Genomic DNA, 57671 nt, shown 5'->3' with positions numbered 1-57671 from the left:
CAAATTCGAGTTTAGGGGCAAGGCCTTTCTGATCACGCTGATCGACCTGCCGTTCTCCATTTCACCTGTGATCTCCGGCCTCGTCTACGTTCTCCTCTTCGGCAGCCAGAGCGTCCTCGGGCCCTGGCTGAAGAGCCACGGCATCGAGATCCTCTTCGCCGTGCCGGGGATCGTGCTGGCGACGGTCTTCGTCACCTTCCCCTTCGTCGCGCGCGAACTGATCCCGCTGATGCAGGACCAGGGCACCGGCGACGAGGAGGCGGCCCTGTCGCTCGGGGCCTCCGGCTGGCAGACGTTCCGATACGTGACGCTGCCGAACATCAAGTGGGGGCTGCTGTACGGCGTCCTGCTCTGCAACGCCCGGGCCATGGGCGAGTTCGGCGCCGTTTCGGTCGTTTCCGGCCACATACGCGGCCTCACCAACACGATGCCCTTGCATGTCGAGATCCTCTACAACGAATACAACATGCTGGCGGCCTTTGCCGTGGCTTCGCTCCTGGCGGCGCTGGCGCTGGTCACACTCGCCCTCAAGACTGTTCTGGAAATGCGGTTCGGCGCGGGCAGCGCCGGCGGCCGCCGACACTGAAAGGCCCACCTCCATGGATGTCAGGATCGACCATGTGCGCAAGGAGTTCGCCCGCTTCCCGGCCCTGGAGGATGTCTCGCTCGATATCCGCTCCGGGGAGCTGATCGCGCTGCTCGGCCCCTCCGGGTCGGGAAAGACGACGCTGCTGCGCCTGATCGCCGGGTTGGACGAGCCGAGCGGCGGCCGGATCTTCTTCGGTGGCGACGACGCCTCGCACCGCAGCGTGCAGGAGAGAAATGTCGGCTTCGTATTCCAGCACTACGCCCTGTTCCGCCACATGACGGTTGCCGAAAACATCGCCTTCGGCCTCAAGGTCCGCCCGTCCGCGACCCGTCCGCCGAAGGATGCCATCCGCCGCCGTGTCGGCGAACTCCTTGAGATGGTCCATCTTTCCGGCCTCGAAAGGCGTTATCCCAACCAGCTTTCAGGGGGACAGCGGCAGCGGGTGGCGCTGGCGCGGGCCATGGCGATCGAGCCGAAGATCCTGCTTCTCGACGAGCCCTTCGGCGCTCTCGATGCGAAGGTGCGCAAGGAACTGCGGCGCTGGCTGCGGGAATTCCACGACCGCACCGGCCATACCACCGTCTTCGTGACGCATGACCAGGAGGAGGCCCTCGAACTGGCCGACCGGGTGGTGGTCATGAGCCAGGGCCGCATCGAGCAGGTCGGCTCAGCGGACGACGTCTATGATCGGCCGGGCTCTTCCTTCGTCCATCGCTTCATCGGCGAGGCATCCGAACTGCCGGTCGAGATCCAGGATGGGAGCATCTGGCTCGATGACCGCCCGATCGGCCTGAAGGCGGAGAATGAGGGCCCCGCGACGCTCTTCTTCCGGCCCCATGACGTGGATCTCCTCGACGGCTGCGGCGGCTGCTTGAGCGGCGTCGTGGTCGGCAGCCGGAGACTGGCGGGGGCACGGCGCGTGGAACTGGAACTCGGCGGCGGCCGCCACCGCGTTGAGGTGGACATTCCCCTCGCTCATCCGGCCGGGCCGAAGACCGCACTCTCCTTCAGACCCCGGCACTGGGCGCTCTTTCCCGCCGCGGCTGCCCATCCCATAGATAGCTGAGCTATGGCGAAGATCCTGCTGGGGGTACGAGAGCCTCACCTATGGCCCTTAGCTCTAACAGAGAACTATACTGCTAGAAGTACGGCGGCTTCCAGATCCGGGCACTCGAATATGTGGTCTCGGCCGCTGTCGCTCAGGAGGAGCGGAGCAGCTAATTCGCCGGCGCTGACGAGACCAGTGATCTCGTGCGGATGCGCGCTGTCTTTCGGTACTCGCGGGGCGTGAAACCTGTTTCCAATCGGAAGTATCGATTGAAGTTCGACAGGTTGTTGAAGCCCGCTTCGTAGCAGATGTCCGTGATCGGAACGTCCGTCTCCGCCAGCAGTGTTCGTGCGCGCCAAACTCGCACGGACCGGCTGTAGGTCGAGAAGTTCATGCCCGTCAGACGACGGAATGCGCGTGAGAAGGCAGACGATTCAAGGCCCACCAGACCCGCCACCTCATGCATAGAAGCACCAGGATTGGACTGCATGATCTGGATTGCTCGGTCGATCCTCCGGTGCCGTCGGTCGGACACGTCATTGTAGGTCGCGGTGAAATGCTCGCTGGCCAGGATTCGCTTACTGGGAGCCGCTTCAACGCGCTCCAGGATCTCGATGAATAAGCCCAGCCGGCCGCTGCCCTGGGTCTCATGCAGTTCGATGACTTTCCCACCAATCTCAGTCGCTTCGGGTCCGAGGATCTCGATCCCTCTGTCAGCCAAAGGCTTGAGGCGATAAAGCACCTCGAACTCTGGACAAACAGACCGGATGCCGATCAATGCATCGGCATCGAACTGCAAGACGAGGTCGCGGCCGGGGAGGTTTGGAGCTCCAGGCGTGATCCAGTTGTGCGGCAGGTTGGTTCCCGTCAACATCAGGTGCCCCGGCTTGAACGGTCCGACATAGTCCCCGACATAGGCAAAGCCTTGAGCCGCTGGGATGTAGTGAATTTCCCATTCCGGGTGGTAGTTCCAGATGCAGATCGGGTTCGGATAGTCGTCCCGCCGGATGAGGTAGGACTTGCCCTGGGGCAGGACGATCTGCTCGCGTGTCGCTGTGAAGGTGTCAGAAACCGAGCGGGGAAAATCTGGTGCCACCGTCATGGAAAATCCGCCAAATTAAAACATCAAAGTCAAAATAGTATCACTTCGCGTCAGATTGCAAACTAGTCCGCGATCCCAAGTTCCACACAATAGGTCCCGCCGACGGCCATGGGAGTTGCCGTCCGAGGGAGGAAATCATGAGATTTAATAGGCTCCGCGCCGGTTGCGCAGCAATTGCCATTCTGTCTGCGTCCAATGCCTTTGCTGCCGCTCAGTGTGAAGATGATCTGCGCATCCTGGCTCAGCCGCGCGATGGTTTGACGCTGCTCGAAGACTATGTGGAAGAGTTCGAGGAACTGTCCGGTGCCGGCTTCGAGATCAGCTATCTCAACGAAAACGATCGCAGGGCAAAGTCTCAGGCAGATGCGTCGACGGTCGGAAGCTTCGACGTGTACTATGTGGATGAAGCCAATCTGGCCCTTTTTGCATCTTCCGGCTGGATCGTTCCCCTGGATGGCTATTACCCGGAGGAATACGACTACAACGACTTCGATGCCGGCATGCGGGCAGCGGCTACCTATGATGGCAAGCAGTGGTTTGCCCCGATCCAAGGTGGCGGCGACCTGATGGTCTACCGCACGGATCTTCTCGAGAAGGCTGGTGTCGCTCCGCCGAAGACCTGGGAAGAGTATCTGGCGGCTGTCGAGAAGCTCCATGACCCGGATAACGGCGTCTACGGTACCGCCGTGCGTGGTCAGCGTGGTTCAGGCGCCAACGTCTGGCGCTGGATGCCGTTGTTCAAGGCCAATGGTGGCGAGTGGTTCAAGGACGGCAAGCCGGCCTTCAATTCGGAAGCAGCGGTCAAGGCGACGCAGGCCTACCTCGACCTCTTCAAGTATTCCGCACCAGGCACCCAGACCGGATCCTGGGATGAATCCACCGGCGCATTCCGGGCCGGCAAGGTTGCGATCATCATCGAGTCCGCGCCGCTTGGCGGGATGTCCGTTGACAAGGCGCAGAGCCAGGTGGCCGACAAGGTTGCCTTCTCGGTTCCGCCGTCGCCGCTGCCGGGTGGCGGCTACGCCCACGGCTTCGCCATCGCTTCCAAGGCCAATGCAACTGAGGAAGAAAAGGCCTGTGCCGGCCTGTTCGTTGCCTGGGCAACCTCCAAGGAGCAGGAAGCACGACGTCTGGAAGCCGGCCAGCCGGGCGAACTGACCCGCACCAGCACCTACCAGAGCCCGGAATACGCAAAGACCTTCGGCCAGAACCTTGCCGACGCCATGGCCGCGACTGGTGAAAAGACCACGGTTACATTCTGGCAGGATCCACGCTGGCAGGAATTGGGCAACCAGTGGGGCATCATGCTCGAAGAGCTGATCACCGGCAGCCGCAAGGACATCAAGGCGACGCTCGATGAACTCGAGGCCTTCGCCGCCAAGCTCTGACGCCTCCCAAGGCACCGCCGGGGCGCGCCGATGAGGCGCGCCCATCCCCAGTCTGAGGATCTGCCATGCGTCGCGGCCGCTCGCTGCCTTATGTGTTTCTCGGGCCCACCCTGGGCATTCTGGTCGTGCTGGCGCTGGTGCCGACGATCTACGCAGTCAACATTTCCCTGCAGAACCGGACGCTGTCGCAGCCGAGCGCCGACTATGTCTGGTTTGCCAACTATGTTGCGCTGTTTTCCGACGCCCGCTTTCTCAACGCGCTGTGGGTGTCCTTGAAATGGGAAATCCTTAGCGTCACCGCGACCATGATCACCGGGCTGGCGCTCGGCATCGCTATGTTCGAGGCCGCAAGCCCGCGGGTGCGCAACATCCTCTGCATTCTTTTCATCATCCCCGTCCTGCTGCCGCGCGTCTGCGCCGCCTTCGTCTGGAAGTTCTCCTTCCACCCGCTTTATGGTGCGCTTACCTGGCCCGTGCGTGAAATCACCGGCAGCACGCCCGACATCCTCTCGACGCCGCTCGGGGCCTTGCTCGCGGTCGCCTTCGTCGACGTCTGGCAGTGGGGTCTCTTCTTTGCTGTCATCATCCTGAAGCTTCTGGAGTCGCTCCCGCCGCAACCGCTGGAGGCTGCCCGCATCGATCGTGCCTCGCGCTTCGGCGTGCATCGCTTCGTCACGTTGCCGATGCTGAAGGCGCCGCTGATCAGCCTGCTCCTCGTTAAGGCGATCGAGAGCCTGCGCTCCTTCGACCTCGTTTATGTCATGACCCGCGGTGGCCCTGGCATCTCGACGGAAACACTCGACATGTATGCCTATTCCCAAGGCTTCATCGAATCCGGCAAGATCTCCTACGCCTCGTCCATGGCGGTCATCATGATGGTGCTGACGATCGTGACCTTCACCTTCACCTGGAAGAGGCTGAACCGATGAGGCTCTCGACGCTCCTGCTCAGGCTCCTCCTGGTCGTTGCCGCAGCCTTGGTCGTTCTGCCGCTATTCTGGACCCTGCTCAACGCCTTCAAGACCAATGCCGATCTTCTGGTCAGCACGCCGAAGCTCGTCTTCCAGCCGGTCTGGGACAATATGAGCTATGTCCTGAACCGGCGCTCCGTTGCGCGTGCCCTGACGAATTCGCTGATCATCTGCTCCACGGCAGTCCTAATCGGCGCGCTGATCGGCGTTCCGGCAGCCTATGTCATTGCGCGCTTCAAGAACCGGCTGACGGCGGAGGCGCAGTTCTTCGTCCTGTCGCTCCGCTTCCTTCCGCCGGTCGCCATTGCCATCCCGATGCTGGTGATCTGGCTCGGGCTCGATCTCTACGATACTCGCCTTTCGCTGATCGTGACGTACCTGATCGTCACCGCCTCCATTACGATCTGGCTCTCCGTGCCAGCCTTCGAGCGCGTCAGCCTGCATGTCGAGGAGGCCGCTCGCGTCGACGGCCTGGGACCCTATGCAACCTTCTTCCGCATCGCCCTTCCGATTGCTCGCTTCCAGGTCTTCGGTGCGATTGCCTTCTCCTTCGTGCTCGTCTGGAACGAGTTCCTGCTGGCGATGATGCTGACCACGTCGAAGGCAAAGACGCTGCCCATCATCGCCTCGGAAATGTCGCAGCTTGGCATGAACGTCCCCTGGGGCATTCTCAACGCCGCCGTCGTCCTTCTGTCCCTGCCGCCTCTCATCCTGCTCGGCGTCTTGGCCGGCGGGTTGAATGCCGCATTCTCAAAGAAAACTGATCAAGGTTGATACCATGAAAGCACTTGTCCTCGAACGCGTCGGCGAACTCTCCCTGCGTGATATCGACCTGCCTCAGGAGATGGGCCCGGACGATGTCCGCATCCGACTGCACACGGTTGGCGTTTGCGGCAGCGACGTGCATTACTACACGCATGGCCGGATCGGCGACTTCGTCTTGAATGAGCCCATGGTGCTTGGTCATGAGGCGGCCGGAACGATTGCGGCAGTCGGCGCCAACGTCACGCATCTGAAGCCGGGCGATCGTGTCTGCATGGAGCCGGGCATTCCCGATCCCAAGTCCCGCGCGTCCCGCCTGGGGCTTTATAATGTGGATCCCGCCGTCACATTCTGGGCGACCCCGCCGGTCCATGGCGTGCTCATGCCCGAGACGGTTCATCCCGCAAGCTTCACCTATAAGCTGCCGGATAATGTCTCTTTTGCCGAAGGTGCGATGGTGGAGCCGTTTGCGGTCGGCATGCAAGCTGCCACGCGGGCTCGCGTCACCCCGGGCGACACCGCCGTAGTGACCGGCTGCGGGACGATCGGGATCATGGTAGCTCTTGCCGCGCTGGCCGGAGGTTGCTCTAGGGTGCTGATCTCCGACATTTCGGAAACCAAGCTAAAGCTGGCGGAAAGCTATGACGGCATTACCGGCGTCAACCTGCGGGAGCAGGATCTGGTCGAAACGGTCGACACGGCGACGGAAGGCTGGGGTGCGGACATCGTCTTCGAATGCTCCGGCGCGGCTGCAGCGGTGCGCGACCTCTTCAAGGTGGTTCGTCCCGGTGGGACGGTCGTGCTTGTTGGGCTCCCGCCGGAGCCGGTGCCGGTTGATATCGCCGCCGCCTGCTCTCGGGAATGCCGGATCGAGACAGTGTTTCGGTATGCCAACGTGTTCGACCGCGCCCTCGCATTGATCGCCGCGGGCAAGGTGGACCTGAAGCCGCTGGTGTCGGGCACGTTCTCCTTCGACCAATCGATTGCGGCCTTCAAACGGGCAGCCGAAGCGCGCCCGGAGGATGTCAAGCTGCAGATCATCGTGGACGGGGAGGTGAAGTGATGGCGACAGTCGAATGCCGCGACATCCGCAAGGTCTACGGTGCACTCGAGGTCATGCGTGATTTCAACCTGAAGGTCGACGACCACGAATTCGTCGTTTTCCTTGGCCCCTCAGGTTGTGGGAAATCGACGATGCTGCGGATGATCGCAGGCCTTGAGGAGATCACCGGCGGCGATCTTCTGATCGGCGGCGAGCGCATGAACGACCGCGATCCTGGGGACCGGGGTATCGCCATGGTGTTCCAGAACTACGCGCTCTATCCCCATATGAGCGTGCGCGAGAACATTACCTTCGGCCTGGAACGGTCAGGCGTGCCCAAGGCGGAAATCGACCGGCGTCTGGCGCCGGTGGTCGATGCCCTGGGTCTCGGCATCTACCTTTCCCGCAAACCGGCGGAACTGTCAGGCGGCCAGCAGCAGCGCGTGGCGATCGCGCGCGCAATGATCAAGACGCCTGAGGTCTTCCTGTTCGACGAGCCGCTGTCCAACTTGGACGCAAAGCTGCGCGGCAGCTTGCGGGTCGAGATCGCACGTCTGCACCGCAGCCTGAAGACGACGAGCATCTATGTGACGCATGATCAGCTTGAAGCCATGACGCTTGCCGACCGGATCGTATTGATGAAGGACGGGAAAATCGAGCAGATGGGCACGCCGGAGGAGATCTACCAGAGGCCGGCGACACTCTTTGCGGCGGGCTTCATCGGGACGCCGAACATGAACTTTCTTCCGATGGAAGCTTCCGATGGAATGCTGAGTTCGGAGACGATCCGCATTCCCGCCAATCGTCCGATTCAACCGGGGCAAGTGACGGTGGGGGTTCGTCCGGGTGCTTTCCGCCTGATTTCTCAGCCAGGAGCATTCAAGGGGCGGGTGGAACGGAATGAGTTCCACGGCGAGACGCGGCTCGTGACGATCCGCAATGGCAGCCACGAGATCAATGTCGCACTGCCGGCCTCCACCCTTGTCAATGAAGGTGAGGTTGTTGACCTGGACGTCTCCGTGGAAGATCTGCATCTCTTCGAACCGGAAACTGGCCAGCGGATTGTTCTCTAGGTTACGCTAAGCGAGCCTGTTGACCTGCTGGGCGACAGTGGTTGGGCCGCGTTCGTCTGACGAGACAGACAGATCCCGTAAGTTTGGCGACGAACCATCGTCTGCCAAACGAGCCCATAGGGGGAAGACTTCCGGGTGGGACCAAGAGCAACGGACCCTAAATCAGAAGGGTGCCGTATCCAGCCCGAGATGATCGTTCCCTGGAACTGCAGCAGTGGACGTTGTAGTGATTGCGGAAGCCCGCGTTCAATATGACGCGAAGCAAAGCTAAAGCGAAAGCAGGTAGATCTGCTGGCAGTCGCATCGAGCATGGGCTGCGGCAGTCGCAGGACCAGTACCCTATGCGGGTGCTTGAGGCACTTTAATGGGAAGCCCCTTGTGAACAGGACCTATGTCAATCCACCGGCTTATAGGCGATGACGTCCATCTCGACCTTAACGTCCACCATCATCGGTGACTGAACAGTGGATCGGGCTGGCGGATGATCGATGAAATGCTTCTGGAAGACCGCGTTGAAGCTTGAGAAGTCCCGTGCGTCATCGAGCCAGACATTCACCTTGACCACGTCTTCCAGCGTGCAGTCCGCCAGCGCCAGGACGGCCTTGATGTTTTCGATCACCTGCTCGGTCTGCGCGACGATGTTGCCGACGATGACCTCGCCGTCGATGGTCGGGACCTGACCCGAGACGTAGACAAAATCGCCGGCACGAACGGCTTTGGCGAAGGGACGTCGCTGGCCGCCGGCCTGGTTGTCGGCGACGTCGTAGCGGATCAGTTTCTTGTTCATGGATAGGCTTTCTGTTTTGGAGGGACAGGACGGCCGCAATTTACGACAGTTCCTGCACGAAATGCCCGGGCGAAACCTCCCGGTAAGCGCGTTTGGGAGCGACATAGTCAAGAGGGCGGACCGGGCTCTTGATCTCCTCGGATAGCGGGGGTGCCATCTGTCCGCGCTGGGCCGGATCCGGGATCGGCACAGCCGATATCAGCCGACGGGTGTAGGGGTGCTGGGGATTGTCGAAGATCGCCGACCGTGGTCCGATCTCGACGATCTCCCCGAGGAGCATCACGGCGACGCGATGGCTCATGCGTTCCACCACGGCCATGTCATGGGAGATGAACAGGTAGGCGAGGCCGTGCTTCTGCTGCAGATCGAGCAAGAGGTTGGCAACCTGAGCCTTGACGGACACGTCGAGCGCGGAGACGGCCTCGTCTGCGACGATGAACTTTGGTTCAAGCGCGAGCGCTCTCGCAATCGAGATCCGCTGGCGCTGGCCGCCGGAGAACTCGTGCGGGTGGCGATCAGCCATCGTGGCGGAGAGGCCGACCTGTTCGAGAAGCTCTGACACGCGCGCCTTGGCCTCCTTGCGGCCCATCAGGCCATGGGCAAGGATCGGCTCGGCAATCGCGGATCCCACCGTTATACGAGGATTGAGGGACGCAAAGGGGTCCTGGAAGATCATCTGCGACGTGCGGCGCATGAAGCGCAGTTCGCGTCTTCCGGCTTTTGTAACATCCTGTCCGTCGATTACGATCGATCCAGCGGCCGGTGTGAGCAGCCGTAGGATGGCGCGGCCGGTTGTCGACTTGCCGCAGCCCGATTCACCGACCAGCGAGAGCGTCTCGCCTGGGCGCAGGTCGAAGGACACGTCCTCAACGGCATGGACGCGACCGTTCGGAAGATCGAAGCGAACCGCCAGATTATCGACCTTGAGGATCGGTTCAACCGTCTGGGCAACGGGGCTCATTTCAACGCCGTCAGCCGCATCTCCGGTTGCTGGGTCGACCTCCGGGAACCGTTTCGGCGCAGTTGTCGCACCCATCGTCCCAAGCCGTGGGATGGAGGCGAGCAGCGACCTCGTGTACACGGCTTTCGGCGTGGCAAATATCTCGCTTGTCGGGCCTGTCTCTACCATGGCCCCCCGAAACATCACGACGGTACGATCTGCTATTTCGGCAACGACGCCCATGTCATGGGTGATGAACAGGATGCCCATGTCCTCCTCCGTCTGCAATTCGCGCAGCAGGTGAAGGATCTCGGCCTGTATGGTCACGTCGAGCGCCGTCGTCGGTTCGTCGGCGATCAGCAGCTTCGGCCGGCAGGCAAGCGCCATGGCTATCATCACGCGCTGGCGCATTCCTCCGGAGAACTTGTGCGGATATTCGTGCAGTCGGGTCTTTGCCGCCGGAATGCGAACGCGTTCCATCAGGCGCAGCGCTTCGGCTTCTGCTTTCTGCCATGAGAGGCCACGATGCAGAACCAGAGCCTCGGCAATCTGATTGCCGATGGTGAAGACCGGGTTGAGCGAGGTCATCGGCTCCTGAAAGATCATCCCGATCGATCCGCCGCGGACGGACCGCATCTCCGCTTCGCTCGCCTTCAGGAGATCCTTCCCGTCGAGCAGGATCCGGCCTTCGATGCGCGACCTTCCAGCGGGCAAAAGCCGCATGGTCGACAGGGCCGTAACGCTCTTGCCGGAGCCCGATTCGCCGACGATGGCGACCGTCTCGCCCGCATCGACATGCAGGCTGATATCGCGGATGACAGCTTTCCATCCCTCAGGTGTCTTGAAGGACGTCGTAAGGTTCTCGACGGCGAGCACGGGCCGCGTCGTGGTCATGGCAGCGGTCATCATCAGCTTTCCTTGGCCAGTCGTGGATCGACGAAGTCGCGCAGGCCATCTCCGAGCAATTGCAGCGAGAGAACCGAGAACACGATCGCCAGTCCCGGGAAGATCATCAGCCACGGAGCGTTGTTCATGTATTCACGGCCGGACGCCAGCATGGTGCCCCAGGTCGGCATGTCGGTGGAAACGCCGACGCCGAGGAAGGAGAGGCTTGCCTCCGCAAGCATCGCCGATGCGAAGACGAATGTTGCCTGTACCAGGATAGGGGAGGCGAGGTTGAGCAAGACGTGCCGGGCCAGGATCTGCCAGGTCGGCAACCCCATGGCGACCGCTGCTTCTATGTAGGGCAGTTCGCGCAGGACAAGCGTCGATCCGCGGACGATGCGGGCAAGACGTGGTGCGTAGGTGATTCCAAGGGCGAGAATGACGGTCGAAAGCGAGGGACCGAGTGCCGCAACCAGTGCGATGGCCAGCAAGATGTCCGGGAAGGACATTATTGCGTCGAGCAGGCGGGAGATGGGTGCGTCCAGGCTGCGGAAGAAGCCGGCGGCAATCCCGAGGATAACCCCGAGTACGGTCGAGATCACGACGACGCCCAGGCTGACGAGCAGCGAAATTCGCCCGGCAAAAATCGCCCGCGAAAAGATGTCGCGCCCGAACTCGTCCGTGCCGAAGAAGTTCGTCATCGACGGCGGCTTCAGCTTGTTGACGATCGAGAGCTTGTTCGGCGCATAGGGTGCGACCCAAGGCGCAAGAAGTGCAGCCAGCACGACCGCCATCAGGATGATGGCGCCGAACAGGACCGCGCGGTTGCCGAACAGGCGGCGTAGGCCGGACGCGAAGGGCATGGAGACGGAGGCCATCGTGGTCATTGGCGCACCCGTGGATCTACGAGGATGTAAAGCATGTCTACGATGAAGTTGATGAGCACATAGATGGCAGCGACAACGAGCAGCGTTCCCTGGATCACCGGGTAGTCGCGCCGCAGTACCGCCGAAACGACGAGGTTGCCGATACCCGGCAAGCCGAAAACCGTTTCCGTGACGACCGCACCGGCCACGAGCATGGCGATCGACAGGCCAATGACGGTGATGATCGGAATCAGGGCGTTCTTCAAAGCGTGCTTGAGAACGACGCGACCCTCGCCTGCGCCCTTGGCACGTGCGGTGCGTACATAGTCGTCACCGAGAACGTCCAGCATGGAAGCGCGGGTGAAGCGGGTGATCAGGGCGGAGTTGACGATGCCGAGGGCCACGGCCGGCAGGACAAGGTGGTGAAGTCGGTCGAGGAAGGGCGTCTCGGGACCACCATAACCGGACGCCGGAAACCAGCCCTGGCCCACGGCAAACACCTGGATCAGGATCAGGCCCAGCCAGAAGCTCGGCACGCTGGCCGCCACCATGGTCAATGTGACGACGATCTGGTCGAAGAGCGTGCCTCGTTTGACCGCAGACAATATCCCGACCGGTAGAGCGATCAGGATTGCGATCAGGATGGAGAACAGCGTGAGGAAGAAGGTGGGCTCGGCACGTGCGGCAAGTGCCGTCGTAACCGGCTGGTTGAGGAAGATCGACTGGCCCAGATCCCCCTGCAGTATGCCCAGCACAAACTGGCCATACTGGATGAGGAGCGGCGCATCAAGCCCCAGGCGGGTGCGCAGTTGCGCGATGTCTTCCGGGGTCGCATCGGACCCAAGCATGACAGCGGCAGGATCGCCAGGCGTAACGCGAACGATGATGAAGACCACCGTCACGACAAGGGCCAGCACAATGGCCATGCCCCCCAGCCGTTTCACAAGTGCCTGAACGATCCTTGCCATCAGTCGGTCCTTACTTCTTAGGGCTCACGTTCCAGAAATGCGGCCAATAGGTAGGCTCATAACCTTCAACCCCATTGGCGAGACCGGAAACAGCGTTGAAGTTCCCCACCTTGTAGAGCGGCGCATCGTCATAGATGACCGTCTGGATGCCTTCCCAGGCCTCCTTCTTGGCCTCGTCGGTCGTTGCGTCCATGTAGGCAGCAACGGCCTTCGCCTTCTGGTCGGAAACATACCAGCCGGGATAGGTGTCGGTGATGGTGTTGATCGTCGTAGGATCGCCAGGGAAGTTGGAGTGGGTGATGAAGATGTCCCATTCCTTCGGGTCGGCGCGACGGGTCGTCAGCGTTGCCCAATCGACGACCTGAAGATCGACCTTGAAGCCTGCGGCTTCGAGATAGGCCTTCGCGACTTCGCCGATCTTGTAGTGGAACTCGTACTGGCGGCTGGTCATGAGACGCAATGGCGTGCCGTCGTATCCACCCTGTTCCAGAAGCTTGGCGGCTGCTTCGGGATCGCCTTCGCCATAGCGCTCGACTCCGGCTTCCGTGTGCCAGAACGAGCTCTCCGGGAAGATCGAGGCGTCGACGCTGAAGAAGCGATCGTCGGAGAAGGCCGCCAGCATCATGTCGTTCGGATTGAGGGCTGCCTGGACTGCTTGGCGCAGTTCCTTTTTGACCAGCAGGCCTTCCTTCATGTTCATGTTCATCGAGGCCCAGCCTGCATCCTTGAAGATCACGGGCTTGGCATTGCCGCTTTGCTCAACGCGCTCATAGGCGCTGACCGGCAGCGCGTCCGCATAATCGAATTGGCCGGAGATCAGGCCCTCGACGCGAGTGTTGGCATCGGGGACCGGCACGAAGCGGATTTCCTTGGCGACGGCTTCGCGCTTGCCAGCGTAGTTGCTGACCTCTCCTTCCGGAGACGTGTAATCCTCAAAGCGGACGAGTTGGATGTACTGGTCGGGCTTGCGCTCCTTGAGGGCGTAGGGTCCGGTGCCGACGAACTCGGTCAACGTGTCGGCGATTTTCTCGGACGGCAGGATCACGGACGCCTGGGACAGCGTGGCGAGCAGCGGCGCGTAGCGCGACTTGAGCTTGATGACAATAGCATGGTTGCCGTCCTCGGTCAGGCTTTCGACGATGTCGGCGACCTGCTTGCCCTTGGAGTTGATCGCCATCCAGCGGTTCAGCGAGGCGGTGACGTCCTTCGCGTCGAGATCGCTGCCGTCATGGAATATCACGCCTTCGCGCAACGGGATGCGGTAGGTCAGGCCGTCCTCGGAAAGGGTCGGCATGTCGGCGGCGAGCAGCGGCACGGATTTCCACTGGGCGTCATAGGTGTAGAGCGTCTCGAAAATGTGCTGGTCGATGGTCAGCACGATGTCGGTAGGCGTCTGCATGACGTCGAGGGTCGGCGGTTCGCCGATCGTCGCGACAGTCAGAACCCCGTCGCTCGCTTGCGCCATGGCCAAATTGCTGGTGCTGGCAAGTGCTGCCAGCGTCATCAGAACAAATGCACTCTTTTTCATCCTCGTCCCCTTGTTGCGTTCGGTTGGTCGATACTCCCGGCCGTCTTTCCTGCCCGGCCGAAATTCAGGTATCCAGTCCCAGCGGATCAGCGACGCGCGGCCAAAGCTCAAGGCTCGCTTTGCGGTAAGGCGTCGTTGCAGGGTCCGTGGGATAGGAAGTGGGTGCGGCGATATAGATGATCTCGGAGGAGATCGGCTGGAACCCGGCATAGAAGTGGTTCGTCGACTTTATCAGCAGATATGACTTCTCTGAGACGTCCACGCCCTGATTGGTAAAGATGTCGGGCTCGTAGGTCTGCGTCCGGCTGGTGATCAGCAGGATATCGATGTTGGTGCCGATCGGGCGGATGACCGCGGTACTGCCGAGTGTGACGCGGGAATTGCGGAAGCTTTGGCAGCCGGCGTCGAACACCCGTCTCACGGTGACGCGCAGGTCCAGCGGGTCGCCGCCCTCGGGGCCCGACTTGCCGCCGACGCGTAGCGCAAGTTCCGCGCCTTCTCCTGCCGCATGGCAGAAGGAGACGGCAACCGGATCCCATATCGTTGCCACGGCGAAGTCATCCAGTCCACGTTCCATCATGCGGCGAAGGACATGGGTTGCGTCACCGGCAACGCCGCCGCCGGGATTGTCCCAGATATCCGCTATCGTGACCGGCTTGTCGGGATTGGCGGCGCGGATGGCGACCGCCTGGTCGAGACCGATTTCCGTGTCGAACATGGGCATCGCCGTCATCTTGCGCAGGCTGTAAAGTTTGCGGCCGAGCGTCGCGGCCACTTCGTCGCCCTTGGCCCTGTCGTTGTCGGTGACGACGACGATCCGGGTCCCCATGTCCGGCAAATCTCCGGCCATGAAGCCGTGGATGATGGATATCGAAAGAATGCCGTCCTTGCCTTCCATTGCCTTGAGGCGATCCACGAAGGACCGCATTGGCTCGCGGCTGGTCGGGAAAATCGTGATCATCCGGCAATCGAAGGTGGAGATGACGGGTTTGATCCTTCCACGTAGCGCCCTGAGCGCCAGTTCGACGACATGCTCCCCGCGCTCCTCGAAGTCCGTATGCGGGAATTCGAGAAAGGCGGCCATGATGTCCAGATTGGCCACCCGCAGCGCGGTCAAATGGCTGTGCGGGTCGAATTCCGCCGCGATCAGTACGTCCGGTCCGACGATTTCGCGGATGCGGGACAGAAGATCGCCTTCCGGATCGTCATAGCCTTGAGCGGCCATCGCGCCATGCAGACCGAGCACCACTCCGTTGACAGGCAGCGCTGCCCTCAGCTCGGAGAGAATCAGGTCACGCAGCGTCTCGTAGGTGCGGCGCTGGATGAGGCCGGCAGGTTCGGCCCAGCAGGACGTGCCTTCGATGACGGTGAAGCCTTCTTCCCGGCCGCGGCGGCGCAGGATCGGAACGACGGAGGAGCAGAGTGTCGGCGTATCCGGGTGCTCGCCCGGTCCGGCGTAGAACGCCGCCTTGAAGGCATTCATGTCTGTCGGTACGGGGGAGAAGGTGTTCGTCTCGGTCGCCAGCGAGGCGGTGAAAATGCGCATTTAGTCTTATCCGAATACACTCCGGCCTCCGGGCCACCGCTGTCGGGGCTCGCTACCGTCGCCATGTTGTCTTGATGGCCAAATTTCCGATTGCCGACGGACTACATGGCCATCTTTTCAGCCATAGCCGCAGCACTTGGAGATTGAATTCCCGTCTTCCTCAGTTCACCCGCTCACCGTATCGGTGTAATTTATTTTCTTCATAATGCGTCAAAACAGCTTCAAGTCAATGCATCTTTCCACATCGGGGCAAAATCTGTAATTATTTTTCTGCTCTCCCGAAATCCAAGGAAATTTTCAGGAGGTAGAGGTCATTTGAAAATAGCCCTCCCGCAGGTGGAGAAGCATTCCTCTGTATATTCAGAAGCTTCCAACCGGCCGGGGTGTGGCCGTCAGGCTGTCGGGGCGCCGCCCCCATGAAAAAGCGCGCCTGCAGGAGGCGCGCCATTTTCATCATGCTGCCGGCCCCGAAGGGCTCGGCGCTACCCATCGATGGGATGCGACAAAAAATCTACGAGCCAAGCCCTACCAGACCGCGCCGCGCGCATCCACGTTCTCGACCCGCGTGACGCGACCGTTGCGATGAAAGACCATCCGGTCGAAGAGATTGGTGACGACGCAGGTGTGGTTCGGGACCACCTTCACCATGGTGCCGATTTGCGGAAATGGCTTCGTGCACTCCGAAAGATCGACCACCGCATGTTCCTCCGACAGCGATACGATGCGCGCACCCTCGAAACCGTCGATGGCGCCATAGTCGGTGAACCCGAGCAGATCGGAGGTCAGGGCCTTCGAGCCGCAATCCAGCACCGCGCGATCCGCTGCCGGACGAGAAACCACCGTCGCGAGGACATGCATGGCAAGGTCATCCGCGGTGCAATGGCCGGCGCGGACCATGCTGCGGTCGTTATAGACATAGGTGCCGGCCCGATGTTCGGTGGCGGACGGTACGAGATGGGCGGCAAAGAGATCCGGCGAACCGCCACTGGAGCGGACGGGGCAGTCGATCCCCTTTTGCGACAGGAGCATCATGGTGCGGGCCAGGAAGGCCTCGACCTCTGCCGCGCCGCCCACGGCCGGATAGGTCATGATGCCGCCGAAACGCAGGCCGGCTACCGAGGCGATCTGTTCGGCAAGAGCGACCGCCGCCTCCGGCGTCTGGACGCCGCAGCGCCTGGCGCCCGTATCGCATTCGACCAGGACCGTCAGCGGACGACCGGCCTCGAAGGTCGAGGCGAGGCCGGCAACGGTGACCTCGCTGTCGGCGACGACCGCAAGCCTTGCAATCCTTGCATTGAGTGCCTTCAACCGCGAGAGCTTGGCCGACCCCAGGATGTTGTAGGTGATCAGGATGTCGTCGAACCCGGCATCAGCAAAGACTTCCGCTTCGGTCACCTTCTGGCAGTTGATGCCGACCGCGCCGGCGTCAACCTGCTGGCGGGCGACGGCGGCGATCTTGTGGGTCTTGATATGAGGCCGGAATGCTTTGCCGTGTTGATCGCAATAGGCCTGAACGCGGGCGATGTTGGCGGCCATGCGATCCTCGTCAATGACCGGCATAGGGGTTGCAACCTGTTCAAGCGGCGTGCCGGCTTCGGGCCAGGGATAGCTCATGATTGGACCTCGTTGGGAAAGATGCGCCGAGTGATGAGCGTATCGCGGCGCAGAAGGATTACTTATATTTTCGCGAGAGGGGCAAGTTTCGTTGATGCTTGCCCCCATTATGGTATCAAAAAGTCAGACAGTGAAATTCATTTTCACAAGCACTTCATTTTTTGCACTGACCAATAGGGATAGCCGGATGGACCTGTTTCACGCTCTTTCCGACGAGGATGGCCGGCTCTCGGGCCTGGAGGCCAGGCTCGCGCAATTCGCGCTGGAGAACGTGGATTTCGTCGTCAACGCGTCCATTGTGGAACTGGCGGAGCGTGCTGGTGTCTCGCCACCGACGGTCACCCGTTTCTGCCGGCGGTTGGGCTGCCAGGGCTATTCCGACTTCAAGGTGCGGCTCGCCAAGCTCGCTTACGTCGGCCTGCGCTATCTCAAGCCAGAGGCGCCGACCGCGACCGCCGAGGAGGTGGCGCACGATATCGTCTCGAAAGCACAGAACGCGCTTTTCGAATTGCATCGCCAGCTCGACCTCCGGACCATCGAAAAGGCGGCGCAGGTCCTGCGGACCGCCGATTTCATCCAGGCCTTCGGCGCCAGCGGCAACTCGGCGATGATCGTCAATGAGCTGCACAATCGCCTGTTCCGTCTCGGCTGCCGCATAAATGCTTCCAACGATCACGGCATGAACCTGATGCTATCGGCTGCTGCGCAGCCCGGAACGGTGGTGTTCGGGTCGTCGTTCACCGGCCGGGACATGGAACTGGTCCATTGCCTGGAGCTTCTGAGGCAGAATGCCATTCCGACTATCGTGATGACTCAGGCCGGCTCGCCGGTCGCAATGGCCGCAGATCTGGTGATCGCGATCGAGATGCCCGAGGGCAAGAACATATTCAGACCGACATCCACCCGCTACGCCTATCTGGCTGCGATCGACATCCTAGCCAACATGGTTGCCTATGCCGATCGCAACAAGGCACTCAAATCGCTACGCAGCATCAAGGAGGAACTGGTGCGCAACCGCGATGGCGACGACCGCCAGCTTCTTGGGGACTAGAATCTCGCACGTTCCGTCTAGTTCAACTCGATTTGATCCGGTGAGGCATCTCCACGATCAGGTTTGGTCTGCCGCGGTCCAGGCCGCAAAATAGAGCCCTCGGAGACACCAGGAGCGAGAGCCTCACAAGCGGCGCGGCAAGATCGACCATGTCCGACGCCCCTCCCGAATGCTTGGGCGCAATGGCACGGTGTTTTCCCGCAAGCTGTGAGCCTGGACCATCAGCTTCTTGGCTCAGGGTGGCAGACCCTGACGTTGATCAGGCCCAAGCTTCAGTTCGACGGCGCCGTGGTTGCGGGAGGCGACGTTTCTGTAGCCGCAGGCGGTGCTGTTGGAGCGCCTGCATCACCCGCAGGTTCATCGGATGTCGGCATCATGAACATGACGATTAGAAGAATCACAACTATCACGCCGATGCCAATTAGGACGTTCCGGTTCATAGGAGCTTCTCCAGCCTTCGGTAGTGAGGCACTTTCGAACCTGCGAGAGCCGCCAAGGTTCCGCTGGCCTTTAATAGTTCCATAGCGGTCGCAACTAAGGGGACCCTCGTTTGTTCAGCGTGGTGAGCAAAAAGCGCTCATCGAGAGGGCAAGACGGATGTATTCAAGGCAGCTTCCTCAAACGGATGAGGCGCAGCGAGTGTTGCGGCTGGCTGTGGCTCTTGGGTTTGCCGCGCTTGGCGTGTGGGCGATCAACTTCGAATATCCTCGCGTGATGTCCGATCATGGGCTCTGGGACTTCGGCGCCTTTGTCGCGTCGGGGCGCGCCGCGGCGAGCGGTCTAGATCCCTACGGTGTCTACCCGCCCCTGACTCCCCACGTGGTTTTCCCTGGTTTCGAGGCATGGAACCCCAACCTCAACCCGCCGATCTCGGCGCTTCTGTTCCAGGTCTTCGACATTGCGGATCCCGCGACATCGCTCCGGCTATGGTGGGTCATTTCCCTCGTCTGCCACCTTGGCGCTGTGCTTCTGCTGCTGCGTCGCTATAGCGGGGGAGTGGAGGCGGTGCTGCTTGGAATATGGGCTTTCGCGCTGGCGGGATTCTGGGACACGCTCTACCTTGGTCAGATCTATACGCCGCTCGTCTTGGCAACGGTCGGAGCCTGGCTCTCGCTGGAGCGCGGAAAGTTCCTCCAGGCAGGCATCCTGATCGGCCTGCTCATCTCGATGAAGCCGAACTTCCTGGTCTGGCCAGTGCTGCTTTTCCTGGCGGGTTATTCGAAGCCAGTCTGGATAGCGGCCGCCACTGCCGCCGTCGTGGCTGCCATTCCTCTGGCCGTCTTCGGCCCCCAGATCTATGTGGACTGGTTGACGCTCGTGGCATCGGATGGCGAACGGGCCTGGTTTCTCACCAATGCATCCTTCGCAGGTCTGGCATCGCGCGCTGGACTGCCCATGCTTGGCACCGTACTTGGCGCGCTTCTTCTACTCTCCCTTGCGGCATGGGCCTACTGGCGGCGACCGCAACTGATGGATATCAGCAGCTTTGCTCTTGTAGCGGCGCTCCTCGCTTCGCCGCTCGGCTGGATCCACTATACGCTATTTCTGCTTCCGGTGCTCCTCCACCACTGGCACAGGCCGTGGACATGGCCTGTCGCTGTTGCATTCACCATACCCGTGCCATTGGTGTTGGGGCAGTTCGGGAAACCGGCTCTGGTTCAAGCGACCATTGGTTCAGTCTATGGTTGGTCGCTTGTCCTGCTTCTCCTAGGTCTCGTAGCCCAGGAGGCTTCACATCACGCTGCTCAGCGTCGCCGGTAGATGATCCAGTGCGACGTTTCTGACACCAAGACATACCGCTCTGTGATATAGGCGCCGTAGACCTCCCGCATTCCGCCAGCGGTATAGATTTCGATCGGCGACTTGGGGTCCATGATAAACTCGGCATCTGCGAATATTACCTCCGGGGCGGGGAAGTGACTGCGGTCGATGGTCCGGCCCCAGTGATACCAAGGGCTATCTCCGGCGGGCGGATCGAGATCCATACCGGCGGAAAAGGGATTGACGAAATCGAGAACTGCCACCCGCTCGACCGGCCCACCAAGTGCCGTCAAGGCAGCCGCTCCATCGGCCATCGACGCATTGTAGCGACGGAAGAAGTCGTACTGCCCCCGGCTCCACATCGGGACGAGACGAATACCTTCGAACGCCGGAAGTGCCAGTTGTTCGCCTTTCCCGGAGACGGCATAGACGGGGTGCAGGGTAAGGCTGATCGCATGGCTGACAGTCGGCGGCAGGATCAGCGCCCCCAGAAGCAGCGGCAGTCCCCGGGCCCATCGCTGCTGGACAGTGCAGCCCTGCGGACGCAACAGCAGTTCGGCTATCACTGCAGCGCCCGCGCCTAGCGTCAGGATTCCCACGATCTGGAAGTTCTGTTCGATGATCAGCAGACCGCTTGCCACGCAGAAGCCGACGAACAGGATGTCCCGAAGGCGCCTGCGAAGAAGGAGCAGGAGGCCGGCAAATATGCCGAAGACGGTGATGTCCGCCAGGTTCTTCAGGATAACATCCGCCATGTCGCGCAATGTTGGCAGATCGCCACTGACGCTGCCGGCAAGGCGCAGGTCTTCAAGATGGCTGGAACTTCCTTGCCACAAAAGTTCGATGATTCCGACGGAGACGAGCACCATTGCCAGTGCCATGGCGCTCCAGGGGAACTGGCGACGGTCGAGTAGCATGAACGTCAGGAACGACATTGCCATCAGGCCGTAGGTGATTTTGGTATAGAGCATCAACAGCGAAAGAACTGCCGCACAAAGGGCATCGACAACCTGCCGCCGCGGCTGGTCCGGTTGCCGCGGCAGGTACATCACCAGAAGAAGGCCGAGTGCTGCCCAGCCGATGCGGTTGTAAAACATGGCAAAGGAGAGCTCGCCGATCCATTCACCGGGATTAACAGGAACGGCAGCGGCCAGAAGCAGGAAAACCGCGAGCGGCAGCCCTAGCGACGTGCGCATGCGGGTTGCGATGACCTCGGACGCGATCAGGGCAAGCAGGAGAACCACCAGCGCCATGCCGGCTGGCATGGCGCCGCTCAATGTGCCGGAAATGCCGTAGCCGGCCGCCGGGATGTAGAAGGCGAGGGGACCGAGCGAGCTATGGAAATCGATGTTCGGAACCTGCCCTGACCAGATCCGATGCGCCCCATCCAGGAAGATGAAGAGATCATTGACGTACTTCGTCGTCACTGTCTCACCCGGCAGACTCAGCACCGCCGCCAGGATGATGCCGATGAAGAGGATGACAAATCGCAGCCTTAGGGCTGGCCGCCATTTCGAGTGTCGTGCCGCCTTTGATGAGGCCGCTGTGGCTGTCTCGCTGGAAGTCACCGAGCTGCGCCTCCTGTCTCCCGTTTACGGTAGACGATCCACGTGTCGCTCTCTTTCAGGAGAATGAACTTGCCGGAGATAAAGGGGCCGTAGATCTGCTGCAACGGGATGCTGTTGATTCCGACCTTCGGGACCATGACGATCTCTGCATCCGCGAAAAGGGTTTCGGGAGCAAGATGCCATTCCCCATTGATATTCCTGCCCCAGTGCATCCAGGCGCTGTCCCCGTTCGGCGGGCGGAGACCAAGCCCGGCCGAGAACGGATTGACGAAATCCAGGACCACGACCCGTTCTGCCTGCGGCGAGAGCGACTGCAGCAGCCTGGCTCCGTCGGCGATGCTTTCGTGATAGCGGTTCATGAACGCCCCGGGCGACGCTCCGGGCGCGACAAGCCTGAAGTCTTCCAGTTTCGGCAAGCCCAGTGGCGTCCCGGCATTGATCATTGCAAGCCGCGCATGAAGGGTGAGCACCGATGCATGGTGAACGATTGGGGGGAGCAGGAGGAAGGCGAGAAGCAGCGGCATGCCCGTGCCCCCCAAGGTCTCGGGAGCTCCATTGCCGATCCCTCGGGAGCGAAGCCGGCAGGCGCTTTCGGTCGCCACTGCCGCACCGAAGTAAAGTGAAATGATACCCCATCCATGGGCATTCTGATTGAGTATCAAGATGCCGGAAACAGCACAGAAGCCGTAGAACAGCAGGTCGCGGACATTGCGGGTCTGCCACAGCATGACAGAGACCGCGATCGCGAAGACAGTCAGGTCAGCAAGGTTATGGAGCGCCGAGCGGACGAGGGCGATGAGACTTCTTCCCCCGCTCACCCGTGCCGCAGCCGTCAGATCCTCGATATACTGCCATGAGCCGCGCCATGCGAATTCGACGACGGCGGCGCCCGCCACCGCCAACAGCAGGCTCCCAACAACCCAGTTGCGTTGGTGCCGATCAGACAGCATGAAGAGAAGGAAGGCGAGGGACACAAGCGCATAAGTAGCCTTGGTGTAGAACTGCAGCAGGAGGAGAACAGCTGCTGCCGCGGCGTCTGCGAGATCGCCAGCAGGTGTCGCCTTCCGCGGTTTCACGTACATTACGAGGAGAAGCCCTAGCGCCACCCACCCGATGCGGTTGTAGAACATGGCGAAGGAAAGAAGCGAGACGGGACTTCCAAGATTGGTCGGGGCGGCCAGGATGACGATCAGAAATCCGCCGAGAGCCACGGCGATTGGCGTGCGCAACCGGGACTGCAGGATGCGGATGGTGGGGGCGAGGAGAGCCACCAGGAGCGCGGCCATGCCGACAGGCATGGCCGCCCCGAAATTGCCGCTCAGGAAGTATCCAACGGCCGGGATATAGAAAACCAGCGGCCCAAGCGCCGTGTGGAAGTCGCGGTTCGGCAGTTGACCCCAGGCAATGCGATGGGCGCCATCGAGGAAGATCAGGACATCATTCGTGAAGGCCGCAGTGACTGTCCGGCCGGGCAAAGCTAGCATCGCCGCGCAGACAAGAGCGATCGTCAGGAGGCCGGTTGCGGTGGCGTTGGACCGCAGATATCCGCCGACGGCGCCGGTCACTTCGAGCCTGCATCCGGCAGATTGCGGCGGAACAGCATCCAGTGCTGGCTTTCCTCTACTTTGGAAAAATTCGATCTCACGTATGCGAGATATTCGGCGGCAGGACCGACCGGCGCGTCGCCGGGATTACGAAAGATGACGGTGTCGGCGCCGGCGAGATTTTGGGCGGGACGTGCGATATCGGCATCGCCGATATTTTGCCAACGAAGGTCGGTCAAGCCCGTAGTGGAGGGTGACAGACCCAGCGCCGCGCTGAAAACGTCCACTGAACCCGCAACAGCGAGCCTCCCGAGAGGCTCATTCCGCCCTTTAAGAAGAGACAGCCCTTCCTCCACTGTCGACAGGTATCGTTGGCCACCGCCGAAATCGCCAGTCGTCCAAAGATCGGTGAGACGGATGTTCGACATGCGAGGGACTTCGATCGCCTGGCCGCCCCGCAGGGTGGCGGCGCCGGCGTGTAGGACCAGCGCCATTCCACAATGGAGGATGGTCGGCAGCATGAAGGCCAGGAAGTAGAGCTTCACGCCGCTCCTGTTGAGGAAGGGGCCTTCGCCAGCTTCCGAAGGTTTTTCCATCTCACGCAAGAGTCGCTCGGCCGCAACGGCGGCGGCTGCGTGAATGGAGATAACTCCCCATCGCTGGATGTTGTGGCTCAGCAGCCATACGCCGGCGATGCTGCAGAAGAGGAAGAAGGCGAGGTCTCGCAGCCTCCACCGGCGCCATAGCGCCAGGCTTGCCAGAAGCGCTAAGAGCAGCAGGTCGGCAAGATGTGCCACGCCGGCCTGCATCACCTTCTGCGGAGCGCTTCCCAGGACGCCTGCTTCCTGTATCTCCCGCCAAACATCGCGGACATAGATCGAAGACCCTCCCCACAAGAGCTCCACCACTCCGACAGTGGTGGCGACCAGGAGAACCGCGAGAGCCGCCCAGTTCCGCTGCCGGCTATCGGTGATCATGAAGAGGAGGAAGGCGAGCGCCACAAAACCATAGGTCAGGCGCAGATAGATCATCATGATCGTGAGGATTGCTGCGCAGACCGCATCCGCCAGCATCTGGTGGCGGATGGCGCTACGGGGAGTGAGGTACAGGAGGAGCAGGAGCGCGAGCGCCACCCAGCCGATCCGGTTGTAGAACATGGAAAACGAGAGAGCCGTCACTGCCTCCCCGAGGTTCATCGGGGCCGCGAGGATGAGAAGCAGGAATGCAGCAAACACGACGGCCAGGAAGGGGTGCAGGCGAGAGGCCAGAACGTGGGCGGCGAGCCCGGTCATGCAAGCTGTGAACAACGCCATCATCAGAGGCATCGCCGCTCCGAAGCTGCCCGTGAGGGCATAGCCTGCAGCCGGCCCGTAATACGTGAGTGGGCCAAGGGTCGTGTGGAAGTCCAGGCTTGGAATCTGCCCCATCAGGACGCGATGGACCCCGTCGATCACCAGGAACAGCTCATCGACAGACTTGGTCGCGATAGTAACGCCTGGCAAGGCAAGCAGCACGGCACAGGCCACGCCGATTGCCAGGATCAAGCCCCTGTAAGAGAGCAGAGGCTTCCCTCTCGCCTCCGCCGCATTGTCGCGGGCGAACGCGACCATCACAGCTTCAACCTCTTGAAGAGCGGTTCGGGAATGGAGCGGATCACGGCCATGAGCGGCCACCAGACGCTGCGCACGTAGATAATGTCACGACTTGTCTTTTCTTCGGCAGCGGTGAAGATCGCGGCCGCAACCTCGTTCGGCTCCGCAGTCAGCAGTCCCGGCAGCTTCATTCCGGCAGTCATCTGCGTGCGCACGAAGCCCGGCTTGACGGTGACCACCCGGACACCCGTCTGGGCGAGCCTGTTCCGCAGGCCCGAAAGGAATGCGGTGAAGCCGGCCTTCGCTGCTCCGTAGACGTAGTTCGACGCCCTGCCTCGATCTCCCGCCACGGAGCTGATGCCGACGATGGTCCCGGATCCACGTGGACTGAATCGATCGGCAATGATGCCGAGAAGCAGCGCCGGCCCCTCGAAATTGGTTCGCATGACCATGCTTGCGTGCTGGATTTCCTTTTCTGCGCGAACCTGCTCTCCAAGCTCTCCCACCACGCACACCACCGTGTCGGGCAAGACAGGCAGGCGTCCCACAAAATCCTCGAAGCGTTCGCTGTCCAGGATATCCAGGCGATGAACGGAGACCTGGCCCCCGCTTCGCGTGCCGATGTCGTCCGCCTCCCGCTGCACCGCCTCAAGGTTGCGGCCGGCAAGCTGTACGTCCCAGCCCGCCGTGGCATAGGTGAGTGCCGTCGCCCGTCCGATATCGGATGTGGCTCCCACCAGGAGGACGCTCTTGCCAGTTTTCGTCATATACCAAGCCTTGTTGCGAGACGGGAGGCGAAGCGGGCATCCCCACCGGTTGCGCGGCGAATATCCTTGAACGAGGCCAGCCGCGGATAACCAGCCTCGAATGTCTGACGTGACTGTCGCGCGTCCTTAGCCAGATAGAGCCGCCCACCCGCATCGACAATGACCTTGTCGATCTCCTCCAACAAAGGGAAAACATCCTCGGTGACGGGAAGGTCGAGCGCAAGCGTGTAGCCAGGCATCGGGAAGGAAAGGAGACCGGCTCCAACCCCCAGTTTCTTGAGCACCGCAAGAAACGAGCCCTTGCCGGAGTCGGCAATCCGCTGAAGGATTTGTCCAAGCACCGGTAGCGCGTTCGCCTCCGGCACGACGCACTGGTGCTGCAGAAAGCCGCTCCTGCCATAGAGACGGTTCCATTCTTGGATACCATCTAGCGGGAAGAAGTGGGGGTTCCAGTGAACAAGCGAAGGAGCTGCCGACTTTCGCGCTCCAAGCCGATAATAGGCCTCGTTGAAGACCGATACACTTGTACGATTGAGGGTCCAGGCGGGAAAGTCCATCGGCAGGGAGAGCCTGGCCTTCTTCGGCGGTGGGAACAGCTCCTTCTCGGCCTTGTGCGCGAGCACCTGCTCGCGCGTAGCATGCTCGCCGGCGAAGATCAGGGAACGTCCCAGAGACGCGCCGCGCGCGAGGCAGTCGATCCACGCCACGCTGTAGGAAGTCTCATCCGCGGCCTGCAATGCAGCCAGGGCCTCCTCCAGGTTCTGTGCGACGATGGTCTCCTGGTGGATCCACCCGGTTTCGATCCGCCTCATGTGGAAGGATGCTTCGGTGATGATGCCCGTGAGTCCCATCCCGCCGATCGTGGCGAAGAAGAGTTCGGCATTCTCGTCCCGGCTGCAGGTGAGGACGCTCCCATCGGCGATGAGAAGCCTCAGGGACACGACATGGGCGCCGAACCCGCCGTCCCGGTGATGGTTCTTGCCATGAACGTCCGAAGCGATCATGCCGCCAACGGTCACGAACTTGGTTCCTGGTACGACGGGGGAGAAGTAGCCGCGGGGGATGAAAGCTTCGAGGATGTCGGAGAGCATCGCGCCCGCCTCCACGGTCAGCAGGCCCGTTTGGGGATCGAAGCTCTTCATCCGCCCGATCCCGCGGCACATGAGCGTGGCGACGTCCCCCAGTGCCGCATCGCCATAGGATCGGCCGTTGCCTCGCGCAATCAGGCCGTATCGCCCGGCCACGACGTCAGCCGCATCCGCAGGCTTTTGGCAGTCCAGCACCTCGCTCACAAGCCGGGGGTACCGTCCCCAACCCTCCAGAATCATTTCAAGCCCCTTCCCCGCGGAACACGAACCTGCGGTCGAGGGCGTATTTGGACACATAGCCGATGGCCAGGCCAAGTGCTCCACCGGCATATTTGGCGAAATTCGTGCCCCAAATGGTCCAGAAGGTTATCTCGAACCCCCAGAAGATGGCCGTGGTGAGTACGCTGAACAGGCCGTAGAGGACGACCTTTCTCGCCTCGCTCCTGTGAGACCTGTAGTCGTCGAAAAAGATCCATTTCTTGTCAAGAACATACTTCACGACAAAGCCGGCGATCGTCCCGACCAGGATCGACAGCATCAATGGATGGCGCGGCAATGTTTGGACCGTCATCTCCTGAGCCAGGAAATTGACCGCAGTGGCTATGACGGCAAAGGCGATATAGCGGATCGCAATGGAAATCCGTCGCCACTCCGCTGGCGAGGCAGCTTGCACTAGCTTTTCCATCGGCAGCTCACATCGCGCCTACCATGAACGCGCTGACGGCGCCGAGGCTGATCAGGCTGACCTTGTCCTTCAGCGCAAAGACCACGGGATCATCATGCATTTGCCCTCGATGCGCCAGCATCAGCACTCTCGCAATCCAGTAGGTTAGTATGGGTGCAACGAGCCATAGGATCTCCGGCCGAGTGTAGAGTGACCGGACGTCCTCGCTGGAGATGTAGAGGGAGAAAAGGGTAAGGGCATTGACTCCGGCGGCGGCCGCCAAGGCACCCACCATACCCACGTCGTCATTGCGGTAGTCCCGGCTCTTGGAGTCGGGAAGGTTTGCCTCCTTGCGGGCGAGGAGTTCCACATACCGCTTTACGAGAGCCAGCGACAGGAACCAACTCATCATGAAGGCGAGGAGCCAGGGGGACACGGCAACCGACAAGGCAACGGCACCGCCGATTACGCGCGTGGTATAGAGACCCGCCAGCGCCACAACGTCCAGGATCATCTTTCGCTTGAGGAAGAAGGAGTAGGCAGTGGTGAGGGCGAAATAACCTGCCAGAACCGCGAGGAAGGGAGTGGATATGAAGGCCGCTGAGACGAAGGCCAGGCATAGAAGCAGCGGGATTGCCATCAGCGCGTAGGACAGCGGGATATCGCCGCACGCCAGCGGCCTGCGACACTTGGTGCGATGGGCCCGATCATCCTGCAAATCGACAAGATCGTTCAGGAGATAGACGCTTGACGCACAAAGAGAAAAGGCAATCGCTGCAAGCAGGACCTGCCAGACGCTTGCCCATGCGAAGAGGTGGTTGGCGAGCAGCGGTACGAAGACCAGCCCGTTCTTCGCGTACTGATGAACCCTGAGCATGCGCGCCCAGGTTCGCCAGGTCGGCCGGTCGTGCGCGAGGTGCTCCACGTCACGGCATTCACCGGAAAGTTGCCGCGCAACCTTCGCCGGCGTTCGGATGGCATAGGCTGTTGCGGCACGCCGCCAGACGGGCAGGTCCGCGCGGTCGTTTCCGATATAGTCGAAGCCACCCTCGCCGAACGCCCCCACCAGTATTTCGGCCTTGACCTCGCCGGCACAGTTCGTGGTCGCGTCGGTAGCAAACCAGCCAGTGAAGAGGCCAAGATGCTCTGCAACAGCGGAAACCAGCCGCTCGTGGCTGGCCGATGCCAGATAGACGGCTCTGCCCTGCTGAGACGCCTGCTGGATGATCTTCAGGACTTCGGGATCATAGGGAAGCACCGCCGGATCGAAGTCGCGCGGCTCGGAGAGCCGGTGCTTCAGATTTGCTTTTCCCTTCCCCAACGCCCGAACCATCTCAACGATTGCGTGCGGCCGATGGCTGAGCTCGGAGAAGGCGCATTCGATCAAAAGATCCGATCGAATGAGCGTACCATCGAGATCAACGACAAGTGGGCGTCCCTCTTGATCGTCTGGATGCTGCGGTGATGTCAGCCTGTCGAGGGCTATTGCCTGGCGTCTGAGTGCCCAGCGATTCCGACCGCTCCAATACTTGTATTGAATAGCCGGCTGTAGAAGGCCGTCCTGAAGTTCGCTCACGTGACGCCTTTCATAGCTCAGGGAAAGGGTTCTGCGGTGTGCTGAACTAGAGGTGTAGAGGATTAGTTCCCATATTGGTGGTTTCGTTCAAGATAGGCTGCTGCGGGCTGACCCCTACGAGATGCCAAGCGGCTCGACTACGCCCCAGCCGATCTCGCCCATGCCTGGGTCTTTTCGTCCTTGATCCGTGACGGGGGCCAGCTAACCAAGGGCATACGGCCTGATGGAGCAGACGGACGTTTCGATCTGAAGTGCGTCCGTCTGTTCTTTGATAGGGTTCGTCGCACCGGCTCAGGAGGCTGAAGCCCTGGTCGCGCCATGCCAATCTCGGTTGATCCGAAACGATGGTTCGATTTCACCGCCATCGGGCCGAATCGCGGTGTCACTTGTACAGGCTCTATTGGCCGGCGCGGTTACGATATTCGACCGGGTGCCAGGAGAACGATCCCGCTCCTTCAGCGCGTATATAGCCGATGCCAGGGAAGGGTAGATGGGGTGCGCCGACGAGTTCGCGGCGGCCGGCCAGATCAGCAAAAGTTTCCTTGCGCACCGTTGCCGCGTTTTCTGGCTTGACGTCGTAGACAATCGTTACGTCAGGCTCGGGAAACTGAATCGCTGCAACATGGATCACATCGCCGATGAAGGTGATCGACCGGCTCTTGCTCGTAACGGTGAAGAAGGCGCTGCCCGGCGTGTGGCCAGGGTGCAGAGTGGTCGTGATCCCTGGGAGAATTTCGTCCCCATCGCCGAAGGTCTTCACCTTTCCAAGCTCTTCATAGACTCCGATCGTCTTCGCCGCCTCATCGAAATACTGTTCCGCATATCCCGTCTTCCCGGCATTCGACGGATCGAGGAAGAAGCTCAGATCCGGGGCGCCGACGTGGACGATGGCATTGGGGAACGCCGGCAGACCGTTGCGGACCAAGCCGCCAGTGTGGTCCGTGTGAATATGCGTGATCAGAATGTCGGTTACGTCGCCCGCCTTCACGCCGACGTTCGCCAGGCTGTCGAGGAGCTTGCCGCCATTTCCGGGTCCAAAAAGATCGCCCGAGCCGGTATCGACGAGAATGGTGTGCCTCGCGTCCTGGATCAGAAAGGCGTTGATCGATGCTTCGACAGGGTTCGCAAGGAATTCCTTGTCCAGCAGATCATCCGTATGGGCGTGAGAGGTTCCGGTCAGCAGTTCATGAAGGTCCTGAGGCACGGTCCCATCTGAAAGAGCCGTGATCTGGAGATCGCCAAGAGGGAAGGAATAGCTGTCGGCTACCTGCTGGTAGCTTGCTGCCGGAGATGTGCTGTCTGCTGCGCAAACGGGGGCGGAAGCCCCGATCGACAGGGCTATTAGGGTTGAAAGGAAAACGGATCTGGCAGTTACCATGTTATTCATTCTCGTTCTTTGACGATTAAAATTCTTGTCGGACGGCCCCGCGCCCAGGTCTTGCTTCAGCAAATGAAGGGAAGACGGATTGTCGCTCATAGATGTGGATCTGCTGGCAATTCTTGGGCCGCGCAAAAGGTCGCAGTTTGCGTTACAGAAGGCCAATTCCCATTGGCGATGCCACCTATCGCGAAGACCGATGGCGAGATGGGGCTCAGACGCTTCCAAGGGCGGCTTCGGCCACAATCGACCGCAGCCACCGATGGGCAGGGTCCGCTGCCATCTTCGGATGCCAGAAATACTTCAAAGCGAACTTGCCGAGGTCTACCGGCGGCACGAAGAGGGCAAGGCTGTGGGTAAAACGCTCCAGCAACGGCCTGGGCAAGGTACAGAGACAGTCCGTGGCCGCAACAACGAGAGGGGCGAGTGCATAGCTCTGAACGGACACTGCAACCCTTCGGCTTCGGCCCTGCTCAGCCAGAACACGGTCGATGACGCCGGAGAACATGTCACCATGGGTCGAGATCAACAGATGGTCGAGCGAGCAGAATTCATCGAGAGATAGAGGGCCGCTTCCACGAGGGTGGCCGATCCGTTGAGCGGTGACCAGTTCGTCCTCGAACAGGTTTCGACCGATCAGATCCTGTGGCGCGTCATTTGCAGCGCCTATGTAGAGATCGACATCGCCGCGCTCCAGATGCTCTCCAACTGTCGCTCTGTCCGGAAAGACGAAGGCGACTCTGACGCCAGGCGCTCGCTTGTGAATAAGAGGAAGCAGATCGGGAGCGATGATGGCCGCGGGATTGTCAGAAGCGGCGATCCTGAAGGTCCGATCGCTCGCGGAAGGATCGAACACGTGAGCCTTCTGACCAAACTGCTTCAAGCGTTCGAGAAGCTGATCCAGTTCCGGCTTCAGTGCCAGGGCATGGGCGTCGCTGTTACGCCGCGGCCCGCCGAAGCCGGAAGAAACAACGGGTCATTCAGGATCTGCCGAAGCTTGTTCAGTCGACCCGACAAGGCAGACTGGGTAATGTTCAGCTCGGCCGCCGCACGAGTGACGTTTCCCTCTCGCAAGAGTGCTTCCAGCGCGAGCAGAAGATTGATGTCCAGTTCGCCCACACGCTGAACCAAATCAGGCTCCTGATTTCATCTAAGGAGATCAACGTAGCGGATTCTCCGGCGCCTTTCCAAGGCGAAAGACCAAGCCCTCGAATAGGAGCGCTGGATGATAGCCATCATGGATCTCCTAGAGGTTCTGCTGCTAAGCTGTGCTTACATGTAAGGCGTAAGCCCACGGTGAAGGCCGTCTTGCGATGATGGGCTGCGGACTGTCAGTCCTAGTGCTAGCACTAGGAGTAGCCATATGACGAAGCATCCGATTGAAGTCATCACGTCTGTGGAGCGGCGTCGGCGCTGGTCTCGGGAGGAGAAGGAGCGGCTCGTTGCTGCCTGCTTTGAACCTGACGCTGTCATTTCGGAGGTAGCCCGCGCAGCCGGTATTCATGTCAGTCAGCTCTTCCGTTGGCGCAAAGAGTTGTGCCAGATCGTGGAGCCGATGACCGAGGCGGCAACCACTTTGGTGCCGGTGATTGTGTCTGAGGCTGCCCCGGCAGCCTTGCCCGTTCCATCTGATCCGCCCACCATGTCCCATCCCCGGCGAAAGCGCAGCGATGTCACCATAGAGCTAGGCCGTGGTCGTCGTGTCCGCGTGGACAGCGACATCGACACGGAGGCGCTCGGTCGCATTCTCGACTGTGTGCTGGGTCGGCGATGATCCCTGTTCCTGGTGGTGTGAAGGTCTGGTTGGCGACCGGCCATACGGACATGCGCAAGGGCTTTCCCGGTCTGTCGCTGATGGTGCAAGAGACACTGAAGCGCGATCCGATGTGCGGGCACCTGTTCGTGTTCCGCGGGCGTGGCGGCGGTCTGATCAAGGTCATTTGGCACGATGGCCAGGGAGCTTGCTTGTTCACGAAGAAGCTGGAGCGTGGACGCTTTATATGGCCGTCGGTGGCCGATGGTACGGTGGTAATTACGCCTGGACAGCTCGGTTATCTGCTGGAGGGTATCGACTGGCGAATGCCGCAAAAGACCTGGCGACCAACATCAGTCGGATGAGCAAAAACGCTGGAATGGCGGGGGCGAATATGATTCCATCAGCCCATGAACGATGCGGCTGAACAGCTTCCTGACGACCTTGCCAGCGCACTTGCGGCCTTGGCGGCGGAGCGTGCCCGACGCATTACGGCCGAGGCCGAGGCAGCGACCGCCAAGGCAGAGGCCGCCAGCGCGAAGGCGCTCGTGTCGCACTCCGAGGCGCTGATCGCGCGGTTGAAGCTGGAGATCGAGAAAGTCCGCCGGGAGCTTTATGGCAGTCGCTCCGAGCGCAAAGCGCGGCTTCTCGAACAGATGGAACTGCAGCTCGAGGAGCTGGAGGCTGATGCTGGTGAAGATGAATTGGCGGCGGAGATCGCAGCCAATGCCTCGACCGTCAGGGCCTTCGAGCGAAAGCGACCATCACGCAAGCCGTTTCCCGAGCATCTCCCGCGCGAACGTGTCGTCATTGCTGCTCCGACAAACTGCTCCTGCTGCGGCTCGGCCAAACTGTCGAAGCTCGGTGAGGATATCACAGAGACACTGGAGGTCATCCCTCGTCAGTGGAAGGTCATTCAGACCGTGCGGGAGAAGTTCTCCTGCCGCGAATGCGAGAAGATCACCCAACCGCCAGCACCCTTCCATGTGACGCCGCGCGGTTTTGCCGGACCAAACCTTCTGGCGATGATCCTGTTCGAGAAGTTCGCCCAGCATCAGCCGCTCAATCGCCAAAGCGAACGCTATGCCCGCGAGGGCGTCGACCTCAGCCTATCGACGCTGGCCGACCAGGTCGGCGCGTGCGCCGCAGCCCTGAAGCCCATCCATTCGCTGATCGAGGCCCATGTCCTGGCCGCCGAGCGGCTGCATGGCGACGACACGACCGTGCCGATCCTGGCGAAGGGAAAGACCGATACGGGCCGCATCTGGACCTATGTCCGGGATGATCGGCCGTTTGGCGGGCTGTCGCCGCCTGCGGCACTGTTCTACTCATCGCGAGACCGGCGACAGGAGCATCCCGAACGCCACCTGAAGACCTTCTCCGGCATTCTGCAGGCGGATGCCTATAGCGGCTACAATCCGCTGTTCAAAGTAGGTCGCGATCCCGCGCCTCTGCGCCAAGCACTCTGCTGGGCACATTCACGCCGCAAGTTCTTCGTGCTGGCCGACATCGCCGCGAACGCCAAACGTGGCAGCAAAGCTGCGCCGATCTCGCCAATGGCATTGGAGGCCGTCAAACGGATCGATGCCCTGTTCGATATCGAACGGGAGATCAACGGTCTTGCCGACGAGCAGCGTCTGGAGCGCCGCCGCAAAGACAGCCAGCCACTCGCCGAAGAGCTGCATGATTGGCTCCAAACCGAGCGGGCAAAACTGTCGCGCAGTTCTCCCGTCGCCGAGGCTATAGATTACATGCTCAAGCGATGGGATGGCTTTACGTCATTCCTCGATGACGGTCGGATTTGCCTGACGAACAATGCTGCCGAACGAGCGCTCAGAGGCTTTGCACTCGGCAGGAAGTCATGGCTGTTTGCCGGATCGGATCGTGGTGCTGAACGTGCGGCGTTCATGGCGACACTGATCATGAGCGCCAAGCTCAATGACATTGACCCGCAGGCCTGGCTTACCGACGTCCTCGCCAACATTGCGGACATGCCGATCAGCAGGCTGGAGCAATTGCTGCCGTGGAACTGGACACCCAAGACGTCGAGTGCTCAGGCTGCATGACCTGCGGCCTTCGCCGGATGCTTACTGTAAGGCTGCTAGCTGCGGCGATGGTCGGAGAGGTCGGTTGTGAGCGGACGCCTTCAGGCGCCGCTCACGGGAGATGACGCCACTTGGCCATCCGGTCCCTGAGATCGAGCGTCCCGCCGTCGATTATAAAGCTACCGTCACCACGATGATGCAAGGTCCGGCGCTCAGGATTCAGTGTCGCGCCAACCTCAGGCGACTGTTCCTCAGTTAGGCTCCGAAAGCCCGTTGGCGTTCAGCCGATATTCAAAACACCGCGAAAGCGACAATCATAAGCCCCAGAAGGCCTACTGCCAGAACGGCCTTAGCGACGGCGTCCATGTCATCAAGCCGCCTTCAAGTGTGACTTGGCGATGACGTCGGCCTGGTCCTGGTCTCGCTCTATCTGCTCAGGATCAAGTCCTGTATCGACATGCTCGGTGGCGAACATGCCCTCCACGATCTTTGGAATGTCGTAGCGCGAAATGCCGATGTCCTCCAACTGCTGATTGGACAGCCGTGAGAGCGCGTTGAACGCGCGGTTTCGCTGCCAGCGACGCATGGTGCGCAAGAACAGTTGCGCCACCGTGATCCTGGGCCTCTTTTCGAACTGTCCCGATTGCATTGGTGCTGGCATTGGCTTGGTTGCGGACATAGTGGTTCCTCCTTCAGTATCGCTCGCCCAGGCACCACCGGCGCGCCTGGCGAACTGAGAATAGGCAGCCGCCTAGCTAGCCTTTGGGAGGCGGAAGACGGCATCTGATTTGGAGAGTTCCCCGATGCGGCTGGCTGACACGCCTGAGCCGCTCGGGGCTACGGACGCGTGAGGAGGGACGCCGAGACGACCAGGTACTTCTTGTGATTACTTAAGGTTGTCATACGTCTTATATGGGGTTCGGGAGCATTGAATGCAACCGGCACCCGATCTCTTTCCCACACTGAAGGCTGATCGCCCGCCTTGCAGAGGTTGGCCCTGAGCCGCGAAGGCGCATTAAATGCGACTCTGAACTTCGCCCGAATGGCTTGGTTGCCAAGACCCAATCTCCTACGGCATGTCGCCTCCGGATGGTCTTTTAGGGTAGGGGTCGCCGGGTTCTGACTCCTTGAACGCTCCGCAGCGCTTCGAGCGCTACGTCATCTCGGCGCCTACCCCATTCGATTTTTGTGATTGCAAGCGTCTCTCTACCGACGCCGCATCTGTTATCAAACCGACTCACCGACGCTTGCCGCCGTTATCGAACAGCGGGGTTGGACGCTCCCGACGACCATTGATCGCGTCTACAGTTCATCGTTGGCTCAAGCCAAGCTTGGCTGGCGCCCGCGATTCAGTTTTGAGGAAGTGTTTGCGCAAATGAAAAGACGGAGCCTGGAAGTTTTACCCCCGAGCCCAGCCAGCAACATGAAGTCGGATAGGTCATGTCCTAAGCTGTCAGCTGTCATCCACTTCGTGAGATCAAGCGTGCGGGGGCCTGGCGTATTCTATGCCGCGATGACAGTCGCTCATCTATTTCCCGCCGGCTCCCACAATTCGACTGGATTACCTTCGGGATCATGAATCCGAGCGAAACGACCTACCTCCGAGTTCCATTCATCCCTGGTTTCCACGGAAATCCCACTTGCAGTCAGACTCGCAACAAGTCCATCGAGATCATCAACCCGGAAATTGATCATCCATTGCTGCTCCTTCCGACCAAAATATTCAGTCTCCTTCGAGAAAGGACCGAATATCGTCATCCCCGCCTCCTGCTGCCATACCGACTTGTGGAGGTCGTCGATGCCAAGATGCTTCTGATACCACTCGGCCACAGTAGCTGGGTTCGTTGCCCTAAAAAATACACCGCCAATTCCAACGGCTTTTGGCATGGACTTCTCCAATCTTGAATAGAACGATGCAATCCGCCGGTAAATTGGAATAGGCGATACTAGCCCCTATTCTCGCATGGCGCATCACATCACATGTGCCCGATTTGAGGTCATAGAAGCGGGCATTGCTGCTAGGCGGCTTAGGCCGCCGGTCCGGACATGGCTGCGGCCAGGGCTCTCACGGCCGCCGCGTGAGCCGGTGTGGTAGCACGGGAAAGAAGAACAATCTCCGACATCGGCAGCGGCGGAAGCCCCAGTTCTGGCCCGCGATCTGGCAGCCCGCGCGCGCAGATGTCTCCCATTGGCGCCGGCCCCGGCAAGGAGCCCTTCGTGCTGTGCCGCACAGCTTCCGGCGATGAAGGCGTCCGCCAATTGACGGCGGCCTTTCGTAGTTCGCTCACGGCAATCTCGCGAACGCCACAGTCCGAGCCCAACGACGCTAGGTATAGGGGTGTTGGAGCGTGGCCGCCAGTCTGCAACTGCCCGCCGACCAAGTCGATCAACGCGCAGTACCTCCCCTTGCGTGCCTCCGCCGTTTCGCCGGATGATGGCGGCGTCCGCGGCACCCGAAGCGAAGTTCGCCTTCGCCTGACTGGAAAGTCGACAGTTACCTCGACAATAGCGTTGGGTGGAAGCGCGGGGCGCACCGCTCGGATGGCTGGCCGACCCATTATCCTCAAGCTCAGTGCCGGACAGGTCAGCGAGCACAAATGTGCGGGCACGGTGATCGACCGACTGCCCGTCGCAGCACATGCGCCAACAACGCTTCAGACAAGCCCAACATCCTGGTCTTGTCCAGCGGCGATCAGAAGGCCCTCAAAAACGTGTCATTATCTGTTTGTTTAAGGTGTTGCTGAAATAATCTTGGTCCGGTTCGTGGGTTGATGTAGGGTTTTGGGATGCGCAGTTTGATTTTCAACTTCTTGGTCGCATCTTTCGCAGTTCTGGTTTCCTCGGCATCCGTGCTTGCAGCGGATCTCGAACCGCCACGAGGAAAACCAATCTTGACCATCTCGGGCGCAATAAAGGTGACGAACATCGGCGCCGAAGCGGTGTTTGACCGCGATATGCTGGAGGCGCAGGGTACAGAAACTGTCATTACCAAAACACCCTGGTTTGACGGCGTGAGCGAGTTCTCCGGAGTACGACTGGACAGACTAATGGAACTGGTCGGAGCGCAAGGTCAGGCAGTCACTGCGACTGCGTTGAACGACTATGTCACCACAATCCCGATCGAGGATTTCAGCAGATACCGGGTCATTCTCGCCTTGAAGCGCGACGGGAAGTATATGTCGGTTCGCGAGAAAGGACCGCTCTTTATCATCTACCCTTTCGACAGCGACCCCGCTCTGCGGACGCAAGTCTATTTCGGACGGGCAGCCTGGCAAGTTGCCAAACTGGCGGTCGAGTAACCCGTCCGGAAACGAAGCCATGGCCCCCAAGGTTCTTCAGAGAATACTCGCTGCCATCGCCCTTCTCTTGATGCTGGCTTCTGGGTTCACCTCGCTCGTGATCTTTCAGCGGCAAACCGCGCTGCAAACAATTTCCCGCTACAATGCAGCCTGGACGGTCAGTCAAGCGGCGGCCGAATTCCTGGATCTGGAACGGACCTTGGCGTTCTTTGCCCTCCCCCAAAGCGGCACCACCTTTGAAGATGTCCAGCTACGGCTCGACATAATGTTCAGTCGGCTCGATATCTTTGAGCCTGGAACAGCAGCGGAGTTCGGGGAAGGCAGGAGTGTTAGGCAGTTCGTCAGAGCCCATCCTAGCAACGAACGTACGATCGAGGCACTCCGGTCGGCTCTTGAAACCGTTGATAGCTTGATCCTTCGAGACGGTGCTTCCCTCAATGTCGCTGAGGCGCTTCAAGTACTGGCGCCACTCAATGCTGAGGTGACCGGACTGACATCCCGAGCCGCTGCTTTTGGTGCCGACCTCGCGGGGGAGGATCACCGTGAATTGGCTCGCCTCCACCTTGTCTTTTCTGGGCTTACGTCCGGCCTCATTGTCTGTGGCATCCTTTTGATTTTACTGCTGTGGCGACAGAACAAGCATGTGCGCGAGGCGCATGAAGATCTGCAGACAACATCAGACAAGCTCAACGACGCGCATCGAAAGCTGATCGTGCAGAACCAACGTTTCGATGCCGCCCTTAACAGCATGTCCCAGGCTTTGTGCACCTGTGACGGAGACGGCCGCCTGATCGTCTTCAACGACCAATTTGCAGGCCTCCTGGGAGCGGCGCCAAAGGATCTGGTTGGCACGGTTTTGAAAGATGCTATTGCATCGGCCAAACACCGGTCACAGCCTTCAGTCCTGGAGACTCTTCTGAGCGAGCAGGCGAGATTCATCGAGGGCAGAAGCAAGGGCAGCTTTACGCTTGATCTTCCAGATCACAGAGCTTTTGCCGTGTCGCATGAACCGATCGCCGATGGTGGATGGCTCGCGACCTACGAGGACGTAAGCGAGCGAAGGCAGGCAGAAGCGCGAATAATCCATATGGCACACCACGATGCCCTCACTGACTTGCCAAATCGGCTCCTTGTACGAAAGGCATTGCTGGAGCGATGTGCAGAACCTGTCTCTGAAAATAGTGCCGATATCCTCCTGCTCGACCTGGATGGTTTCAAGGAAGTCAACGATACACTGGGCCACGATGTCGGCGATCAGATGCTTAATGAAGTCGCTCGACGGCTTCGCTCTTGCGTCGATGAAGATCACCTCATAGGCCGCCTGGGAGGCGACGAGTTTGTGATTTTGCTGCCGTCGGGCTCCACGCCTGAACAGGCTACCGAGGTTGCCGGAGATATCCAGGCCTCCATTGCGGAACCTTTTCATATTGAGGGGCGAAACATCGTTGTAAGCGCGAGTATCGGTATCGCCGGCCACACGGGGATACATTGCGCTGCTGATGAGATGCTCAAGCATGCAGATCTGGCAATGTATCAGTCAAAGGCGGATGGCAAAGGCCGCATTACTCACTTCTCACAAGACATGGAGCAACGGCTGCTCGAGCGGAAAGCCCTCGAATCGGATCTTCGGGAAGCCCTGTCGCGAAATCACCTGGAGGTTCATTACCAGTCCCTGCACAACAGCCACTCGCGGAAGATCGAGGGCTTCGAAGCCTTGGTTCGCTGGAAGCGTCACGGTCTCCACACAGTATCTCCGGCTGAATTCATCCCTGTCGCAGAACGCCTGGGGCTGATTGACGAGCTCGGTAATTGGGTTCTGCGCGAAGCCTGTCGAGAAGCAGCTACCTGGCCGTCAGATTTAACGATCGCCGTGAATTTGTCGCCGGTGCAGTTCCGCACGGACAAGATCGTGCAAGGCGTTCTTCGGGCTTTGTCCGATACCGGTCTTGCTCCCCATCGCCTGGAGCTTGAGATAACAGAGTCTGTCCTGCTCGAGGCCAGCGCAGCCACGCTCTCCACCCTCCACCAGTTGCGCCAGCTCGGGGTCCGCATAGCGCTTGACGATTTCGGTACGGGGTATTCTTCGCTTAGCTACTTAACGAGATTTCCCTTTGACAAGATCAAGATCGATCGAGGCTTCGTCACTGATATATCTACGAGAGCGAGCGCCTTGTCCGTGATCGAAATGATCGTCCAGCTCAGCAACAAGTTGGGAATGATCACGACTGCTGAAGGCGTGGAGAACGAGGAACAACTGAGGACCCTCCAAGCAGTGGGGTGTACACAAGTGCAAGGCTATCTTCTTGCACGCCCTCGGCCTGCCGAGGATCTGCTGGTCAAGGAACAGCGAGCTCAAGGCGCCTCACATTAGGAGCCGACATCGGCGGCTCGAGATAGCGTCGCTGTTGATACCATTGAGCCACCTGACGCGGCCTGATGGTTTCACGAGAAGCATAGGACACCGGATCCAATCTAACGACAACCGCGTTAGCTGCCATGATTTCGGAACAGCTCACTCATGACTACGTCAACGCTGGGGGCATTCGGCTTCATGTCGTTCAGGCTGGGCCGGATGACGGCAAGCCCGTTATTCTGCTGCACGGCTTTCCCGACTTCTGGATAGGTTGGCGACGCCAGATCGACGCCCTTGTTTCCGCCGGCTACAAGGTAATTGTTCCTGACCAGAGAGGCTGTAACACCAGCGACAAACCCAGGGGCGTCAGGGAGTACGCGCTGGGCAAGCTCGTCGGCGATGTGGTTGGATTGGCCGACGCCCTCGGCCTCGAGCGCTTTCACCTGGTTGGCCATGACTGGGGCGGCATGGTTACATGGGCCGCCGGAGAAATGGTGCCCGACAGATTGGAGAGACTTGTCATCCTGAATGCGCCGCATCCCGAGGTGCTGCTTGCCCATGCGATGCGATCTCCGACGCAGTTCCTGCGCAGCAGCTATGCAGCTTTCTTCCAGTTCCCCTGGCTTCCTGAAGCTGTCCTTGGTGCGAATCGCTCTTCCATGCTGGCGGGGGCATTGAGAAGATCCAGCAGGAAAGGCGCCTTCAAAGAAGAGGAAATAGCTGATTATCGGCAGGCTTGGGAGCAGCCGCAAGCCCTTACCAGCATGCTCAACTGGTATCGCGCCCTGCGCCTTCGCCCCGCCCTGAACGCCCGGATAACTGTGCCCACGCTTATCCTATGGGGAATGCAGGACCAGGCGCTGGAATATGGACTGGCTGAGCGAAGCCTGGCGCTTTGTGACCGTGGGCACCTGAAGGCCTTTCAGAAGGCGACGCATTGGGTCCAACGTGAGGAAAGCAGCTCGGTGAATGCAGCGCTTCTGGCGTTTCTGGAGGACGGATGAGGCAATGCTTTGTTGTGTTCAAGCCACAGCCATGTTCAGCGTCGCGCGGCTCAAGCGAAGCGCGTTAGTACCTCCCACTGTCCGAGCGCAGCATGGCATTCAACCCGCAGTATCTCCTCAAGAACGGAGGCCGTCCATTCAATTTTGCGCCTATGCCTCTTGTCGACCAGAGATCTTGAGGCAGGTACCAAGCCGTCGATCGCAAGCTTCGACCAATCTCATAGTGCCGTGAGCGCCCGCAAATCGTCGATGGCTCCGGGCGCCGCAGCCAGGACAGGCGCTCCCTTGGACAAGGAAGCCCCCTCGGTAGGAAAGGGGAGGTACCAGCCTCCGGCTTCGCGAACAAGGCAATACCCGGCTAGGCAATCCCAGGCATGCATGTAGGGCTCGTAGTAACCGACGAGCCGTCCGGCGGCGACGTAGGCGAGCATCAGCGCGCCTGATCCATTACGGATGAAGGTGCCGCCTTGCGTGAGGAGCGCTTCCACGACATTGGCAACGATATGAGGAGCGACGTGATGGTTGGCACCGATGCCGGTCACTGCGTTGCGTATGCTACGCGAGGCATCGAGCCGGAGAACGGCACCATTGAGCTGGGCACCGAGGTCACGTGCGGCGGAAAAAAGCTCATCCTGGCAAGGCGCGGCGATGATGCCGGCAACCGGCTCGCCCTGGTGCAGAAGCGCAATCGACACGCACCAGGTCGGCATGCCGTTAACAAAGGGGCTGGTGCCGTCGATTGGGTCGATGACCCAGGTGAAGCCGGACACGCCTTCCGCTAGTCCATATTCTTCTCCGAGCATCCCGTCTCCCGGATAAGCCTGTGCAATGCGGTCGCGAATAAGGGTCTCCACTGCCCGGTCGGCTATGGAGACGACATCCTGTGGATCCTTCTTTGTCTCGATTACAAGTGTCTCTCGCCGCCGAAAGAAATCGAGAGCAATGGCACCCGCTTCGCGCGCAACATCCTCTGCGAATTTTTGCCTGGTTTGATAGCCGATCGTTGCGTGAGAGGTCATGAAATCCTCTTGCGTCTAGCCGACGCTCCTGTTGTCAATTGGTGATGATGGCAATGCCGCGTTGCTTGAAGCCAACGGACACGGGCGTGGTAGACGGCAATATCCGGTCTACGGCCTGATCAACGACAAAGATTCTGCCTGCCTCTGTCTCAACTTCGTATTCCACGTGATCGCCAAGATAGGCAGCATGGCTGATGACGCCGCCGAAGGGAGCATCGGCGGCGGGCTCAAGAGTAATTGCATTTGGACGTACCGCCAGCTTTGCCTCGCCTGCCTGCATCACATCGCGCTTCGGTACCTTGTGCGTCAGCGAGCCGAGCCGGATCATGGCCTCTTCCCCCTCTATGGCGATGACCTGGCACGACATGACATTTGCTTCGCCCATGAAGTCGGCGATGAACGACGAGGCGGGCGCTTCGTAAAGCTGGCGCGGTGCGCCCTCTTGCGCTACCCTGCCATCCTTCATGACGATGATGTGGTCCGAAACCGCAAGCGCTTCATCCTGATCATGGGTCACGTAAACCGCGGTGAAACCAAGCCTCTGTTGAAGCTCCCGGATCTCCGTTCGCACCCGCCGGCGCAGACGGGCGTCGAGGTTGGAAAGAGGCTCATCGAGAAGCAGCACCTGGGGCTCCAGCACAAGTGCCCGTGCAACTGCCACCCGCTGCTGCTGTCCACCTGACAGTTCGGCCGGCAGACGGTCCCCCATTCCGGCAAGTCCTACGAGTTGCAGTCCCTCTTCGGCGCGCTCGCGCGCTTCCTTTAGCTTCATCCCTGAAGATTCGAGGCCGTAGGCCACGTTCTGCAGGGCAGACATGTGCGGGAACAGCGCGTAGGACTGGAAAACCATGGAGACATCGCGCTCGTTTGCCGGAAGCATGGTGACGTCCTTGCCGCCGATCAGGATGCGGCCGGCGCTAGGATGCTCTAAGCCGGCCAGCATTCGAAGCGTCGTTGTTTTTCCGCAGCCAGACGGCCCGAGCAGGGTCACGAGCGTCCCTGGCTTAATGGTGATCGAAAGGTCGTGGATCGCGGTGAACGCACCAAATGTCTTTCGGATGTTTTGGAATACCACCGAGCCGGGCGTGTTCATGCGGGTTTCTCCTTGGGAGCCGACGCAGGCATAGAAATGGCAAGGCGGCTGGCGCGACGTAACCGACGCTCGCCGACCAGCAGCTGGAAGATGGCAATAATGGCAATCATCACGATGATGAGGGCGGAGGAATAGGCGATTGCAACACCGTATTCGCCATTCTCCACCAGCCCGACAATATAGGACGTCGCCATATTGTGCTCGGCACTGACCAGGAAAATGACGGCACTTATGGAGGTAATCGCGCGCACAAAGGAATAGACCAGCGCAGCCGTGATGGCTGGACGAAGCAATGGCAGGATCACCTTGCGGATTGTCCGGAAGCTGTTTGCCCTCAAGGTAAGAGAGGCTTCGTCCAAGCTCTGGTCCAGCTGTTTCATGGCAGCGACCCCGCCTCGCACGCCCACAGGCATGTTGCGGAAGACGAAGCAGGCAATGAGGATTGCGGCCGTCCCCGTCATCTCGAGCGGCGGGAGGTTGAAGGCCATGATATAGCTGATGCCGATAACTGTGCCTGGGATAGCAAAGCTCATCATCAGGGCGAATTCGAAGAGATCTCGGCCAGCGAAACGTTGGCGTACGATGAGATAGGCCGTCATCAGTCCGACAGCTGCCGTCAGTGGTGCAGAGATCAAAGCGATCTCCATCGTGGTCCAGAACGAATTCCAAGCCACGCCAGTCCATGCGATGCCGCTGTCAGTGATGCTGATGGAGAACGCGCGATTATAGTGCTGCAGGGTGAAGCTGTTATCCAACCCCCAGGTCTTCACGAAGCCGCCGGCGATGATCATGCCGTAGACGACGAGCGTGAACACCGCCCAAGGGATGACAAGGGCGTGGACGCCGATGGCAACGGAGCGGGGGAGGGCGGCGTGGACGCCATTATCACCCTTGCCGGTCACTGTCGCGAAACTCTTCTTTCCGAGCCACAGCCGCTGGGCGACGAAGGCCGACAGCGTGAAGCAAAGGAGGATCATTGCTAAAACCGCGGCGCGCGAAGGATCATTCTGGGAGCCGACAACGGCAAAAAAGATCTCGGTTGACAGGACGCCGTGGCTGCCACCCAGCACCAGCGGGTTGCCGAAATCCGCCATGCTCTCGATGAACCCGATCAGGAAGGCATTGGCGAGCCCTGGTTTCATCAGCGGCAGGGAGATGTGCCAGAAGGTTCTCCATCGGTCGGCCCGCAGCGTCTGGGACGCTTCCTCCATCGAGGGGGACACGCCTTCCACCACGCCGATCAGGACCAAAAAGGAAATTGGTGTAAACGACAGGACCTGCGCGATCCAGATACCGGTCAACCCGTAAAGCCAGCGCCCAGGCTCGATGCCGAAGAGCTGCGACAGCCCCTCCGTGACGACGCCCGCCCGACCGAACAACAATGTCAGCGCAAGACCGATCACAAAGGGAGGTGTAATGATCGGCAAGATCGTGAGAAGCCGCAGCCCCTTCTTGAACCGGACGCCAGTGCGGGTGGCGACCAGAGCAAAGGCAAGACCGAGAAGCGTTGAGCCGGAAGCGGTCGTGACGGCGAGGAAGAAGGTTCGCCAGGCGACGCCGCAGCGCTCGCTTCCGATCACGCAGCCAAGGCTCCAGATCGACGGGTCGACGATGTTGCGTAGAAACCCATCCGGGTTGAAGGACCCGTCGAAATCCTGGAACGCACCGACGAACATGCTGATGATCGGATAAAATACGAAGACTGCGACCAGAAAAGCCAGGAGCGAAATCGCGCTGACGATAAACGCATCGCCTTTCATCACGCCGCGCTCCGCGCAGCCAAAGGAGAACATCAGTACGAACATGATGGACAAGGTGATCGCACCGGCGCCCATTGCAGGCTGGCCGGCTGAAAGCGGCCCAAAGAGGCCTTCGAAGATCGTCCACGTCCATCCGGCGAAAGTGATCGCCAGGCCTTGGAAGGCGACAAAGAGCACTCCGGCGGCGCCAATCAGCGCAAGTAACGTTCCACGTCTTTCCGACACCGGTTGCAGCACCCGCACCAGCATCGCTGCGGCAAACAATAGGATCGCTCCCCAGAGCCACCAGCGTCCACTTGTGCTTGCCTGAAGAATGGCTGGAGCAAGGTCTTCATCACCCATGAAGCCGGTAAGCCAGGAAAGATTGAAGAAGCCGAGCTCGATCCGATACCAGGGGAGAAGAAGGAGGCTGAGCACGCCTGTGCCGAAGATCCAATCCAGTCGACGATCGCTGTTTGACATGGACTCCCTGCCGCCGGTTCGAGGTAGGTCTGCATGCAGGCGCCGGTTCCCGGCACCTGCGGCTCGATGATAGCGTGCAGGCTTAGTTGGCCTTGGCGCCGATCTCGCGGTCCCAACGTTCCAGAAGCGCCTTGCGCCGCTCCGGCTCACCATAGGTCTTGAAGTCGTAGTCGATCAGCTTGATGTCCTCGAAGCGAGGCGCCTCTTTCGGGATTTCGGCACTCTTGTTGGACGGTAGCTGGAAGGACTTTGCGTCCTTCATGCGCGACTGGACGGGTGCAGACAGTGCCCAGTCGTACCATTTCTTCGCGTTATCGAGGTTCTTGGCTCCCTTGACGATCGACATGGAGCCGATTTCGTAGCCTGTCCCCTCACAGGGCGCGACAGACTTGACGGGGAAGCCCTCGGCGGTCTGGGATACGGCATCATGCATGAAGACGATGCCAAGCCCGGTTTCGCCGCGTGCCGCAGCCTTTACCGGAGCAGAACCGGATTTCGTGTACTGCGAAATGTTGGCGTTCAACTTCTCCATGTAGTCAAAAGCCTCATCCTCGCCCATGATTTGCACGAGCGATGCCAACGCCGTATAAGCGGTGCCGGATGAGTTCGGATTTGCCATCTGGATCTCGCCCTTCAAGGAAGGATCCAGCAGGTCGGCCCAGCACTTTGGCTCCGTGAACCCTTTCGACGCGAAGATGTCGGTGTTGTAACCCCACCCCAAGGCGCCGGCGTAGATGCCGACCGTCTTGTAGTCAGCACTCTCCGCCTGCTTGACCGCCCAATCTTGCAACTCGGAAAGCAATGGTGACTTGTATTCTTCCGTCAGGTTCTCAGCAGCAGCCTGAAGATGCGGGTCTCCCGTTCCGCCCCACCAGACGTCGGTCTTCGGATTGCGCGCCTCCGCGCGGATCTTAGCGTAAGTCTCGCCGGATGAAAGGCGTACCATGTTGACCGACGTTCCTGTTTCTTTCTGGAAGTCGGCTTGCATCTGCTCGCATATGACAACGTCCGCCGAGCAGATGAGATTGAGGCTGCCTTCGGCCTTGGCGCTGAAGGCAATAAGGGACGCGCTCGCGGCAAGGCCTGCCGCGATCAACTTGATCGAGTTCATGTGGTCTCCTCCGGTCTAACGAACGCCTCCACGTCCGCCGCTTTGCAAGCGTGTGCAAATGCTGCATGATAATGTCATCTCTGTCAAATCCGGAGGCGGCGAGGAAGCCCCTGAAATCCTCGACCGTCATGTGCAAGGCTGTGCAGGTGTAGGGTCCGAGCAAGGTGAGCCGAAAGATTTTCGTCAGTGCACAGGACGTAGCGGTGAAAGCCGGCGTATCACGTTCGGCCGTTTCCCGTACCTTTACGCCCGGCGCGAGCGTATCGGACGAAACGCGTCTTCGCGTGCTTCGCGCTGCCGAGGATCTTGGCTATCACGTCAATCATCTTGCGCGGGGCCTCACGCGCCGCGAAAGCGGCATCGTATGCATGATCGTGTCTGACCTTGCTACGCCTTATCGATCCAACCTCCTGCGAGCCCTCACAGACCAGTTGCAGAATGCCGGACGCGTGGCCATGCTGATCAATACCGATCGATCCGACGGAAGCGTGAACCGCGCCTTGCAGCAAGCCGTTCGGTATCGCGCTGATGCATCGGTCATACTGTCTGGCATGCCGGACAAATCGATCATCGACCTTTGCCTGCGAAGCGGCCAGCGTCTCGTTCTCATCAATAGAGACGAGCAGCAAGAAGGCTTGCTTCGGATTAATCTGGACGATGCTGCGGCCGCGGACACTGCCGCTCGTGCGTTCCTTCGGGCGGGATGCCACCTTGTCGCCTTTGCCACGTCAGGGGCCGGAACCCCAAGCCTGGTGGCACGGGAACAGGGTTTCCTAGAGGCGGCTAAGGAACTCGGGTTGCAGGTCATTGTCGAGCGGCAGGGAGTGACGGGATACCAATGCGGTCGTACGATTGCTCAAAGCCTGATGACGCGCCGCCAGCGTCCGCAGGCAGTCTTTTGCGCCACGGATCTCATTGCCTGCGGATTAATGGATGCGGTTCGCCAGGAGTTCGGCCTCTCGATCCCCAAGGATCTCTGCGTCATCGGCTTCGATGATATCGAGCAGGCATCATGGAGTGCCTACAGCCTGACCACCTTTGCCCAGCCTGTTGATGAAATCGCCCTTCAGGCTGTCGAGTGGCTAAGCTTGCCCGAGGGGTCAGCCTTTGCGCGAGAGCCCTTGGTGAAACTACACGCCAACATCGTCTGGCGGCAAACCGTTCGAGGCGGTTAGGCTTCGCTGAGGCCCTATCCGGAACGCGCCGTGAGGTGAGCGCAGCATGGGTTGCGCGTGGAGGTGAATGCCTTGTCGACGCATAATCCACTCGGAAGGCACGCAGTATTTCCGTTGAACACCAACCTACTACGTGCCTTCTGAGAAGGCTGCCGCTTAACGATTGCGATCGACACCCTGGTAGTAATCGCCGCTGTCGATCGTGTGGTTGTCCCTCATCGGGCGCGGCGAGACGGGGTTGATCCCCTGGGTCGTGAAGCGGTCGATGCCCGGCCCATGTATTGCGCCAGTCGAACCCCCTGCACCAGGATAGTAGTTCCCTTCGGCTGCAGATGCTACGGTCCCAAGGGCTGCGGCTGCGATGAATGCGGCCGCAATAATTGCGTTCGTGGTTTTCATTGTCCTGTCCTTTCACTTTGGATGCAGGGGCTGTCCTCCCTGCGGTTGGTTTGTCGATTGAGTATTCCGGGAATGATGTTGGCTACCGGATGCCCCTCAGGTCATCGTTCGGTAGACGATTGTCTCTCGACGTCGGCATGCGGGGTATCCCCGGGTGCCTCCATCGCGGGCCGCCAGTGACCACCTGGTCAACAGGCATGAACCCGAGTGCGAGCTGTGTACCCCGGTAGTATTCGCCCTCGCCAGCGAATGCGATCGGCATGCCTGCAACAGTGAGCAAGGCTGCCATCAACAGTGTCTTCCTCATGGTTTCATCCTCCGGTTTCCTTTCCACGCCCTCATGGGCGGCTTGTTCATGCTTCCAAGGCGTTGGGCGCTAAGGGGGAAGCGCGCCCTCGTAATAGTCGCCGGCCTTGTTGGATCCGAAGACCAGCCGTTCTCGCTTGGTCGCCGCTTCCCAGCCCTGCTGATCGCGCTGAAGGCCGATCACGGACTGGCTGGCCCGGAAGATCGCATCGCTCTCATGGCTGCCGCCACTCAATGCGATCCACGCCATGAAGGCCGGAGCGACCTGGTGAATCTGGTTCATCATCACTTCTTCTCCCTTCTTCCGTCTCGGGACCCGGTCCGTATCGCCGTGGCCGCCTTTTTTGTTGGTGGGAGCATCGCGCGCAGGCGTCAGCCCGGCGTGAGGCCAGCGTCAACGCCGCGTCAAAAAAGCGCAAACTAGGAAGAAAAGACGAAGATACGGCCGAACCTCGGCTGCATCAGCGGCACGAGCCGGGGTGCAGGCGCGACCTGTGATGCGGGCGGCTAAGATGGAGACGGGGCCTGTTGCCGGGCTTCGATTAGGATGCGAGAGCTGCCTGAACGGCTGCAGCTGCGTCTGGCAGTCCTGCTCCAAAGAAGTAGGCGGAGCCTTTGCCGTCTTCCTCGTCTGAATTCATACAGTCAGGCGTGAGCGGTCGAAACCCTGGCACCACGACCCGTTGCTGGTCGCAAGCTGCCACGAGCAGTGCCTTTACCGCCACTCCGCCAAGCCTGGCACTTTGCCCGTGCCTGGTCTTGTGAGCTCTCTGGATCAGGGAACAGATGCCCCCAATCAACGCAGAGGCCCCGGATGTTCCTCCAAAGTTGGTATAGTAGCCGCCTCCGATTCCCGGGTTATCTTCGAGGGGAAGCGACGACCATGGATCGTCTCCGCGCTCATAGCCCCAGCAGCCGGGAAGGTCGGTCGTCAGCAATCCGAGGCCAGAATAGCGGTACTCCTTGGCGGGGCCTGCAACGTGAGCGTGGCGGGCGTGAAACGGGGACTGCTGGTCGACGCGCAACTGGTGGCGGTTGATGACCTCCTGGTCATCGGAGGGAGCCACCAGGGTAAGTCCGTGGCCGTAATTGCTGTATCCGGAGCGGAAACCCTCGACTGTGACTGCTCCAACGGCGATAATTCCGTTGTCGTCTTCAGCAAGATTCGCCGGATAGATGAGCTGACTCTCACCGCTATTTCCGGCCGCGCAAACAATCGGGATCTTGCGGCTGACCCCAAGGATAACGTGCCGGAGAATCCTCCAGAGCCTGCGGCCGCTCTCGGTAGGCTGCGGCGACTTCGGATCTAGTTCTTCTGCTTCACCAGCGAGTGAGAGACGTTTCACAAGGTCCTCCATCAGGCGGTTCTGGTAGAGCCCGGCATCGGTGGTCAGCTCTGCCTTCGGTTCGAGACGGGAGTTTTCAGGGTCTGGAAGCCCGCGAGGGAGCACGATGACGTCGGCCTGCTGCTGATAGGCATACAAGAACGCGCAAATAAACTGCGCGGGATCCGCGTCGAAGGAGGTGCGGATCGAGATCAAGCGGGAAAAGGGGTCGACGCCGAAATACGGAAGTACATTTCGGTTTCTGTTCGGCTCGGCCTCAGGTCCGGGTTCTGCAAAGAGCGTCTCCGGGATAGTCACTTCGCCAGTGCCACTTGCAATGGCCGCTGGTTCGCCCGCAATCAGGCCAGCACAGGCTGTCCCGTGGGCACCGAAGAGGGCTTCCGGATTTATCAGCCGCCGGACGCATCCCCTGGACGCAGCGAGTTCTGCAGTGAGGCTGTCGAAATACGCCTTGTCATCGTTGGAGAGGCCGAGGTCACCAAGTCCCGTCACGTCCAGGTCAGAAAAGAAGGTTTCCTGTTGTTCCGGGCCATAAGGATCTAGTTCGTCGTATTTGGCGATGGTCCGGGCCCCGAAGGGATGCGAAGCCAGGTCAATCGAGCGGTCCCGATCGAGACGCGTCTTCAGGTTCGGGTGATCTGGACAGATGCCGACGTCGATGAGAGCCACACTGGCGGGCACCACGGTTCCGGCCGCAGCGATCTGATCCCATACGGTGGACCTGACCGTGGGTCTGCACGCCTCTCGTACTGCCGGAATGTCTGGATTGGACGGAGTGGCGGGTGCCGCCCCGAAGTCTGCGTCGATAACTTTCAACGCGGCAAGGTGCCATAGATAATAGTAGGGTTCAGGAACTTCGCTGGGGTGCTCAGAAGTGACTGCCATGCTGACATCCTCCTAAATTCACCGCGGATGGCGGCGCTCTACATCCACTCTGCTCGTACCGCCTGGAAGCTTGGGCCGAAGGCATCGTGAAGATAGGGGGCGAAGCGACGGGCGAGTTCACGGCCGCCGGCTGTATCGCTTGGGTAATGCAGGCCCGCCCACTCCCGGTTCTCCGCGACGTTCTGGGCGATCCTCGCAAGCTCGTCCGTGGCCGGATGCTCCGGCAGGATTGTTGCGAAGGCGAAGGCCACCGAATAGCACTGGAAAGCGTGATTACTTGGGAAGGCCGCATGCGGCGGGACAGCAAGAAGGGGTCTCAGCAGCGGCTCGAAGTGGCTAGGCCTTAGCCTGTCGAATTTGTCCTTGTAGATAAGCCCGACATATTCACACGCTGTCAGGATCGACTGAAACAAGCCCTCGGTGGCCGAATAGCCGCTGATGTCCTCCACGTGAAGCGGACGGGTGAACTCGGACAGCGAGATCGTCGCCTCGCTTTCGATGTCCGGCAGTCGCCTTGCCCGCTCTCGATCCCGTCTCTGCATGGATAGAAGGACTGCGGTTTCCAGCCGTGTATAGTCGGGCCCCGGAGGCGGCAGGATATCCAGCGTCTCCCAGCAGAACCGCTTTGCGGCATTAAAGGCGTTACGGGATGGTTGTTGATGGAGCCGCCGTATCTCGAAGGCTGGAACAAGCTGCGCGGCAGCCTGGGCCGTGATGCCGCCCGCGGCCTTGTTCTTATTCTTGTTTTTATTCTTGTTCTTGTTCTTGTTGAGCACCGCTTTATTGGCGACGTGCATGACAGACATCGCCATCATGACCCTACTGGGCGGCAAGATCAGGCCCGCTTCACCTGCTTCATCCCGAGCAGCCGAATGTGTCGACGGAACACGATCCGGCGGCGTCGATGCGGCATGATCGGCGCCGCAGGAGAGGACAGTGTCAGGCTCAACCTTAAACGGGAACGCGTTGAGAAATGCTACCGCTGGCGACTGAGCTTCCGGCATCTTGTCCCTCCTCACTTCGTCGGCGCTTCATGGTCTATTGTGAACGGATACCTGCCTTGACCAGACCTTCGATCAACAACTGTCCCCCTTCGGTCCCCAACAGTGGGTAGCGGCTTTCCCGCAGGGCGCTGATGGAAACATCCGGTTCGATCGCCTGCAGGCGCATGAGGTAATTTTGTGCCTCATGGGTATGGTTGGCATGGGCGTGGCTCGCTGCAAGGTAACGTAGAACCGAGTTGAACTGGGGCCGCTCCATCAGAGCTTCCTCTCCAGCCGCGATCGCGGCCGCGTAGTCGCCCGCAAGAGCCGCGCTGACGCACCGCGTCGTATCGAAATAATACTTGTACCGGCTATGGGTGACCAACTGGCGGACCCAGTTGGAGATCGCCACCGCCTTGGTGGGCTGGCCCGTGAAGCAATGCAGCATGGCGTAGAGGTCCCAGCCCAGGGGCTGGGCAGGGTTGAGATGGATTGCTTTCTCGAAGAGGTGGCTAGCGCGCTCGTACTCGGCGAAAAGAAAGGAGTGCACATGCCCGACGAGAGCCAGGGACACAGGATTTGCGGGGTCAAGTTCGAGCGCCCTGCGCGAAAGATCGCGCGCCTCCTCCGTAATGCCGGCATCGGCCATGCTGAATCTCTGCCCGACCTGAAACGTTCGGATGAAGGCCTGCCAGGCAAAGGCTGCGCCGTCTGGTGATTGTCTGATGCAGCGATCCAGCAGCCGCTCTGCGCGCGCGAGATCATCGCGGGAGAGCCTGAAGATGGAATCGATCGCGTGAATGAGGTCAGCGCCCGCACAAGAGCTGTCCTCCACCCAGGGAGAGAGTAGATACTGCCCCACCTGATCCACTATCTGGGTGATGATTGGATGCAGCTCCGACATGCTGCCGCACCGGACCGCGAAGCGGCTGGCCAGTTGCTCGCCCGACCAGATATGCACTCCATCGGATCTCCGTCGGATGACAGCCTGCGCAAGGACTGCATCACCTTCGAACGTGAGACGCATCTTTACGGTGATCGGGAGAAGATTGGCAGGGGACGGATCTGCCTCTATACCCGGCGCAGAATGGGTATCGAACGAAAGATCGGCGACACCGATCCCAAGTGTTTCGCTGAGCGACCGCGTCAGAAGAGTCTGCAGTCGCAGCGCGACGATCCGGCCTTTGTCACCGAGCCCGATCACCTGCGGGGGCTGCAAGCGCATCAAAACCGGTCTCAGAGGTGTCGCATCGAACGACGTCGTCTCCTCCCGGGCCCCCCGGACAAGGACATCTGTCCCTGCACGCTGATACTGCCCGAAGGGGGACAGATCACCGGACAGGGCAAGATCGGAAGGTCTTTCCAGGTATCGGGCGTCACCGCCCTCGCGGTCGCGTTGGACCCTTGTCTGCCAGTTTTGCCGTTCGAGCGTGAGCCACTCCTCGAATTCCGGGTCACGGACGTCCATTCCCTCCAGGAGTTGATCACAGGCACTCTCGGAAGCCGTTGCCTGGTTGATGTCCAGTTCCACCCGGTCCAGATCCAGCCACACCGTGAGCTTGTCTGCCCGCACGAGATCGCGTGCTGGCCCCAGCGATTTCCGGATCTCCAGTAGTGCCTGGCGCAGGCTTGCGGAAGCCTGCTCCTCGGGCCGGTCGCTCCAGAGCTTGTCCCGCAACCAGACCCGGGACCGTGAACCCCGCCGAGACAGAGCGAGCATCGCCAATAGCGCCTGCGTCTTCTGAGATTTGGGGGCCAGGGACGTACCATCGCGATCCGTCAGGGCAAATGAGCCCAGAAGGTACAGCCTGTATTCCGCACGTATGCCCTCAGCTCGGTGCATCGGAGTGCGCCTTGCGGTTCCACCGCGTCTATCAACCCAGCATAGCGCCCCCAAGAATAGATTTACCACGGCACGAGGTGGCTGGGTAGCAGACATTTTGCAACTATAATCTCCGCTTTCTCGGGGATAGACCCGGAAGCGGATAGTCCGGTCGTGCCTCCGTTTCGGCCTTTGAGGCTTGCTGTCGCGCCCGCCGAGAAGCGGTCATTGCCCAGCCGTGAGGTTCGCGAGCTCGCCTGCCATCATTTCTCTCTACATGACATGGAGAAGCTGAAATGCATCTCCTCCGGATAGCCCTTCCGGCGCATGATGAGCTTGATATCATCCATGTGGGTGGGTTCGCCCGCGCAGGCCTGTTCAACGATTGGAATGAGATCGCCGCGGATCTCCTCCCAGACGTCAAGAAAGTCTCGGCCCAGGGCCTGCGGATGCTTGGACGCGAGGATCTGAGTAGGCATCGTTGTAAAGAAGGAGTTGCTCCCGTCCCCACGCGATGAGCATAGCCTGGTTCGAGGCCAGCATGACAGTAACCAGTGTCGAAAGCGATGTCGGCCATGTGCCGGTTGATTCTAGGCTAGTGTCAGTCCAGGGATAGGATCTGATGCGCCTGTCCATCTCTCCGCCGCCAGCAAGAAATGGGGCAGAAGCATAGTTATTTGGCTCAAGCGGCCTGCGCTCCTCTTGAGGTTGATTGCAACGATGTTTAGGAGGGCGCGGCGGGTTTCAAGGTGTATCAGCGAATTCTGGCTTGCCTTGTGATCACCATTCCACGTGAGCAAAATATTTCACGCTCCACCTTCCACACCTGATATTGCCCTTCCGGTTCCGAGACCGGAATCGTCCGTTCCGGAAGTCCTCCGAATTCCGTCGCTAAACAGCCCGCCCTCAAGGTCAATGGTGCGTCATTCGATAAAAGCCTGCTTATTTCGCCGGCGGTACGGGCCAATCCTCATCGACGTCAACCGCGACAGTGTCGTGCGTCTCCTGCCAGCTATCCACCCCGCCGGGGAACCAGTGGACCCGGGTAAAGCCGTGCGTCACCAGACGCTTGCCAGCGTTCCAGCTTCCCCAGCATTGGGGCTGGCAGAAGACCACGATCGGCTTGGCGTCGTCGCCTTGCGTCAGTTCCTCTACACGGCGGAGAAAAGCCTCCTCCTGTGCCGCTTCCAGGGTTGCGGCTCCTGCGCCTGGAAGCCAGACGGCCTTCGGAATCGAACGATGAGTTGGCAGCCATAGCCGATCCTTCGGGAATCCCTCAGGCTTCTTGTCGGCGGGACCAACATCCAGCAGGATGGGATCCTTGGGCAGTAGCGCCTCAAGACCCGCCACATCGACCACCACGGCGCCCTGGAGCGTGTTCGGGGTCTCGCCCCGCATCGGGCCGGTCCACAACCCCTCCGGCTCCCTCACTTCCGCTGACGTCCCGTTTGCGCCGCAGGCAGCCAGCGCGACCATGAGGAAGAGAACAAAACGTGAGCCTGGCCACATGTCCCGGCTCCTAATTGGTTGCCAGCGGCACGTCGAAACTCTGCTCCCATTTTCCACCTTTGTTGTCGGACGCGACCACCCGGATCGGCGCCTGGCCCGCCGGCACGAAGCTGAAGCCTAGGGCTGGATTGGTAGAGAGTGAAATGTCGCCGGTAACTTCCAGTATAGTCTGGTCGCCTTGAGACACGATCACCTTTTCCACGTACCGTGGCGGCGTGTAGAGCCGGGTAAGCTGGTTCATCTGCATGCCGCTGAAGTTCGGGTGGCGGATCATCAAGGTCGCTTCCGAGGGAGTCCCCTGTCGGACGTTCTCCGCAAACTTCATCCGCATGTCACCCATGCCCTTCATCGCTTCGGCGTCACTCGGTCCGGAAGGAGCCGAGCACCCACCAGATGCTTTCACGAAGGCGGCGTTGGAAAACAGCTTTCCATCCTTCGTTTCGGCAACAGCGTGAATGTTGGTGTAGGTATCGACGCGCACGCGCAAGTGCAGGGCGCCCGCATCGGCGGCTGGACCGAAGGTGACATGGGCGGCGAGGGGAACCGGGTTCTCGTCAATCACGAGATAGACGGATTTGATCTTGTCCTTCTCCGGCATCCTGAGTGTGATCGGCACGAGTGCTGCATCCTGCGCGCGCTTTGGGGCATCGATGCTGATCAGTGCCTCTGTCGGGATCACCTTGCGGTCATCGAAAATGTAGTCGGCGATCTGCTGCCAGCGCTCCTCCCGCTCGGCGTCCGCTTCTGAGGCATTCACGCCGGGCGCCGAACTGACGCAGAACATGGTCAGCAGAGCAGTCGAAAAAGTCCGTCGCATCATCGGCATCATCTTCTCCTCCATGCGTTACGTGAGAGCTACTCCCATTCAAGTTCCTTGTAGGCCTGGATGACGTTGCGTCCATGATAGTCGCTGAACAGCGCCCAGCCTTCTGCTTCCCCAACTGCCGCCTTCCGGCTGGCCTCGTCTATCGAAAGACCCTCTTCGATCGCCCGTCGCGTTTCATCGTGAAGCGCGGTCAGGTAGCCTATCTGCCTGTCCACGGCCGCACCGAAATCCACCAGTGCGGGACCATGCCCCGGCACGGCCCGGACGGGGCCAAGCTCCTTCAACCGCGCGGCTTCCGCCAACCATCCCGTGAGGCTGCCATCCAGCGAAGGAACGCGATCCACGAAAAGCAGGTCGGCAGGAAAGAGCGTGCCTGACGACAGGTCGAGCATCGATAGGTCGCAATCGGTATGGGCCGTTCGGTGGGCAGTGATCCGAAAGCGTCGGTCACCGAGATCGATCTCTGCGACGTCGTCGACCTCCTGCGTAGGATAGACGACGTCACCGACATCTTCCGCTCCCAGGACTTCCGCGAGACGCTCCCGGTAGTAACCACCGCGTGTATCCAGCGCGGCCCTCAGACCACGATGACCAATAAATTCAGGCCGCTCCTCGACGAAGGCAGCAGCCCCGAAACAATGGTCAGGATGGACATGCGTCAGCACCACATGCCGGATCGGCTTTCGGGTTCGCTCCCTGATCCGGGCCTTGAGCCAGTTTCCGTCTGCGAGGCTGCCGCCAGGATCGGTGACGAGCACGCCATCGCGCCCGATGATGAACCCGATATTGGCGATGCCCCCCTTGTTGGCCGGCGACGCCTCCTCATGCGGCGCCTCACGGATGAATAGGCCGTTGCCCAATTCCTTCAGTCTCGCAAATTCGCTGGCGATGCCAAGGCGGGGAAAACAGCACAGGCAGAAACCCAGGGCCAAGGCTTCACGGCGTGTGAAGCGCCCGCCGGTGGCCGACTGTCCGACACAGTCGACGGATTCATACCTTTCGATCGACATGTTCTAAAATATCACATTCAACGACGTTCCCGTAGCGCTCTTTCCCACGATTGCGCATAGTTGATCTCGAATATCGCGGAACATTCATTCTGGCTCCGAACTCAGCTCGAAACCGCAAAACCCGGTGGGTGCTTGCAAAGCGCACGCCACGACCGAACTGTCTGGACTCGATGATGAGAAACAGCGGAAGTCCTGGCTGTCGGGACGACGCTCTTCCGACAGCCAGGGACCCGGTGTATCAGGCCGCGAGCGCTCCTGATTTCTTCGCCACCCAGCCGGCAACATAGTCCATCAGCGCAGGTGAGAGGCAGTCATAGGGCTCCAGCCCAAGCTCCCGCAGGCGTGCCCGAATCGCATCCATTTGACCGGGATCGACGCCGGCCTCGATGATCGACGAGACGAAGGCCGCGAACTCCGGAGGCGCCCAGCCCGACTCCTGGAAGCGCTCCGGATGCACGAAGTCCAGTCCCTGGAAGGCGTGCTCCCTCTCGACCGGCCCGTACATATGGACGCCGCATTCCCGGCAGGCGTGACGCTGGATCAGCGCAGATGTGTCGACCACCTGCAGCTTGTCACCATTTTCGAGCACCGTCACCTTGTCGTGCGGCACGACGGCGACGACCGAGAAGGCGGTTCCCTTCGGCTTCCAGCATTTCGTGCAGCCACACACGTGATTGTGTGCAACCTGCCCCTCGATCTTCACCTTGACCGGCCGATCAGTGCAGGCACAGACGAGTGTCCCTCCTGAGAAACCGGGATCGGCCGCCTTGATACCATTGTCCACGGCCGGATGTATGCGAACTGCATTTTCCATGGCATGCTACCTCCCCTGTTAGGCCGAAGCCAGGTCCGCCTCGCGGGCCAGCCTTTCGACATTGAAGCTGCGCGCCGGCCGCCTTCCTCAGTAGACGACGACGCTCCTGATGCTCTCGCCGCCATGCATCAGGTCAAAGCCCTTGTTGATGTCCTGAAGCGGCATGGTGTGGGTGATCATCGGGTCGATCTCGATCTTGCCCTCCATGTACCAGTCAACGATCTTCGGTACGTCGGTTCGCCCGCGCGCGCCACCGAAAGCCGTTCCCATCCAGGTGCGGCCGGTGACGAGCTGGAAGGGGCGGGTGGAAATCTCCTGGCCGGCGCCGGCGACGCCGATGATGACCGACTTTCCCCAGCCGCGGTGCGAACTCTCCAGTGCCTGGCGCATGACCTTGGTGTTGCCGGTGCAGTCGAACGTATAGTCGGCCCCGCCGATCTGGTCGGCGCCGCGCTTGGTCATGTTGACGAGATAGGGGACGATCTCTTCGCCGACCTCCTTCGGGTTGACGAAGTGCGTCATGCCGAAGCGCTCACCCCATTCCTTCTTGTCGTTGTTGAGGTCCACGCCGATGATCATGTCGGCGCCGGCAAGGCGCAA

General features: G+C 60.3%; 50 protein-coding genes and 1 pseudogene (1 of these 51 only partly in view). 16 read left to right on the top strand and 35 right to left on the bottom strand.

Annotated features, from left to right (window positions below):
- Positions 1-586, top strand: the 3' portion of a protein-coding gene (cysW, locus tag RTCK_RS19850; protein WP_142594138.1) for a sulfate ABC transporter permease subunit CysW. Its footprint begins 284 nt before the window's first position; only the last 586 of its 870 coding nucleotides appear in the window; its start codon lies off the left edge, out of view; its stop codon occupies positions 584-586.
- A gap of 13 nt (positions 587-599) precedes the next feature.
- Positions 600-1655, top strand: coding sequence for a sulfate/molybdate ABC transporter ATP-binding protein (locus RTCK_RS19845; RefSeq protein WP_142594136.1), 1056 nt, complete (start codon positions 600-602; stop codon positions 1653-1655).
- A gap of 151 nt (positions 1656-1806) precedes the next feature.
- On the opposite strand, the gene RTCK_RS19840 is transcribed toward RTCK_RS19845, so the two are convergent.
- Positions 1807-2739, bottom strand: coding sequence for an AraC family transcriptional regulator (locus tag RTCK_RS19840; protein WP_142594134.1), 933 nt, complete (start codon positions 2737-2739; stop codon positions 1807-1809).
- Positions 2740-2876: 137 nt separating this feature from the next.
- On the opposite strand from RTCK_RS19840, the gene RTCK_RS19835 reads away from it, so the two are divergent.
- The 5 genes from RTCK_RS19835 to RTCK_RS19815 all read left to right on the top strand — a co-directional run bounded on the left by RTCK_RS19835 (position 2877) and on the right by RTCK_RS19815 (position 7974).
- The gene (locus tag RTCK_RS19835; protein WP_142594132.1) at positions 2877-4127 is read left to right on the top strand and encodes an ABC transporter substrate-binding protein; all 1251 of its coding nucleotides are present in this window, start codon (positions 2877-2879) and stop codon (positions 4125-4127) included.
- Positions 4128-4192: 65 nt separating this feature from the next.
- Entirely contained in the window at positions 4193-5056 is an 864-nt protein-coding gene (locus tag RTCK_RS19830; RefSeq protein WP_142594130.1) for a carbohydrate ABC transporter permease, read from the top strand.
- On the top strand, positions 5053-5871 hold the full coding sequence (locus tag RTCK_RS19825; protein ID WP_142594128.1) for a carbohydrate ABC transporter permease: 819 nt from the start codon (positions 5053-5055) through the stop codon (positions 5869-5871). The genes RTCK_RS19830 and RTCK_RS19825 overlap by 4 nt, the downstream gene beginning before the upstream one ends.
- Positions 5872-5875: 4 nt before the next feature.
- Positions 5876-6922, top strand: a complete 1047-nt coding sequence (locus tag RTCK_RS19820; protein ID WP_142594126.1) for an NAD(P)-dependent alcohol dehydrogenase — start codon at positions 5876-5878, stop codon at positions 6920-6922.
- Complete coding sequence (locus RTCK_RS19815) at positions 6922-7974, top strand: ABC transporter ATP-binding protein (RefSeq protein WP_142594124.1); 1053 nt, start codon at positions 6922-6924, stop codon at positions 7972-7974. The genes RTCK_RS19820 and RTCK_RS19815 overlap by 1 nt, the downstream gene beginning before the upstream one ends.
- Positions 7975-8368: 394 nt before the next feature.
- Here RTCK_RS19815 and RTCK_RS19810 read toward each other — a convergent pair whose 3' ends face one another.
- From RTCK_RS19810 to RTCK_RS19780, 7 genes are all read right to left on the bottom strand, one after another.
- Positions 8369-8761 (bottom strand): RidA family protein, encoded by a 393-nt coding sequence (locus tag RTCK_RS19810; protein ID WP_142594122.1) that lies wholly within the window; start codon positions 8759-8761, stop codon positions 8369-8371.
- A gap of 40 nt (positions 8762-8801) precedes the next feature.
- Positions 8802-10607, bottom strand: coding sequence for an ABC transporter ATP-binding protein (locus tag RTCK_RS19805; protein ID WP_235988771.1), 1806 nt, complete (start codon positions 10605-10607; stop codon positions 8802-8804).
- Positions 10608-10609: 2 nt separating this feature from the next.
- Entirely contained in the window at positions 10610-11464 is an 855-nt protein-coding gene (locus RTCK_RS19800; protein ID WP_408004586.1) for an ABC transporter permease, read from the bottom strand.
- Between the two features lie 5 nt (positions 11465-11469).
- Complete coding sequence (locus tag RTCK_RS19795; RefSeq protein WP_185928088.1) at positions 11470-12411, bottom strand: ABC transporter permease; 942 nt, start codon at positions 12409-12411, stop codon at positions 11470-11472.
- Between the two features lie 19 nt (positions 12412-12430).
- Entirely contained in the window at positions 12431-13948 is a 1518-nt protein-coding gene (locus RTCK_RS19790) for an ABC transporter substrate-binding protein (RefSeq protein ID WP_142594118.1), read from the bottom strand.
- A gap of 64 nt (positions 13949-14012) precedes the next feature.
- Positions 14013-15494, bottom strand: coding sequence for a M81 family metallopeptidase (locus RTCK_RS19785; RefSeq protein ID WP_142594116.1), 1482 nt, complete (start codon positions 15492-15494; stop codon positions 14013-14015).
- Positions 15495-16019: 525 nt separating this feature from the next.
- Positions 16020-17108 (bottom strand): D-TA family PLP-dependent enzyme, encoded by a 1089-nt coding sequence (locus RTCK_RS19780; RefSeq protein ID WP_142594114.1) that lies wholly within the window; start codon positions 17106-17108, stop codon positions 16020-16022.
- 187 nt (positions 17109-17295) lie between these two features.
- On the opposite strand from RTCK_RS19780, the gene RTCK_RS19775 reads away from it, so the two are divergent.
- A complete protein-coding gene (locus tag RTCK_RS19775) occupies positions 17296-18159 on the top strand; it encodes a MurR/RpiR family transcriptional regulator (RefSeq protein ID WP_142521704.1) in 864 nt (287 codons plus the stop codon).
- A 639-nt stretch (positions 18160-18798) separates the two neighbouring features.
- Positions 18799-19920: a glycosyltransferase family 87 protein gene (locus RTCK_RS19770; protein WP_185928071.1), complete on the top strand. Its 1122-nt coding sequence runs from the start codon at positions 18799-18801 to the stop codon at positions 19918-19920.
- Here RTCK_RS19770 and RTCK_RS19765 read toward each other — a convergent pair.
- The 10 genes from RTCK_RS19765 to RTCK_RS20975 all read right to left on the bottom strand — a co-directional run bounded on the left by RTCK_RS19765 (position 19905) and on the right by RTCK_RS20975 (position 31228).
- Complete coding sequence (locus RTCK_RS19765) at positions 19905-21488, bottom strand: hypothetical protein (RefSeq protein WP_235988770.1); 1584 nt, start codon at positions 21486-21488, stop codon at positions 19905-19907. The two genes, RTCK_RS19770 and RTCK_RS19765, sit on opposite strands and share 16 nt — an antisense overlap.
- Positions 21485-23053, bottom strand: coding sequence for a hypothetical protein (locus tag RTCK_RS19760; protein WP_235988769.1), 1569 nt, complete (start codon positions 23051-23053; stop codon positions 21485-21487). Before RTCK_RS19760 ends, RTCK_RS19765 begins: the two co-directional genes overlap by 4 nt.
- On the bottom strand, positions 23050-24642 hold the full coding sequence (locus tag RTCK_RS19755) for a hypothetical protein (RefSeq protein WP_142594111.1): 1593 nt from the start codon (positions 24640-24642) through the stop codon (positions 23050-23052). Before RTCK_RS19755 ends, RTCK_RS19760 begins: the two co-directional genes overlap by 4 nt.
- Positions 24642-25391 carry an SDR family oxidoreductase gene (locus RTCK_RS19750; protein WP_142594109.1) on the bottom strand — a complete coding sequence of 250 codons (750 nt, stop codon included), beginning with the start codon at positions 25389-25391 and terminating at the stop codon, positions 24642-24644. Before RTCK_RS19750 ends, RTCK_RS19755 begins: the two co-directional genes overlap by 1 nt.
- Positions 25388-26719 carry an FAD-binding protein gene (locus tag RTCK_RS19745; RefSeq protein WP_268963153.1) on the bottom strand — a complete coding sequence of 444 codons (1332 nt, stop codon included), beginning with the start codon at positions 26717-26719 and terminating at the stop codon, positions 25388-25390. Before RTCK_RS19745 ends, RTCK_RS19750 begins: the two co-directional genes overlap by 4 nt.
- A gap of 1 nt (position 26720) precedes the next feature.
- The gene (locus RTCK_RS19740; protein ID WP_142521700.1) at positions 26721-27164 is read right to left on the bottom strand and encodes a GtrA family protein; all 444 of its coding nucleotides are present in this window, start codon (positions 27162-27164) and stop codon (positions 26721-26723) included.
- Positions 27165-27171: 7 nt separating this feature from the next.
- Entirely contained in the window at positions 27172-28719 is a 1548-nt protein-coding gene (locus tag RTCK_RS19735) for a UbiA family prenyltransferase (protein WP_408004577.1), read from the bottom strand.
- A 397-nt stretch (positions 28720-29116) separates the two neighbouring features.
- Positions 29117-30196, bottom strand: a complete 1080-nt coding sequence (locus RTCK_RS19730) for an MBL fold metallo-hydrolase (RefSeq protein WP_235988768.1) — start codon at positions 30194-30196, stop codon at positions 29117-29119.
- A 115-nt stretch (positions 30197-30311) separates the two neighbouring features.
- On the bottom strand, positions 30312-30953 hold the full coding sequence (locus tag RTCK_RS19725) for a LysR substrate-binding domain-containing protein (RefSeq protein ID WP_235988767.1): 642 nt from the start codon (positions 30951-30953) through the stop codon (positions 30312-30314).
- 56 nt (positions 30954-31009) lie between these two features.
- The gene (locus tag RTCK_RS20975) at positions 31010-31228 is read right to left on the bottom strand and encodes a helix-turn-helix domain-containing protein (protein ID WP_235988766.1); all 219 of its coding nucleotides are present in this window, start codon (positions 31226-31228) and stop codon (positions 31010-31012) included.
- A gap of 232 nt (positions 31229-31460) precedes the next feature.
- On the opposite strand from RTCK_RS20975, the gene tnpA reads away from it, so the two are divergent.
- From tnpA to tnpC, 3 genes are read left to right on the top strand one after another with little or no spacing between them, the layout of a single operon-like run.
- On the top strand, positions 31461-31871 hold the full coding sequence (gene tnpA / locus RTCK_RS19720; RefSeq protein ID WP_142523326.1) for an IS66-like element accessory protein TnpA: 411 nt from the start codon (positions 31461-31463) through the stop codon (positions 31869-31871).
- Positions 31868-32215 carry an IS66 family insertion sequence element accessory protein TnpB gene (tnpB, locus tag RTCK_RS19715; RefSeq protein WP_142523325.1) on the top strand — a complete coding sequence of 116 codons (348 nt, stop codon included), beginning with the start codon at positions 31868-31870 and terminating at the stop codon, positions 32213-32215. Before tnpA ends, tnpB begins: the two co-directional genes overlap by 4 nt.
- 45 nt (positions 32216-32260) lie before the next feature.
- Positions 32261-33916, top strand: a complete 1656-nt coding sequence (gene tnpC / locus RTCK_RS19710; protein ID WP_142523324.1) for an IS66 family transposase — start codon at positions 32261-32263, stop codon at positions 33914-33916.
- A 91-nt stretch (positions 33917-34007) separates the two neighbouring features.
- Here tnpC and RTCK_RS20970 read toward each other — a convergent pair.
- The 3 genes and pseudogenes from RTCK_RS20970 to RTCK_RS19700 form a co-directional block, all read right to left on the bottom strand.
- A pseudogene (locus RTCK_RS20970) lies at positions 34008-34109 on the bottom strand (flavin reductase family protein); the annotation flags it as partial.
- Positions 34110-34265: 156 nt separating this feature from the next.
- Positions 34266-34574, bottom strand: a complete 309-nt coding sequence (locus tag RTCK_RS21135) for a DUF1127 domain-containing protein (RefSeq protein WP_328804014.1) — start codon at positions 34572-34574, stop codon at positions 34266-34268.
- A gap of 845 nt (positions 34575-35419) precedes the next feature.
- Positions 35420-35782, bottom strand: a complete 363-nt coding sequence (locus RTCK_RS19700) for a VOC family protein (RefSeq protein ID WP_142594107.1) — start codon at positions 35780-35782, stop codon at positions 35420-35422.
- 899 nt (positions 35783-36681) lie between these two features.
- On the opposite strand from RTCK_RS19700, the gene RTCK_RS19695 reads away from it, so the two are divergent.
- The 3 genes from RTCK_RS19695 (at position 36682) to RTCK_RS19685 (ending at position 40551) form a co-directional block, all read left to right on the top strand.
- On the top strand, positions 36682-37194 hold the full coding sequence (locus RTCK_RS19695) for a molybdopterin-dependent oxidoreductase (protein ID WP_142594105.1): 513 nt from the start codon (positions 36682-36684) through the stop codon (positions 37192-37194).
- Positions 37195-37213: 19 nt separating this feature from the next.
- A complete protein-coding gene (locus RTCK_RS19690) occupies positions 37214-39565 on the top strand; it encodes a putative bifunctional diguanylate cyclase/phosphodiesterase (RefSeq protein WP_142594104.1) in 2352 nt (783 codons plus the stop codon).
- A gap of 125 nt (positions 39566-39690) precedes the next feature.
- The gene (locus RTCK_RS19685; RefSeq protein WP_142521695.1) at positions 39691-40551 is read left to right on the top strand and encodes an alpha/beta fold hydrolase; all 861 of its coding nucleotides are present in this window, start codon (positions 39691-39693) and stop codon (positions 40549-40551) included.
- Positions 40552-40769: 218 nt separating this feature from the next.
- Here RTCK_RS19685 and RTCK_RS19680 read toward each other — a convergent pair whose 3' ends face one another.
- The 4 genes from RTCK_RS19680 to RTCK_RS19665 form a co-directional block, all read right to left on the bottom strand.
- Positions 40770-41570 (bottom strand): inositol monophosphatase family protein, encoded by an 801-nt coding sequence (locus tag RTCK_RS19680; RefSeq protein ID WP_142594102.1) that lies wholly within the window; start codon positions 41568-41570, stop codon positions 40770-40772.
- Positions 41571-41604: 34 nt separating this feature from the next.
- A complete protein-coding gene (locus RTCK_RS19675; RefSeq protein WP_142594100.1) occupies positions 41605-42663 on the bottom strand; it encodes an ABC transporter ATP-binding protein in 1059 nt (352 codons plus the stop codon).
- Positions 42660-44885, bottom strand: coding sequence for an ABC transporter permease (locus RTCK_RS19670; RefSeq protein ID WP_142594098.1), 2226 nt, complete (start codon positions 44883-44885; stop codon positions 42660-42662). Before RTCK_RS19670 ends, RTCK_RS19675 begins: the two co-directional genes overlap by 4 nt.
- An 82-nt stretch (positions 44886-44967) precedes the next feature.
- Positions 44968-45996, bottom strand: a complete 1029-nt coding sequence (locus RTCK_RS19665; RefSeq protein ID WP_142594096.1) for an ABC transporter substrate-binding protein — start codon at positions 45994-45996, stop codon at positions 44968-44970.
- A gap of 164 nt (positions 45997-46160) precedes the next feature.
- Here RTCK_RS19665 and RTCK_RS19660 point away from each other — a divergent pair, with 164 nt between their 5' ends.
- Positions 46161-47171 carry a LacI family DNA-binding transcriptional regulator gene (locus RTCK_RS19660; RefSeq protein WP_142521690.1) on the top strand — a complete coding sequence of 337 codons (1011 nt, stop codon included), beginning with the start codon at positions 46161-46163 and terminating at the stop codon, positions 47169-47171.
- Between the two features lie 156 nt (positions 47172-47327).
- Here the strand turns inward: RTCK_RS19660 and RTCK_RS19655 are convergent, their stop codons facing one another.
- The 10 genes from RTCK_RS19655 to RTCK_RS19610 form a co-directional block, all read right to left on the bottom strand.
- Positions 47328-47570, bottom strand: coding sequence for a hypothetical protein (locus RTCK_RS19655; protein ID WP_142521689.1), 243 nt, complete (start codon positions 47568-47570; stop codon positions 47328-47330).
- A 376-nt stretch (positions 47571-47946) separates the two neighbouring features.
- Positions 47947-48159, bottom strand: coding sequence for a hypothetical protein (locus tag RTCK_RS19650; RefSeq protein WP_185928069.1), 213 nt, complete (start codon positions 48157-48159; stop codon positions 47947-47949).
- A 259-nt stretch (positions 48160-48418) separates the two neighbouring features.
- Complete coding sequence (locus tag RTCK_RS19645) at positions 48419-50107, bottom strand: S8 family serine peptidase (protein WP_142594093.1); 1689 nt, start codon at positions 50105-50107, stop codon at positions 48419-48421.
- A 38-nt stretch (positions 50108-50145) separates the two neighbouring features.
- A complete protein-coding gene (locus RTCK_RS19640) occupies positions 50146-51111 on the bottom strand; it encodes a phosphatase PAP2 family protein (protein WP_142594091.1) in 966 nt (321 codons plus the stop codon).
- Between the two features lie 34 nt (positions 51112-51145).
- Complete coding sequence (locus tag RTCK_RS19635) at positions 51146-52810, bottom strand: SARP family transcriptional regulator (RefSeq protein WP_235988765.1); 1665 nt, start codon at positions 52808-52810, stop codon at positions 51146-51148.
- Positions 52811-53854: 1044 nt separating this feature from the next.
- Complete coding sequence (locus tag RTCK_RS19630; protein WP_142594087.1) at positions 53855-54421, bottom strand: rhodanese-like domain-containing protein; 567 nt, start codon at positions 54419-54421, stop codon at positions 53855-53857.
- A 10-nt stretch (positions 54422-54431) separates the two neighbouring features.
- Positions 54432-55238: a quinoprotein dehydrogenase-associated SoxYZ-like carrier gene (locus RTCK_RS19625; protein ID WP_408004585.1), complete on the bottom strand. Its 807-nt coding sequence runs from the start codon at positions 55236-55238 to the stop codon at positions 54432-54434.
- A gap of 38 nt (positions 55239-55276) precedes the next feature.
- A complete protein-coding gene (locus RTCK_RS19620; RefSeq protein WP_142594083.1) occupies positions 55277-56257 on the bottom strand; it encodes a quinoprotein relay system zinc metallohydrolase 2 in 981 nt (326 codons plus the stop codon).
- 238 nt (positions 56258-56495) lie between these two features.
- Positions 56496-57071, bottom strand: a complete 576-nt coding sequence (gene gfa, locus RTCK_RS19615) for an S-(hydroxymethyl)glutathione synthase (RefSeq protein ID WP_142594081.1) — start codon at positions 57069-57071, stop codon at positions 56496-56498.
- 87 nt (positions 57072-57158) lie between these two features.
- Positions 57159-57671: zinc-binding dehydrogenase (locus RTCK_RS19610; protein ID WP_142594079.1), on the bottom strand; the 513-nt coding region annotated here is incomplete at its 5' end.

Origin of the sequence: Pseudorhizobium endolithicum (genome assembly GCF_902153245.2) — a bacterium.
In the GTDB taxonomy this organism is placed as follows: Bacteria; Pseudomonadota; Alphaproteobacteria; order Rhizobiales; family Rhizobiaceae; genus Neorhizobium; species Neorhizobium endolithicum.
This window is presented reverse-complemented; position numbering and strand designations above follow the sequence as displayed.

Bases quoted from the DNA above. Each gene is read 5' to 3' on its own strand.
- RTCK_RS19685 (WP_142521695.1), top strand. From the start codon at position 39,691: ATGATTTCGGAACAGCTCACTCATGACTACGTCAACGCTGGGGGCATT.
- RTCK_RS19640 (WP_142594091.1), bottom strand. From the start codon at position 51,111: ATGCCGGAAGCTCAGTCGCCAGCGGTAGCATTTCTCAACGCGTTCCCG.
- RTCK_RS19625 (WP_408004585.1), bottom strand. From the start codon at position 55,238: ATGCGACGGACTTTTTCGACTGCTCTGCTGACCATGTTCTGCGTCAGT.
- RTCK_RS19645 (WP_142594093.1), bottom strand. From the start codon at position 50,107: ATGGCAGTCACTTCTGAGCACCCCAGCGAAGTTCCTGAACCCTACTAT.
- RTCK_RS19745 (WP_268963153.1), bottom strand. From the start codon at position 26,719: ATGATTCTGGAGGGTTGGGGACGGTACCCCCGGCTTGTGAGCGAGGTG.
- RTCK_RS19620 (WP_142594083.1), bottom strand. From the start codon at position 56,257: ATGTCGATCGAAAGGTATGAATCCGTCGACTGTGTCGGACAGTCGGCC.
- RTCK_RS19635 (WP_235988765.1), bottom strand. From the start codon at position 52,810: ATGCTCGCTCTGTCTCGGCGGGGTTCACGGTCCCGGGTCTGGTTGCGG.
- RTCK_RS19810 (WP_142594122.1), bottom strand. From the start codon at position 8,761: ATGAACAAGAAACTGATCCGCTACGACGTCGCCGACAACCAGGCCGGC.
- gfa (WP_142594081.1), bottom strand. From the start codon at position 57,071: ATGGAAAATGCAGTTCGCATACATCCGGCCGTGGACAATGGTATCAAG.
- RTCK_RS19730 (WP_235988768.1), bottom strand. From the start codon at position 30,196: ATGAGCGACAATCCGTCTTCCCTTCATTTGCTGAAGCAAGACCTGGGC.
- RTCK_RS19785 (WP_142594116.1), bottom strand. From the start codon at position 15,494: ATGCGCATTTTCACCGCCTCGCTGGCGACCGAGACGAACACCTTCTCC.
- tnpC (WP_142523324.1), top strand. From the start codon at position 32,261: ATGAACGATGCGGCTGAACAGCTTCCTGACGACCTTGCCAGCGCACTT.
- RTCK_RS19750 (WP_142594109.1), bottom strand. From the start codon at position 25,391: ATGACGAAAACTGGCAAGAGCGTCCTCCTGGTGGGAGCCACATCCGAT.
- RTCK_RS19650 (WP_185928069.1), bottom strand. From the start codon at position 48,159: ATGAACCAGATTCACCAGGTCGCTCCGGCCTTCATGGCGTGGATCGCA.
- RTCK_RS19835 (WP_142594132.1), top strand. From the start codon at position 2,877: ATGAGATTTAATAGGCTCCGCGCCGGTTGCGCAGCAATTGCCATTCTG.
- tnpA (WP_142523326.1), top strand. From the start codon at position 31,461: ATGACGAAGCATCCGATTGAAGTCATCACGTCTGTGGAGCGGCGTCGG.
- RTCK_RS19740 (WP_142521700.1), bottom strand. From the start codon at position 27,164: ATGGAAAAGCTAGTGCAAGCTGCCTCGCCAGCGGAGTGGCGACGGATT.
- RTCK_RS19845 (WP_142594136.1), top strand. From the start codon at position 600: ATGGATGTCAGGATCGACCATGTGCGCAAGGAGTTCGCCCGCTTCCCG.
- RTCK_RS19690 (WP_142594104.1), top strand. From the start codon at position 37,214: ATGGCCCCCAAGGTTCTTCAGAGAATACTCGCTGCCATCGCCCTTCTC.
- RTCK_RS19670 (WP_142594098.1), bottom strand. From the start codon at position 44,885: ATGTCAAACAGCGATCGTCGACTGGATTGGATCTTCGGCACAGGCGTG.
- RTCK_RS19790 (WP_142594118.1), bottom strand. From the start codon at position 13,948: ATGAAAAAGAGTGCATTTGTTCTGATGACGCTGGCAGCACTTGCCAGC.
- RTCK_RS19700 (WP_142594107.1), bottom strand. From the start codon at position 35,782: ATGCCAAAAGCCGTTGGAATTGGCGGTGTATTTTTTAGGGCAACGAAC.
- RTCK_RS19780 (WP_142594114.1), bottom strand. From the start codon at position 17,108: ATGAGCTATCCCTGGCCCGAAGCCGGCACGCCGCTTGAACAGGTTGCA.
- RTCK_RS19840 (WP_142594134.1), bottom strand. From the start codon at position 2,739: ATGACGGTGGCACCAGATTTTCCCCGCTCGGTTTCTGACACCTTCACA.
- RTCK_RS19830 (WP_142594130.1), top strand. From the start codon at position 4,193: ATGCGTCGCGGCCGCTCGCTGCCTTATGTGTTTCTCGGGCCCACCCTG.
- RTCK_RS19805 (WP_235988771.1), bottom strand. From the start codon at position 10,607: ATGACCGCTGCCATGACCACGACGCGGCCCGTGCTCGCCGTCGAGAAC.
- RTCK_RS19800 (WP_408004586.1), bottom strand. From the start codon at position 11,464: ATGGCCTCCGTCTCCATGCCCTTCGCGTCCGGCCTACGCCGCCTGTTC.
- RTCK_RS19825 (WP_142594128.1), top strand. From the start codon at position 5,053: ATGAGGCTCTCGACGCTCCTGCTCAGGCTCCTCCTGGTCGTTGCCGCA.
- RTCK_RS19675 (WP_142594100.1), bottom strand. From the start codon at position 42,663: ATGAACACGCCCGGCTCGGTGGTATTCCAAAACATCCGAAAGACATTT.
- RTCK_RS19775 (WP_142521704.1), top strand. From the start codon at position 17,296: ATGGACCTGTTTCACGCTCTTTCCGACGAGGATGGCCGGCTCTCGGGC.
- tnpB (WP_142523325.1), top strand. From the start codon at position 31,868: ATGATCCCTGTTCCTGGTGGTGTGAAGGTCTGGTTGGCGACCGGCCAT.
- RTCK_RS19820 (WP_142594126.1), top strand. From the start codon at position 5,876: ATGAAAGCACTTGTCCTCGAACGCGTCGGCGAACTCTCCCTGCGTGAT.
- RTCK_RS19655 (WP_142521689.1), bottom strand. From the start codon at position 47,570: ATGAAAACCACGAACGCAATTATTGCGGCCGCATTCATCGCAGCCGCA.
- RTCK_RS19815 (WP_142594124.1), top strand. From the start codon at position 6,922: ATGGCGACAGTCGAATGCCGCGACATCCGCAAGGTCTACGGTGCACTC.
- RTCK_RS19755 (WP_142594111.1), bottom strand. From the start codon at position 24,642: ATGGTCGCGTTCGCCCGCGACAATGCGGCGGAGGCGAGAGGGAAGCCT.
- RTCK_RS19665 (WP_142594096.1), bottom strand. From the start codon at position 45,996: ATGAACTCGATCAAGTTGATCGCGGCAGGCCTTGCCGCGAGCGCGTCC.
- RTCK_RS19630 (WP_142594087.1), bottom strand. From the start codon at position 54,421: ATGTGGCCAGGCTCACGTTTTGTTCTCTTCCTCATGGTCGCGCTGGCT.
- RTCK_RS21135 (WP_328804014.1), bottom strand. From the start codon at position 34,574: ATGTCCGCAACCAAGCCAATGCCAGCACCAATGCAATCGGGACAGTTC.
- RTCK_RS19695 (WP_142594105.1), top strand. From the start codon at position 36,682: ATGCGCAGTTTGATTTTCAACTTCTTGGTCGCATCTTTCGCAGTTCTG.
- RTCK_RS19680 (WP_142594102.1), bottom strand. From the start codon at position 41,570: ATGACCTCTCACGCAACGATCGGCTATCAAACCAGGCAAAAATTCGCA.